Raw genomic sequence first — 56,602 nt, forward strand, 5'->3', positions numbered from 1 at the left:
ACAGCTCGTCGAGGAGGAACAGGCTGCCCGAGTCGGAGGCCGGGGTGAGTGAAGGGCCCAGGATCAGGCCGGGGTTGACGGAGACCATGCGCCAGCGATTCTGTGCCTGTTGCGCGTCCCAGGCGGCGCGTTCGGCGACCGTCTTGGCGTAGTGGTACGGGTTGTTCTCGACCGTGCTGGTGGTGTTGAAGTAGTCCTCGGAGAGGATTCCGTCCTTCATGTTCAGTACGTCGACGTAGTCGCCGAAAATCGCGCCGACCGTCGAGGTGAACACCAACTTCCCGACCGTGGGCGTGCGTTCGATGCCTGCGAGGACGTTCCGGGTGCCGGAGAGCGCCGGTTCGACGACGTCCTTCTGGCCGTCCTTGATCTTCTCCGGCATCAGGAACGGCGAGGCTACATGGAACACCACCCGGCAGCCGTCCATCGCCGCGTCGAAGGAACCCGCCGCCAGCAGATCGGCCTCGAACAGCTCCAGCGCGCCCGGGAATTGCTCCCCCATGGCCCGCAGCGGCGCGACCTTCGCCTCGTTGCCGAGGGACCGCACGGTGGTGTGCACCCGGTAGCCGCGCTCCAGCAACTGCCGGACCAGATGGCTGCCGACGAATCCGCTCCCGCCGGTCACCAACACCGTCTCGCCGCCGACACTCATCCCTGGCTCCGATCACCGTGGCATCCAGCGCGCACGCTACAACGGTGATCGGTCCCGGGTCAGCGCTTCGGTCGCTGCGACTCTCACCTCCCGGCCCCGGTATAGGCGGCCGTGGTCCGGTCTGCCGCCTCGCGGGCCGCCGACTCGTCCTCGCCGCTCGCCACGTTCGCCGCGAACCACGCCTCGCTGCTCGCCGTGACGAAGCGGCGGCCCTCCTCGGACGCCAGCCAGGCCATCGCGTCCTCGGGCTTCACGGGTGCCGTGCCCGACAGGCTGCCGTCGAGCCCCAGCAGGATCGAGTCCCAGCCGACGCCCACCGCGCCGGGCCCGAACTCGGCCCACTTCGTGTCGTCGACGTGGGCGATGTGCTCCAACTCGAAGCGCGTTCCGTCACCCTCGGGCGTCAACCGCAGCTCGATCCAGCTCACTTCGCCGCCGAACTCCCAGGTCGCGAAGAAGCTGTTGGGCGGGTCGCAGCGCTCGACGGTACCGCCCGCGTTGCCCTGCAACTGGTACTTTCCGCCCGGCCGCAGTTCGCCGGTGACCGGCAGGAACCAGCGCGGGATGCGCTCGGGGTTGGTGCAGGCGTCCCAGACGTCGTCGACCGGGGAGTCGTAGGACTGGCCGATGGTGATCACGCGGGCCTCGCCGGCCTTGAAGTCGCGTCGGCCGACCGTGCGGCTCACGGAGTTGATCTGGTGGGTGACGTCGATCATGGGGTGCTCCTCGACTCGTCGGGGCTGTCGTCGTCGGCCTCACGGAGCCGGCGCTCGCGTTTGCCCCGGGCCAACTCGGTGGCCAGGGCGTCCAGATGAGGGGTCCAGTAGCGGCGGAACCGGTCGAGCCAGGCGTCGATGTCCCGCAGCGGCTCGGAGTTGACCGCGTAGAGGCGCCGGGTGCCGTCCGGCCGTACCGTCGCGAAACCGTTCTCCCGCAGCACCTTCAGATGCTGGGAGACCGCGGGCTGCGTTATCCCGAACTCCCGCCGGACGACATCGCTGACCGCGCCGGCGGGCTGCTCGCCCTCGGCGAGCAGTTCCAGGATGCGGCGGCGCACGGGGTCTCCGAGCACATCAAAGGCGTGCATGCGGCAAAAATATCACCGGTCGCTTATATAAGCGACCAGTGATAGATGAGCGGGCCGGTCAGACGAGCGGCTTCTCCAGCAGGGCCTTGCGGTGGCTGAACGTCTCGATGGAGTAGCGGCCGTGGTAGTTGCCCATGCCGCTCTCGCCCACGCCGCCGAAGGGCAGGTCGGAGACAGTGAGGTGGGCGAGCGGGAGACCGTAGCCGACGGCGCCCGAGGAGGTCTCGGCGGCGATCCGGGCGCGGGTGTCGTCGGAGTCCGTGAAGACGTACAGGGCGAGGGGCTTGTCGCGGTCGGTGATGAAGGCGATCGCCGCGTCGAGGTCGGGGACGGTGACGATCGGCAGGATCGGGCCGAAGATCTCCTCCGCCATGACGGGCGCCTTCGGGTCGACGTCGGCGAGGACCGTCGGCGCGATGTACTTGTCACCGCGGTCGCTGCGTCCGCCGACCACCACACGGCCGGAGTCGAGCAGTCCGGCGAGCCGGTCGAAGTGGCGTTCGTTGACGATCCGGCCGTACTCGCCGGAGGTCTGCGGGTCGGCGCCGTAGACCTTCTCGACCGCGCTCGCCAGCAGGGGTTCGAGCGCGGCGGCGGTCTCCGGGTCGGTCAGGACGTAGTCGGGGGCGACGCAGGTCTGGCCGGCGTTGAGGAACTTGCCGCGCGCCAACCGGTCGGCGACGACGGTGAGATCGGCGTCGCGGTCGACGAACGCCGGTGATTTGCCGCCGAGTTCGAGGGCGACCGGGGTCAAGTGCTCGGCGGCGGCGCGCAGGACGATGCGGCCGACGGCGCCGTTGCCGGTGTAGAAGATGTGGTCGAAGTGCTCGGCGAGCAGGGCCGTGGTCTCCGGGATGCCGCCCTCCACGACGGCGACCGCGTCGGTGTCGAGGTAGGCGGGAATCAGCCGGGCGACGGCGGCGGAGGTGGCCGGGGCCATCTCGCTGGGCTTGAGGACCACCGCGTCACCGGAGGCGAGCGCGCCGACGACCGGGGTCAGCAGGAGCTGCACCGGATAGTTCCAAGGGGCGATCACGAGGACGACGCCGAGCGGGTCGTACTGCGTCCAGGCGGTCGCGTCCGTGCCGAGGTGGGCCGGTACGGGGGCGGACTCGGGGCGCAGCCACTCCTCAAGGTGGTCGAGGGTGTGGTCGATCTCGCGGACCGTGAAGCCGATCTCGGTGCGCTGGGCCTCGGCGGCGCTCTTGCCGAGGTCGGCGTGGAGGGCGGCGGCGAGGTCGTCGCCGTGCTCGGTGAGCAGGTCGCGCAGGCGGCGCAGCTGGGCGGTGCGCCACTCGACGGGCTTGGTGCGGCCGGTGCGGAAGGTGGCGCGCAGCCGGGCGACGATATCGGCGGGCTGCTCGGGGCTGGACTGGTTCACGGTGCCTCGCTGCTGGTGCGTGGGGGTTCTGGACGGTCAGGTGTATATAGCAACCATTCATACACCGGGAAAAATTCCGGTGCGGCCATGGTCGCCCCCCGCCTCGCCGCTGTCACATGCGGACGAGTTCCCGGCGGCGGCGTTCCAGGTACCCACGCTCGGCCGCGCTCTCGGTCCGGGCGATGGCCGCCTCGTACGCCTCGACGGCCTCGGTGTCGCGGCCCAGCCTGCGCAGGAGATCGGCGCGCACGGCGTGCAGGACGTGGTACTCGCCGAGGTCCAGCGCGTCCACGAGGTCGAGGGCCTTGCGCGGACCGTCGACCTCGGCGACGGCGACGGCCCGGTTCAGGGCGACGACCGGGCTCGGGGCGACGGCCATCAACTGGTCGTAGAGCTGGAGGATCTGTCCCCAGTCGGTCGCGTCCGCGGTCGGTGCGTCGCTGTGCACGGCGTTGATCGCGGCCTGGATCTGGTACGGCCCGGGGTTGTTGAGCCGCAGGCACCGCCGTACGAGTGACTGGCCGTCGGCGATCAGCTCGCCGTCCCATCGCTCGCGGTCCTGCCCGGGCAGCGGCACCAGCTCACCGTCCGCGCCCTCCCGCGCCGCCCGGCGCGACTCGATGAGCAGCATCAGCGCGAGCAGGCCGGTGACCTCGGGCTCGTCCGGCATCAGTTCGGACAGGAGACAGCCGAGGCGCAGGGCTTCCGCGCACAGCTCGGGCGAGTCCGTGTAGCCCTCGTTGAAGATCAGGTAGACGACGGCGAGGACGCCCTTGAGCCGGTCGGGGAGGTCGGCGTCGCGGGGCACGCGGTACGGGATCCTCGCGTCGCGGATCTTGGCCTTGGCGCGGACGAGGCGCTGGGCCATCGTCGCCTCCGGCACCAGGAAGGCGCGGGCGATCCGGGCGGTGGTGAGCCCGCCGAGCAGCCGCAGGGTGAGCGCGACCTGGGCCTGGGTGGCGAGCGCGGGGTGGCAGCAGGTGAAGATCAGGCGGAGCCGGTCGTCGCGCACGGGTCCCTCCTCGGCGGGCGCGTCGGACGCGTACAGCAGGGCGGCCTCGCTGTGGCGGGCCTCCCTCGACGACTCGCGGCGCAGCCGGTCGATCGCGCGGTTGCGGGCGGTCGTGATGATCCACCCGGCCGGACTCGGCGGCACACCGGCCTCCGGCCACTTCCGCACGGCCGTGGTGAAGGCGTCCTGGACCGCTTCCTCGGCGAGGTCGATGTCACCGAGGAAGCGCACCAGGACCGAGACCGCCCGCCCGTACTCGGCACGGAAGACGGCCTCGATGTCGGTGTCGAACGGCATCAGTCCTCGGCCGTGTTCATGAAGGGCCGCACCTCGACGGGCAGCGTGGTGGCCCAGGTCGCCCGCTTCCCCCACTCAAGCGCCGCGTCCAGGTCGGCCGCCTTGATCAGGCAGAGGCCGCCCAGATACTCCTTGCCCTCGGCGTACGGCCCGTCGGTGATCAGCACGTCACCGTCCTTGGGGCGCAGCACGGTCGCCGTCTCCGGCTCGTGCAGTCCCCCGGCGAAGACCCAGGCACCGGCGGCCTGGAGTTCGTCGTGGAAGATCTCCAGCTTGCGGACGATCTCCGCCATCGCCTCGGGCGAGGGCATCTGTCCGTCGGTCGGCGTGATCACGCTGAGCAGGTAGTGCGGCATGACGTCCTCCAGGGCGCAGGGATTCTCGAACCCTCTTGGGGTTCTCTCACCTCCTACACGAACGCCATGGTGCCGGATCGACACCTCGCCTCAGGACACCGGCAGGTTTTTCTCCGCGGGCTCTCCGTCGAGCGCCGCCGTGAGCCGGGCGAGCAGTCGTACGAGGTCGCCCTGGTCGTCGATCACGTCGAGCAGCCGGGTCTGGTCGGTGAGCAGGCGGTCCGCGGCGCGTTGGTGGAGGGAACGGCCGCGGGCGGTGAGGTGGAGCAGGACGCGGCGGCGGTCGGCCCGGTCGGGGCGGCGGTGGACGAGGTTGTCGGCGACCATCCGGTCGACCAGTTTGGTGAGGCTCGGGGCCGGCATCAATACCTGGTCGGCGATCTCGGTCATCGGGTGGCCCTTGCCGTCGGCGATGACCGACAGGACGCGCCACTGCTCGACCGAGCAGTTCTCCTCGGCCAGGACGGCGGTCATGCGCAGGCCCAGCCGCCGCTCGGCGTGACTCAGCAGGTGGGCGAGGCCCGGCGACGGTACGGACGACATTGCCGCTGTCCTTCCGGTAGGTCTACTGTGCGGTTCAGATTACGAGCCTCTGCGAGGGCGCCGGGGCCGGGACCGGTTTCCGTGCCCTCACGCCCTCACGGAGGTGGCCTGGTGCATCCCCTGCCACCCGGGCGGATCAGCGGCCCGGTCAGGACTCTGGTCGTGGCACTGGTCGTACCCCTGCAGGGCCCGGCGGGCGTCTTCGGTCCGTCCTGCGAACTCGCCGCACAGCTCGCCGTGGAGGAACTCAACGCCACCGATGGGGTGTTGGGCCGCGAGGTCCGGCTGATCGTGGTGGACGGCGGCGCGCCGGCGGAGCAAGTCGCCGCCGAGGTCGAGATGTTGGTGTCGATACGCGCGGTCGACGCGGTGGTCGGCTGGCACACCTCGGCGGTCCGCAAGGCGCTGGTGCCGCGCATCGCGGGCCGGGTGCCGTACGTCTACACCGCGCAGTACGAGGGCGGCGAGCGCACGCCGGGCGTCTTCCTGACCGGCGAGACCGACGCGGCCCAACTCCGGCCCGCCATGCGGCTCTTGGCGGAGGAGACCGGCGTACGGCACTGGTGCACGGTGGGCAACGACTATGTGTGGCCGAGGGTGACCGCCCGGGCCGCGCGCCGCTATGCCCGGGAGTGCGGCGGCCGGGTGCGCGACGAGGTGTTCGTGCCGCTGGGGACGTACGAGTTCGGGCCGGTGCTGCGGCGGATCGAGCGGTGCGAGGCGGACGCCGTCCTGATGCTGCTGGTCGGGGACGACGCGGCGCGCTTCAACCGGGCGTTCGCCGCGCACGGTCTGCATCAGCGGTGTCTGCGGCTGAGCACGCACATGGACGAGAACATCCTGCTGTCCACCGGCGCGGAGGCGACCGAGGGACTGTGGGCGGCGGCCGGCTACTTCGAGACCCTGGCGACCGCCGAAAGCCTTGATTTCAGCGGGCGTTACGCGGCCCGCTTCGGTGTGGAGGCACCCGTCGTGGGCAGCCTCGGCGAGTCGTGTTTCGAAGGCGTACGCCTGCTCGCCGCACTGGCCGAGCAGGCGCGGTCGCTCGATGTGGGCACCATGTGCGCGATGGGCGGCACCGTCTCGTACGAGGGCCCGCGAGGCGTACTGCGTCTGCACGGCAATCACCTCCGCCAACGGCTGTACCTGGCCCGGGCGGACGCCTTCGACTTCGACATCGTCGCCCAGCTCTGACCTTCCCACCTGCTCCGACCGAGAGTACCTTCCCCCAGGAATAGTTTCCACAGGAAGCATCGATTAAATCTACGCGCGTCGCCAAAAGAATTTTGAAAGCCCTTCCATTTAAAGCAGGTGAAACGGTCGGGAAACAATTCGGCGTGACTCTTCCGTCCAACTCCCCCGGGCCGTCCGGGAGATGACCCACACCCGTGGAAGAGGGAAGTGTCGTGACGGAGATCGTCGACAAAGAGGCGCCGGCAACGGCTGCCGGACGGACCTACAACGACTGGGCGAAGAACGACACCCTGGAGGACTACTCGCTGCGCTACGCGCCGAAGTCCTTCCGCCGCTGGACGCCGTACGTGGTGGCCACCACCGCTCTCGGCGGTATCGCGTACCTCGCCGACTTCGCCATCGGCGGTTCCATCGCGATCTCGAACGGCTTCTCCAGCGCCATGGTGGCGATCCTGGCGGCGGCGGTGACGATCTTCCTCACCGGCATCCCGATCTCGTACTACTCCGCCAAGTACTCCATCGACATGGACCTGTTGACCCGGGGCGCCGGCTTCGGCTACCTCGGCTCGACCCTCACGTCGGTCATCTACGCCAGCTTCACCTTCATCTTCTTCGCCCTAGAGGGCTCGATCATGGCGCAGGCGCTGGACCTGGGCCTGCACATCCCGCTGGCCGTCGGCTACTTGATCTGCTCGCTGATCATCCTGCCGCTGGTGATCTACGGCATGACCGCACTCTCCAAGATGCAGGTGTGGACGCAGCCGGTGTGGCTGGTGCTGATGGTCGCGCCGTTCGTGTCCATCGCGATCCAGGAGCCCGGCAAGTTCTCGCAGTTCACCCACTTCGCGGGCAACTCCCCCACCGGTTCCAGCATCAGCATGCTCGGCGTCGGCGCGGGCGCCGGTGTAGCGCTGTCCCTCATCGCACAGATCGGTGAGCAGGTCGACTACCTGCGCTTCATGCCCGACAAGACCCCCGAGAACGCCAAGAAGTGGTGGAGCGCGGTCCTTTCAGCCGGTCCGGGCTGGGTCGTCCTCGGCGCGGCGAAGCAGATGGGCGGCGCGTTCCTCGCCTTCTACATCGCCGGCAGCGTGGGCCTGGCCAAGGCCAACGAGCCCATCCAGCAGTACGTGCACGGCTTCAAGACCTTCGCCGCCCCGGTCGCCCTGGGCCTCGCCACGTTCTTCGTGATCCTCTCCCAGGTGAAGATCAACTCGACGAACGCGTACTCCGGTTCGCTGTCCTGGTCGAACTTCTTCTCCCGCCTGACACACCGTCACCCGGGCCGCGTGGTCTACATCTTCCTCAACGTGGGCATCGCGCTGGCCCTGATGGAGGGCGGCGTCTTCGGCTTCCTCAACACCGTGCTCGGCTTCTACTCCAACGTGGCGATCGCCTGGATCGGCGCGGTCGTCGCCGACCTCGTCATCAACAAGCCGCTCAAACTCAGCCCGTCCTACATCGAGTTCAAGCGCGCCCACCTGTACAACTTCAACCCGGTCGGCTTCGGCTCGATGCTCATCGCGTCGGCGGTCTCCATCTCCGCGTACTTCAACGCGTTCGGCGACTACGCCAAGGCCTACTCGCCCTTCATCGCCCTGTTCCTGGCGATGGTCCTCTCGCCCCTGTTCGCGTACCTCACCAAGGGCAAGTACTACATCGCCCGCCTCGACGACCTGGCGGAGCCGCTGCTCGACGCGGACGGACTCCCCTCGGCCGTCATCCTCAACTGCACTGTCTGCACAACGGACTTCGAGCGTCCCGACGTGGCGAACTGCCCCTTCCACTCCGGCCCGATCTGCTCCCTGTGCTGCAGCCTGGAGAAGGACTGCCACGACTCCTGCAAGAGCGCCCCCGGCGCCACGGGCCCGGTCGACCTGGCGATGCCCGCCGTACGCTCGGCGGACTGACCCCCGCGTTTCCGCCGCTCCGGCCCGTGTCCCACGACACGGGCCGGAGCGTCGCGCGTGGCCGGCCCGGAGCCGATCGGGAGAATCCTCCTCATGACCTCCCACCCCCTCGTCACCCGCGCCCGCCGACTCGCGGACGACCTCCTCGCCCCGCATGCCGAACAGGTCGACCAGGAGGGCGTCCCGGGAAGCCACATCGAGGCGGTCAAACGCTCCGGTCTGCTGGGCGTGAGCGCCCCCGTGGCCTACGGCGGCTCGGCGGCGCCGGCCGCGGTGGCGCGGGAGACGGCGGAGATCCTGGCCGGGGCATGCTGCTCGACGTGGTTCGTGCAGACACAGCACCACACGCCGGTCATGACGCTGACGAAGAGTGAACTCCCGCTGCGGGAGCGCCTGTTGGGCCCGCTCGCGCGAGGTGAGCTGATGTCCGGGGTGGCGTACGCGCACCTGCGCGCCCACCCCCGGATCCCGGTGCGGGTCACGCGGGAGCGGGGCGGCTGGCGCTTCGACGGGACGGTGCCCTGGTACACGGGCTGGGGCCTCAACGACGTCATGCTGCTCGCGGGGGTGACGGACGCGGACGAGGCACTGTTCGCGTTCACGGAGGCCCGGGAACAGGAGGGGCTGCGTCCGTCCGACCCGATGCGGCTCGCGGCACTCACGGCATCCCGGACGGTGTCCCTGGAACTGAACGGCCTGTGGCTGCCGGAGGACGCCGTAGCCCTGCGCGTGCCGTACGCGGAGTGGGCGAGGACCGACCGCCCGAAACCGACCAATGCGTCACCGGCGGTCTTCGGCGTCGCGGAGGCGGCCCTCGCTCTGCTGGACGACGACACGTCCGGCCCGCTGCGCACGCGTCTCGACAAGGTGCGCACGCAGGCCTACGACTTGGCCGACCACCCGGTACCGCACGAGCACTTGGCGGAACGGCTGGCGCTCAGGACGCAGGCGTACGAGGTGCTGATGACGGCGACCACGGCAGCGGTGGTGGCCGGCGGCGGCAGGTCGCTGTCGTTGACGAACAGGGCCCAACGCCTCGCGCGGGAAGCCCTGTTCCTACTGGTTCAAGGTCAGACGGCAGAGTCGAGAAGGGCCCACTTGAAGGCACTGGCCGACCGGCCGTAATTCGCTTGACCTGGTCCCGGGGGGACGCTGCATTGTGGCGGGACACCACGGGAGGTGGTGCCGGTATCGGGGAGGCAGCGGCAGCGATGGAGATCCGTCCCACGACCGACGAGGACCATGACGTCTTCGTCGACACGGTCCATGCGGCGTTCGGGCTCTTCCCGGAAACCCCGGTCGAGGGCGGCGGGCTCTGGTGGTCGGCGCTCGAAATGGACCGCTGTCTGCTCGCCCTGACGGCGGACGGGCGGCCCGTCGGCACCGCGGCCACGTACCCCTTCGAACTCACCCTGCCCGGCGAGACCCTCGTCCCGGCCCCCGGGGTGACCGCCGTCGGCGTCCTCCCCTCGCACCGGCGCCGGGGCGTGCTCAGCGCGATCATGCGGCATCAGCTCACCGAGTTGCGGGCCCGCGGGGAGGTCCTCTCCGTGCTGCTGGCCTCCGAGGCCACGATCTACGGCAGGTTCGGCTATGGACCGGCGACCTATACGGCGCGGCTGACGGTGCCGCGCCACAAGGGCGCCCGCGCCGTTCCCCGGGCGCGCGGAACGGCCGACGCACCGGCGACGGGTCCGGACACCGGCTCCGTCGAGGTGCTGCGTCGTGCCGAGTGCGGCGAGATCCTGGAAGAGGTCTACGACAGGTACCGCCGCGCCCAGCCCGGCGCGCTGTCCCGGCCGCACCGCTGGTGGGCCCTGCGCGCGGGTCAGCCCCCGATCTCGCCGGCGCCGCGTTACGTGGCCGTCCACCGGAATGCCGACGGCGTCCCGGACGGGTACGCCAGCTACTCGATCGCTGAGGGCAAGACCTTGACGGTCGACGAGACCATCGCCACCGACGACGCCGTCTTCACGGCCCTGGCCCGGTTCGTACTCGAACACGACCTGGTCTCTCAGGTGGTGTTCAAGCACGTCCCGCCCCAGCACCCGCTGCGCTGGCAGCTCGTGGACTTCCGCGCCGGCGAGGTGGGCGGCGACACGGACTGGCTCTGGGTGCGGCTGCTGGACGTGCCGCGTGCGCTGACCGCGCGCGGCTGGTTCACGGACGGCGAACTCGTCCTCGCCGTCGACGACCCGTTCCTGGACGAGCACGGCCGCTATCTGCTGACCGTCCGGGACGGCAAGGCCGAGTGTGTGCCGACGGGCCGGGAGCCCGACCTGTCCCTGGACGTACGCGACTTGGGCTCGGTCTACCTCGGCGGCACCGCCCCGAGCACCCTCGTGCGGGCCGGACACATCCGGGCCCACCGCCCGGACGCGGCCACCCGCGCCGACGCCCTCTTCCGCGCCGACCGCTCCCCGCACTGCCTGCACTGGTTCTGACCACGCGCCCGCAGACCCGGCGACCCACACGAATCAACTGGCAAACGGCACCTGTGCCGCGGAAGCCCGCTGCTCACCGACAGGGTGCTGCCACACACCCTCCGCCGCCAGCCTCGGCAGCACGCCCTCCCCGAACCAGTACGCCTCCTCCAGGTGCGGATACCCGGACAGCACGAACTCCTCGATCCCCAGCGCCGCGTACTCCTTGATCCGCTCGGCGACCTCCTCGTGGCTGCCGACCAGCGCCGTCCCGGCGCCACCCCGGACGAGCCCGATCCCGGCCCACAGGTTGGGATGGATCTCCAGGCCGTCCCGGCTCCCGCCGTGCAGCGCGAGCATCCGCCGCTGTCCCTCGGACTCGCTTCGCGCGAGCCCGGCCTGTACGGACTTCACGGTCTCGGAGTCGAAGCCTTCGAGCAGCCGGTTCGCCTCGGCCCAGGCCTCCGCGGACGTGTCACGCGTGATGACGTGCAGCCGGATGCCGAAGCGGAGCGTCCGCCCCTCCTTGGCCGCCAGGCCCCTGATCCAGGCGATCTTCTCCGCGACCTGGGCCGGCGGCTCGCCCCAAGTGAGGTACACGTCCACGTACTTGGCGGCGATCTCCCCCGCGATCGGCGACGATCCCCCGAAGTACACCTCGGGCACCGGATCGGGCAGCCGCGCCAGCTTCGCGTCCTCGACGCGCAGATGCTCACCGGCCGCATCGACGGTCTTGCCGTCCCACAACTGCCGTACGATCTGCAGGAATTCGCCGGTACGGCGGTAGCGGTCGTCCTTGTCGAGGAAGTCCCCGTAAGCCCGCTGCTCGTGGCTCTCGCCGCCGGTGACGACGTTGAGGAGCAGGCGTCCGCCGGTCTGCCGCTGGAACGTGGACGCCATCTGCGCGGCGAGCGTGGGTGAGACGAAGCCGGGGCGGAAGGCGACCAGGAACTTCAGGCGTTCGGTGTTCTGGCTGACCATCGCGGTGGTGAGCCACGCGTCCTCGCACCAGGCACCGGTGGGCGTGAGGGCGCCCACGAAGCCGAGGTCCTCCGCCGCGCGGGCGATCTGGCTCAGGTAGGCGACCGTCGGCGGCCGGTCCCGCCCGGAGGCGGTGGCGGGGGTGCCGTGACCGCCGCCCACGACATGGCGGCTGTCCCCGTTGGTGGGGAGGAACCAGTGGAAGGTGAGGGACACGTGGGGGCTCCTGTCTGGACTGTCCTGCGGGTGGGTCAGAGAAGGCCGTGGCGGGGTGGCCTGGTGCCGTTCAGCACGTAGCGGCCGATGTGCTGGATCTTCCAGCGGGCCGGGTCGTGCAGGGTGTGGGTGCGGGCGTCGCGCCAATGCCGGTGCAGATTGAGTGAGTTGAGGGCCGAGCGGGTTCCCGCCACCTCGAACAGGGCGCCCGCCACCTCGACGGCGGTCTGCGCCGCGTGCACCTTGGCCGCCGCGACCGCGATGGAGGCCTCCGCCGCCGAGTCGTCGTTGAGGTTGGCACGCGCCGCGTCCACGGCCTTGCCCGCCTGGATCAGCAGGGCCTCGGACGCCCTTACCTGGATGGCGAGTTCACCGAACCGCTGGATCAGCAGCGGGTCCTCGGCGGCGGTCTCGACCCCGCTCTCGAACCAGGGGCGGCTCTTCGTCCGGACGAACTCGGCGGCCTCGGCCAGCGCTCCCCCGGCGATCCCGGCGTCGATGGCCGCGTGCAGCAACTGGGCCACGGCGCCGTGGAGTTGGGGCCCCCCGAAGGTGAGGTGGTGCGGCAGGACGCGGTCGGCGGGGACGGCGACCGCCTCCAGGCGGACCGTGCCGCTGGCCGTCGTACGCTGGCCCATTCCGTCCCAGTCGTCGACGACCGTGACGCCCTCGGCGTCGCTCGGGACGTACGCGACATGGAGGTTGTCGTCCTCGGTGCGGGCGAGGACGGGGATCCAGTCGGCGAAGAGGGCGCCTGTGGAGTAGTGCTTGACGCCGGTCAGTTGGTACGAGCCGTCCGGCTGACGTGTCAGGCGGGTGCGGATGTCCTGGACGTGTTTGGTGCCGGCCTCGGACTGGGCGTTGCCGAAGCGACGGCCCGCCAGCAGCTCGGCGAAGAAGAACTTCCGCTGGTCCGGGGTGCCCTGACGGCGGATCACATTGACGTAGGCGAAGTGGCTCTGCGGGATCTGGGCGAGGCTGCCGTCGGCCGAGCCGAGGAGGCGGAAGATCTCGGCGAGGGTCTCCGCGCTGACGTCGGCGCCCCCGTGGTCGGCGGGCACAGTGACGGCGAGCAGTCCGGAGTCGGACAGGCGGTCCAACTCGGCGCGCGGGAGCCTGCGTTCGGTGTCGCGCGCCGAGGCCCCGGTCCGGAACTCGTCGGCGAGCGCGGCGGCGAGGGCGAGGGCCTCGGCGTCGTCCGCGATCACGTGGGCGGTCGCACGGTCGGTCATCGTGGTCAGCTCGCCGCGGCCAGCAGCGGGGTACGGCCGAGGGCCGCCGAGAACTGGTCCACCACCTGGGTGAGCGCCTCGGTGGTGCCCGGGGCGACGGTCAGCGAGCCGTCCTCGTGGGCGGTGATGTCCTTGTCGAGGATGAACCAGCCCTGGACTATGTGGGCCGCGCCCATGGAGTTCAGCACCGGGCGGAGCGCGTAGTCGATGGCGAGCACATGTGCGGTGGACCCACCCGTGGCGAGCGGCAGCACGGTCTTGCCGGTGAGGGCGTACTGCGGGAGCAGGTCGAGCAGCGCCTTGAGGACCCCGGAGTAGGAGGCCTTGTAGACGGGGGTGCCTACGACCACTCCGTCGGCGCGGGCGAACAGTTCGGTGGCCTCGACGATGGCCGGGTGGCGGAAGTCCGCGCCGAGCAGGGCCTCGGCGGGGATGGTGCGCACGTCGAGCGGGATCACCTCGTGGCCCTGGGCGATCAGCCGCTTGTCCAGGTGCCGTAGAAGGCGATTCGTGCGGGAGGAGACGGAGGGGCTGCCGGAGACGGACAGAACGGTGGCCATGGGTCCTCTTTCGGGGAGGCGGGGCGCCCGCTCAACCAGCAGGCGCCCCGGGGCAGTTCGGTCAGGAGTACCAGGTGGGTTCGGGCAGTTCGCCCTCAAGGACCCAGCGGCCGACCTCGCGTCGCTTGTAGGCGACCGGATCGTGCAGGGTGTGGGTGCGGACGTTGCGCCAGAACCGGTCGAGGCCCTCGGAGGTGGCGGTGGAGCGGGCGCCGGTGACCTCGAAGATGCGGTTGCCGATCTCCAGGGCGACATCGGTGGCGCGTGCCTTGACGGCGGCGACCCGTACTTCGAAGTCGCCGCGGGTCTTCTCGGTGACGGCGTCGGGGTCCTCGTGCAGTTTCTGTCCCTCGGCGGCGACCGTGTCGGCGAGGGCCTCGACCGCCCAGAGCTTCGCGGTGAGGTCGCCGTAGGTATCGATGACGTAGGGCTCGTCGACCGCGCGCTCGTAGCCGCCGTGCAGCCAGGAGCGGGCCTTGGTGCGGGTGTAGGTTGCGGCCGTCTCCAGGGCGCCGGCGGCGATGCCCAAGTAGAAGTTGACGAAGACGAGTTGGATGGTCGGGACGTTGAGCGTGTTGTACGTGCGCGGCCGGAATTCCTTGTCGACGTAGCCGGCCGCCGAGGACCACGGGGTGCGGACGCCGTCGAGGATGACGCCGCCGCTCTCGGTGAGGCGCTGGCCGATGTTGTCCCAGTCGTCGAGGAAGGTCAGGCCCTCGCTGTCGGAGGGCACGATCGCGAAGACGTGCTGGTCGGTGCCTTCCAGGACGCCTTCGAGGACGGTGACGTCGGAGATCCTACTGCCGGTGGAGAAGGACTTGCGGCCGGTGAAGACGAGGTCGTCGCCGTCCTCGGTGACGGTGACGTCCTTGTCGCGCGGGTTGACGGCGCCGCCGAAGAACCACTGGTTGCGGGCGGCCTCGGCCTCGACGCGCTCCCACTGTTCGCGGGTGCCGACCAGGCGGGCGGCCCAGTTCCAGAGGTAGTGGTAGCCGAGGAGTTGGCCGATGGAGCCGTCGGCCTTGGCGATCTCGCGGACGACGCGGTAGGCGGTGGGCCAGTCCTGGCCTCCGCCGCCGTGCTCCGTGGGGCCGAGCAGAGTGACGAGGCCTGATTCCTTGAGGAGTTGGACCTCGGCGTAGGGGGTGGCGCCGGCCCGGTCGCGGGCGGCGGCGTCGGTGTCGAGGAGCGCGGCGACCTCGGCGGCGCGGGCGATCCAGTCCTGGGCGGATCGCGGAGCCGGGCGGGTCTGCCAGTCGGTGGGCGTGACGGTGCTCATGCGGGTGTCCTCTTTCGCAGTGGGGTGCGATCAGGCGTGCACGGAGACGGACTCGGTCTCGCCGTCGGGGAGTTGGGCTTCCAGTTCGCGCACGAGGGGCAGCACCCGCTTGCCGAAGTACTCCACCTCCTCGTGGTAGTGCAGGAAGCCGAGCAGGAGAAGGTCGACGCCCAACTTCTTGTAGGCGACGATCCGTTCGGCGATCTGCTCCGGGGTGCCGATGAGTCCCGTACGGAAGCCGTCGTTGTACTGCACGAGGTCCTCGAACGTGGAGTCCTGCCACATGCCCGTGCCGTCGGCCGAGGACTGCCCGGCCTGCTTCACCGCGGCCCCGAATCCCTCGACGGCCTCACGGTCGGCCTTGGCGACGATCTCCCGGAGCGTGTCACGGGCCTCGGCCTCGGTGTCCCGGGCGATGAGGAAGCCGTTGAGGCCGAACTTCGGTGCGGTACGGCCGACTTGGGCGGCCGAGTGGCGTACGTCGGCGAGCTGCTCGGTGACGCCGTCGAAGTCCTTGCCGTTGGAGAAGTACCAGTCGGAGACGCGGCCGGCCATCGCGCGGGCGGCGGTGGAGTTGCCGCCCTGGAAGATCTCCGGGTGCGGGCGCTCGGGGGTGTTGAGGGGCTTGGGCTTGAGGGAGAAGTCGCGCAACCGGTAGAAGTCTCCGGCGAGTTCGGTGTGGTCCTCGGTCCAGATCTGGCGCAGGGCCTGGATGAACTCCTCGGAGCGGCGGTAGCGCTCGTCGTGCTCAAGCCAGGGCTCGCCGAGGGCGGTGAACTCACCCTTGAACCAGCCGGACACGACGTTGACGGCGAAGCGGCCGTTCGACAAGTGGTCGGCGGTGGCGCCGAGTTTGGCGAGGACGCCCGGGTGCCAGAGGCCGGGGTGAACGGCGGCGATGACCTTCAGGCGCTGGGTGGCGAGGAGGAGGGCGAGGCTGAAGCTGGTCGACTCGTGCTGGAACTCGGCGCCGTAGCTGGCCATGTAGCGGACCTGGCTGAGTGCGTACTCGAAGCCGTTGTTCTCGGCGAGGACGGCGAGTTCGCGGTTGTACTCGTAGCCCCAGTCGGTGCGTTGCTCGATCTTGCTGGTGACGAGTCCCCCGCTGACGTTGGGGACCCAGTAGGCGAATTTCACGGGCTCTGCGGGCATGCGGAACTCCTGTTGCGGAATGTGATTCCGGGCACGCCGAATTCCGGGCACGCGACACGACGTGCGAAAGGACGGAATTCAGGCGGGGATGGAGAGAGGGCGGCGGATCACAGGACGGAGGTGACGGGGATCAGGCCGCGGTGCAACAGGAGGCGCTGGAGACGCGCGCGAGGTCGACATGGCGTCGCCGCGTGAGGTCCAGTCGCATCATCATGCCGTCGATCGTGGCAGCCGTCCGCCGGGACCGTCAAGGAAAACCCGACCGGTCTCGTATCGCGGACCATTGAATTTCACGAACGTGTGACAGGGAAACCCTTGAACAGCCCGGGAAATCGGCCGCATTCTGCGGGCATGCGCACCGAACAGCTGGAATACATAGCGGCCGTCACCCGGCTCGGCTCCCTGCGCCGGGCCGCCGAGGAACTGCGCCTGTCACAGCCCGCGTTGAGCGAGACCGTACGCAATCTCGAACGCGAACTCGGCGTCGATCTCCTGGAGCGCAAACGCACGGGCGCGACGATGAGCGCGGAGGGCCGCGAACTGCTGCCGAAGATCGTCGACGTGCTGGACGCGGTGGACCGGCTGCGGGCGGCGGCGGGCGAGCAGCACCGGATCAGCCGCATGGTGCGGGTGGGCACGGTCAACGCGGCGACCGTGCCGCTGCTGCTTCCCGTCGTGCGGGACTTCCGCGCCTCGCATCCGCTCACCCAGGTCGAGGTGGTCGGCGCGCAGCAGACGGACATCCACCGGGCGCTGTCGGAGGGCGGGTTCGATCTCGGGCTGGTCAATCACCTGGACGGCGACGACATGCCGGCCGACTTCGAGTCCACCGAGCTGCTGTCCGGGCTGCCCGTGGTGTGCATGCGCCCCGACAGCCCGCTGGCGTCCCGGCCGACGGTCGGTGTGGACGACCTCCTCACCGAGCCGCTGATCGGTATGCGTTCCGGCTATGTGATGCACCGCTATGTCCACCGGCTGCTCGGCGGGCGGGGTCCCGCCTTCGCGTACTCGACCGACGGCGCCGAGATGGGCAAGCTCATGGTCGCGGAGGGGCTCGGGGCGACGGTCCTGCCCGACTTCAGCGTGGTCGGGGACCCGCTGGAGCGGCTCGGCGCGATCACCTACCGGCCGATCGCCGGCGACACGGCCCGCGTCCTGCTGATGCTGCGCCGCCGCCGGGCAGAGTCCGTACCGCAGGCGGCCGGGGATCTGCACGAGGCGTTCGTACGGCGAGCACGGGAGTTGAGCGGAACACCCGCCTGAGGCTGTGGTCGCCCCGGGCCGGGGTCGTACGGTCAGTCCTCGTCGCCCATCGGAACGACCACGAGGAACGCGTCGGACTTCAGGTCCATGACGACGCTGGCGGGCTCACCCTCGGCGCGGCGCCGGGCCGCGAACTCCTCGGCAGGCCATGATCCGCGCGGAGCCCCCGCCGAAAACCGCTTCAACACCTTCGCGCCCATGTCCGCAGACACCTCCAGCATCGTTCCTCGGTGCCCCATGGGAACCGTCGTACCTGTTCACCTGCCCCCGATCGACGCCGACATGCCAAGTTCCCCCGGCGGCGGGACGGCGCCGGGAGCGTGTACGCCCGTCGGGTGACAGCCGCATCCGCCGGGCGCGCCGGACCGGAAGCACCTCACGACCCCCTTTCCCGTCTCCCGGAGTGCGCACCATGAACGTCTCGGTCGCCCTGTTCACCGCCGACCTGCGCCTGCACGACCATCCCGCGCTGCGCGCCGCCGCCGAGGCCCGCCGGACGGTCCCGCTGTTCGTCCGCGACCGGGGCGTGACGGACGCGGGGTTCGCCGCGCCCAACCGCCTGGCGTTCCTCGCCGACTGTCTGCGCGACCTCGACGCCGGCCTGCGGGAACGGGGCGGCCACTTGGTGATCCGGTCCGGTGACGTCGTCGGCGAGGTGTGCAAGGTGGCCGCCGAGACGGACGCCGACGAGGTCCACATGGCGGCCGACGTCAGCGACTACGCGCGGCGGCGCGAGCAGCGGCTGCGGCGGGCGCTGGAGGCGGAGGGGCGGCGGCTGCACGTCCACGACACCGTGACCACGGCCGTCGCCCCGGGCGCGGTGACCCCGGCCTCCTCGGACCACTTCGCGGTCTTCACGCCGTACTTCCGCCACTGGTCCGGGCAGCACCTGCGCACCCCGCTCGCCGCACCGCGCACCGTGCGGGTCCCGGACAATGTCGGTTCCGAGGAACTCCCCTCCCGTACCGGCCTCGTTGGGCTGTCGCCGGGCCTGGCGACCGGTGGCGAGACCGAGGGCCGCAAGCTGCTGAGCCGGTGGCTGCGCAACGGCATCGCCGAGTACGAGAACCTGCACGACGCCCTGGCCGCGGACGCCACCTCCCGCTTCTCGCCCCATCTCCACTTCGGCACCCTCTCGCCCGTCGAACTGGCCCATCGAGCCCGGCAGTTGAGCGGTCCGGGCGCTGAGGCCTTCGTACGGCAGCTCGCGTGGCGTGACTTCCACCGCCAGGTGCTGGCGGCCAGGCCCTCGGCCGCGGGCGCCGACTACCGTACGAAACACGACCGTTGGCGGTCCGACCGCACGGCCCGCGAGGACATCGCGGCCTGGCAGGAGGGCCGCACCGGCTATCCGCTGATCGACGCGGCGATGCGCCAACTGCGGCACGAGGGCTGGATGCACAACCGCGGACGCCTGCTGACCGCGAGCTTCCTCACCAAGACGCTCTACGTCGACTGGCGCATCGGCGCCCGGCACTTCCTCGACCTGCTGGTCGACGGCGATGTGGCGAACAACCAGCTCAACTGGCAGTGGATGGCGGGCACCGGCACCGACTCGCGCCCCAACCGGGTCCTCAACCCCGTCACGCAGGCCAAGCGGTACGACCCGGACGGCGCGTACGTCCGCCGCTGGGTGCCCGAACTCGCCGGGCTGGACGGCCCGTTGGTGCACGAGCCGTGGAAACTCAGGGCACTTGACCAAGCGGCGCTCGGCGACTATCCGGATCCGATCGTCGAACTCGCGGACGGGCTCGCGCGGTTCAGGCGAGGTCGGGAAGGTGGCTGAGGCCCCCGGTCAGGGCCGTGCCGCGTACAACCCCGACAGCGCGTCCACGGCATCCGCGAGCGTCGCCGGCCGCAGCGCGCCCCGCACCGGAGTGCCGGACCAGCCGGGACCGGCCAGTACCACCGAGGGCTGTCGCCTGGCCCCCTTCACTCCCCACCGGATGTCGGCGAGGTGCCGGGCCAGCGACGGGCTCGCGGTGGAGCGCGCCTGCGCCCACAGGACGACGGCCGCCGGGCCCAGCCGCCGAACCGCCGTGGTGAGCGCCTCGGCGGGTACGGCGGCGCCGAACATCCTTGTGGGGAGGCCGAGTTCACCCAGTGCGGCGTTGAGCGCCTCGATGGGAAGGGTGTGCTGGTCGCCGGGTACGCAGGCCAGGACGACCGGCGAGACGTCGGCCTGTGGCCCGGGAGGCGGGGTGTGTCGGCGCAGGGCGGTGGAGACGTGCCAGGACAGCAGGTGCTCCACCTCGACGTAACGGTCCCCCGACGACGCCCACTTGCGCCCCACCGCGTGCAGCGTCGGCACCATCACCTCCTGCCAGGCGACGACGGTGCCGTACTGGCCGACCGCATCGGCCAGTTGACGCTCGACGGCGGGCGCGTCGAGCCGGACGGCGGCGCGCGCCAGGCCGCGGCATTCCTGGCGCACGTCCCCGAGGGGCAGCGCACCGGGGGCCTGTGACCTCCGGCTCCGTACGGGCACCGGCTCCACCTGCGGACCGGCGGCCCTCTTCACCGCCTGCGCCGCCTCGGCCGGCGGTACGCCCGACGAGGTCAGCCGGCACATCGCCTCCAGCAGTGCCACGTCCCGCGGGGTCCAGCGCCGGTGCCGTCCCTCGGCGCGGACCGCGGGACCGATGCCGTAGCGACGCTCCCAGGACCGCAGTGTGGTCGGGGCCACGCCCAGCCGACGGGCCAACGCACCGGTCGTCAGGGGCACTTCGGCCGTTGACGGATACGCGGCGTCTCCGCCTGCGGGCATTTCGCTCATCCGGCGACTATACGACGCAGAATCGACGCGAGTTGATGGCCTTGATCCCTTGCTCGCACGATGACCGGACAGTCGCCGTCCGACGCGCGAGGAGTCGCAGCCATGAGCCCGCAGCCCGGCGCCGTCCGCCCGAGCCCGGCGGCGGACTCGCTCACCGACGAGGAGCTGGCCAGGGGGCTGGTGGCGGGCGACGAGGACTGCCTGGCCGCCGCGTATCACCGCTGGTCGCCGCTGGTGCACAGCCTGGCGCGGCGCTCGCTGGGCGACGTCAAGGAAGCCGAGGACGTGACGCAGGAGGTGTTCCTCGGGGTGTGGCGCGGGCGGCGGGGTTTCCGTCCCGAGCGCGGGTCGATCGGCGGCTGGATCGTGGGCATCACCAGGCGTGGGATCGCCGACGCGCTGTCCGCCCGCACCCGTCGCCTGCACCTCCTGGCCGCCGCGGGCTCGTCGCTCGCCCTCGCCGATCCGGTCACGCGGAAGCCGGAGACGGTTCTCGACCGCGTCCTGGTCCTGCACGAGCTGGCCAGGCTGCCCGCGCCCCAACAGCGGGTGCTGCGGCTGACGTACTACGAGGACCTGACCCAGACCCAGATCGCGCGGCGCACCGGCTGGCCGCTCGGCACGGTCAAAAGCCATGCGCGTCGCGGGCTCCACCAGTTGCGCCGCCGCCTCCAGGAGGACGAACAGGCTGACCACTACACATAAAGGCGAAATAAGAGCACTATGGGGATAAGCGGCTTTTGCCGCATACCGCACCAGACGCGGTCAGGCCAGCGAAGTCAAAGGAGACGAGTCATGGCCAACGTCTCGCACACCAGAGGTGACATAGCGAGCCACCCTGATGTCTCCGAAATGCAGGCACGCTACGCCCGCATGCTCGGTGGACGCGATGTGGCGCTCGTGGACGGACCGGTGTTCCTGCTCGGTCTGTACTGCGCCGTGTCCCCGTGGATACTCCACTACACGACGAGCCAGCCCGCGCTCGTGCCGCACAACCTGATCGTCGGCATCGCGATCGGCCTGCTGGCCCTCGGGTTCACCAGGGCGCCGGAACGCATGTACGGCCTCAGCTGGGCGATGAGCGCCCTGGGTGTCTGGATGATCGTCTCGCCGTGGATCGTCGGCAGCAACCCCGACAAGGGCGTCATCCTCAACAACGTCATCATCGGCGGACTGGCCGTGCTGATGGGCCTGGTGTGTGCCGGTACGGCGGCGCGGAGCACTCCCAAGCCGTAGCGACCGACCCCGGAAACCGGCCGTAGGAACCCGGAAGGAAGGCACACCCCCTTTTCCGCCCCCTTCAGTGGCCGCCCGGTACCAGCCAGGGCGCCTGCGGGAGGGGGCTGCCGGTTTCGAGGACCGACTTCAGGTTGGACAGCACGGCCGGCCAGCCGCCGGACACGTCGGACAGCTCGCCCTGGTCGGCGAGGTCCTCGTGGGTGACGGTCAGACGCACGATGTCCTCGTGGCGCCGGATGCCGTAGGTGACGCGGGAGTACTTGTCCTCCTGCCCCTCGTTCTCCGGCGAGGTCCAGGTGGTCACGAGCCGCGTCGGACGCTCGCTCTCGACGACGGTGCCGACGACATCGGCGATGCCGGAACCGTCAGCGCGCACATGCTCCCAACGGGAGCCCGGCTGCCAGTCGGACACGTTGCGGTGGCCCCAGTAGGCGGCGGTCAGGTCGGCGTCGGTGAGCGCGTCCCAGACCTTCTCGGGGGTGCTCGCGATGTAGGTGACGTAGACGAATGTCGGCTTGTCGGTCATGGCTTCCTCGGCTCGTCGCTTCAGGGCCCCGAGTGCGCGCAGTCGCGGGCGCTCGAACTTGTCGATCCAGCGCTCCTGGATCTCGTGCAGCGGGACCGGATTGAGGTAGTGCAGCTTCTCCCGCCCGCGCCGCACCGTGCTGACCAGGTTCGCGGCCTCCAGAACGGCCAGATGCTGGGTCACCGACTGACGGGTCATGTCGATGCGCCCGCACAACTCACCGAGCGTCTGCCCGTTGTCCTCGTGCAGCCGGTCCAGCAGACGTCTGCGGGTCTCGTCGGCCAGCGCCTTGAAGACCGCGTCCATCCCTGAGTCATGTTCGGATCGCACACTCAACGTTATGCAGGCAGTTACCTGCATGTCAAGGTCGCGAGCTTCGTCCGATTCATTCCGATCTCCTACGGCGCCTCAGCGCAGGAACGCGCCCAGCTCCCGCCGGTGCGCGGCCACCCAGTCGTGCGCGCCCCGGATCTCGTCCACGACCCCGCTCGCCCGCAGCCCGGCCATGCCCCGCTCACCGCGCTCGGCACCGGCCTCGATGCCCCGCCAACACCGGTCCTGCCACCACAGGACCGTGTCGAGGAGTTGGTCGGTGTCACCGAGTTCGTCGAGTCCGTACGCCTCACAGATCAGCGCGATCCGGCGGGCGGCCTCGGGCACGTCGGTGACACCCGGGCCGAGGTCCAGGTACTGCCAGCAGACGTGGGCGACGTCGTGGACACGCTCGCCGGGGGCCGCCAGGTCCCAGTCGACGAAGGCCAGCGGGTGCCACGCGCTGTCGTGGACGGTGTTCTTGGGGGCGAGGTCGTTGTGGCAGACGACGTCCTGGTCACCGGCCTCAGGTGTGCCGTGCGTCAGATCGTGAAAGGAGCGGACGAGCTGCGCAACGCGCACCAGGCTGTGGTCGGTGCGGGCGGCGGAGCGCTCGTCGGGGCTGACGGCCGCCCGGCCCTCGATGTACTGGAACACCTCCCGCCCTCGCTCGTCCGTGCCGAGGAAGCGCGGTGCCCCCGCCCACCCCCGCCGCTCGAACAACGCGAGCAGTCCGGTGACGAAGGCCGACCGTTCCGGCGGGGTCGGAGTGCGTCGTACGGTCTCGCCGACCCGGACGACCGCGTTGATGGCGCCTCCGCCGAGCGCCGTTTCCTCCAACTGGCCCGCCTCCCCATATCGTTCGACCGCACGAGTATCGCCTGGCACGCTGCTCGTGTGGATCACGCGGAGGCACTGCTCATCGCCCGAACGCCACTCATCGCCTCCGACGGAACACCTCAACAGACAAACAACCGCAGCGAGTTGGCGCACGATCTGGCCAACAGCACCCGCAAAGCACGGCTGTTGGACCAGCGCGCGCCCGTCGACACCGTGCGGGTGGTGACCGACGGGCGCCCTGTCGTCAAGATCGCGGAGGACGTGCTGGCCGCGACCGGCTGGGTCAACTGCCGCTAGGCACCGGCCGGTTCCGTGTCCGGGGTCGCCTCCACGAGGTACTCCTCCGTGATCTCCTTCGGGCCGGACGGCCACACCTTCTCGAAGCGGGCCCAGATCAGGAAGGCCACGCAGCCCAGGGCCAGCCAGGCGAGGGACCACTCGATGGGGTGGCGGCCCGGGGAGTTCCGGTCCGCGTAGCCGTAGATCACGCACCAGCCGACGAAGGCGATGATGCTCGGTACGGGGTAGAGCCACATGCGGTACGGGCGGCGCAGGGCCGGCTGGCGTTTGCGCAGGACCGTGAGGGCGATGATCTGGGCCAGTGCCTGCACGATGACCATCACCGTGGTGAGCAACTGGATCAGGGTCGCCAGGTCGGTGTGGCGGCCGATGAGGAAACCGATCGCCGTGATCACGCCCATGGTGGCGAGGCCCAGCATCGGGAAGCGGTGCTTGGGGTGGAGTTTGGCGTAGGGGCGGAAGAAGACGCGTTCGCGGGCCGCGTCGTAGGGGACCCGGGAGCCGCCGAGGAGGCCGGTGAAGACGGAGGCGAAGGCCGTGATGAGGATCAGGACGGTGACCGTGTCGGCGGCGCCCTTGCCCCAGGTCTTCTCCAGGACCGCCGAGGCCACGGAGGTGGAGGCGATGTCGTTCACGTTCGTCATCCGGTGCCAGTCGATGACGCCCAGCGTGCCGATCTGCAGCATCAGGTAGATCGCCATGATGCCGACGATGGAGAAGAGGATGGAGCGCGGCAGCGTGCGGCCGGGGTCCTTGATCTCGGCGCCCATGTAGGCGGTGGTGTTGTAGCCGAGGTAGTCGTAGATGCCGATGGTGAGGCCGCCGGCGAAGCCGAGCCAGAAGTGGTCGCTGCCCAGGTCGAAGGCGTGCGCCGGGTAGGTGAAGGCGAGGTGCGCGCTGAAGTCGCTCGCGGCGGCCACGATGACCAGGAACACCGACGCGATCATCACCGTCCACATCACGGCGGTGATGCGGGCGATGTTCTCGATGCCGCGCCAGAGGAGCAGGATCACCAGGGCGATCACGCCGAGGCCGATCAGGTCGCCGGACGTCTTGCCCAAGTCCGGTGCCAGATAGCCGAGATACTGCACGAAGCCGACCACGCCGGTGGACATGATCAGCGGGATGAAGAGCATCGCCGTCCACACGAACAGGAACGGCATGAGGCGACCCGTGCGGTACTGGAACGCCTGGCGCAGATAGACGTAGCTGCCGCCGGAGCCGGGCATCGCGGCACCCATCTCGGCCCACACGAGCCCGTCGGCCAGCGCGAGGATCGCGCCCGCGACGAAGCCGATCACCGCCTGCGGACCGCCGAACGCGGCGACCATCAGCGGGATCGTCACGAACGGACCGATGCCGCACATCTGGCTCATGTTGATGGCGGTGGCCTGGAAGAGGCCGACACGGCGGACGAACCCGCCGTCGGGGGGCTGGCTACCGGGAGACGGACTACCGGACATGGGGACTCCTGGGGCTGGTCACGGGGAGAGGAATACGGCGAGAGGGATGCGGGGTGGTCCGGCGCGGGTGACTGGGCGATAAAGTTAAGGAGCCTTACTAGACTCGTCAAGAGGCTGTCCCGGATACCGGAGAATGATGCGATGCCCGTCAGTGACGCCGTGGAGCGACCGGACCAGCCTTGGAGCCGTCAGCGGCTGCGCAGTACCAACGCGCGACTGCTGCTCGACCGGCTGCGCACCGCCGGTGCCGCCTCCCGCGCCCAACTCGCCCGCGAGACAGGCCTGTCGAAGCCGACGGTCTCCAGCGCGCTGGCCGCCCTGGAGGAGGCGGGACTGGTCCACGAGGTCGGCACCCAGGCCCCGGAGCGCGGCCGGACCGCCGTGCTGTACGCCCCCGATCCGTCCGCCGGGTACGCGCTCGGGATCGACGTCGGGCGCAGCTGGCTGCGGGTCGCGGTCGCCAATCTGGACGGCGAGGTGGTGGCCCGGGCGGACGTCCGCAACCGGGCCCGCAGCTCGGGTGCGATGGCCGAGCTGGTGGTCGCCACCGCGCACCAGGTCGTCGCGAACTCCGAGGTCGAACCGGCCGCGGTGGTGCACGCCGTGGTGGGCACGCCGGGTGTCTACGACGAGCAGCGGCGCCGGGTGCGGTACGCGATGCATCTGCCGGGCTGGGGCCGGGCCGGGCTGTTCGACCGGATGCGGGAGGAGCTGGGCGTCCCGCTGGAGGTGCACAACGACGCGAATCTCGCGGCGCTGGGCGAGTACACGTACGGCGTCGGCGCGGGCAGCCGGCTGTTCGCGTACATCCTGATCGGCACCGGTCTCGGCATGGGGGTGGTCAGCGAGGGGCGGCTGTTCACGGGGGCGCACGGCGGTGCCGGGGAGATCGGGTTCCTGCCGTGGCCGGGGCAGCAGAAGCCGGAGACGCTGGAGGACGCGGTGTCCGGGGTGGCCGTCGTGGAGGCGGCCCGCCGGTTCGGCATGAGCGGGCAGCAGCTCACCGCGAAGGCCGTGTTCGACGCGGCCCGGCAGGGAAACGCCGCCGCGATCAAGGCGGTTGAGCTGGAGGGCGAGCGGATCGCGCACACGGTGGCGGCCGCTGCCGCTGTCCTCGATCCGGACCTGGTCGTCCTGGGCGGCGGGGTCGGGCACAGCGTGGATCTGCTGCTGCGTCCGGTGCGGGAGAACCTGCGCGCGCTCACTCCGCTCCGGCCGAAGATCGTGCCCAGCGCGCTGGGCGAGGACGCGGTGCTGCTGGGTGCCGTGGCCACCGCGCTCGGCACCGCGCGAGACCTCGTGTTCGAGCGCCATTCGGCGTCCTGAGCAACTCACCCACGGACACAGGTGTTTGACAGGCATCGTCGAGCGCCCTACCTTCTGGTGCGGTTAGTAAAGCTTCCTAACTTGACGAGGCTGGAGACCGCCGTGTTCCACCGCCCCGCCGTTCCCCCACTCCTCAGAGGCCGTCTCGCCACGGCCGCGGTCGCGCTCGGCCTGCTGGGCACCCTCACCACCAGCGCGTGGGCGGGGGCCCGGGAGTCGTCCCCGCCGCACCGCGCGCAGGTCCCGGTGACCGCCGTACGCTCGACCGCCGGGACCGCCACCCCGCTGTCCGGCTACACGATCCAGTCGTCCGCCAAGGTCACCGACTCCGCCGCGGCCGTCTCCTCCCCCGGCTATCCGGCGGCCGGCTGGTACCCGGCCGGCGCGCGCTCGACCGTCCTCGCGGCCCTGATCGCCGACGGTGTCTACCCGGACCCGTTCTACTCGACCAACCAGCAGAAGATCCCGAAGGCCGACTTCCAGGTACCGTGGTGGTACCGCAGCGACTTCACGGTCGCGGACCCCGGCAGGCGCACCTACCTCGACTTCAGCGGGGTGATCTCGGCGGCCGACGTCTACGTCAACGGCAAGCGGATCGCCAAGGCCGCGGACGTCAACGGTGCTTACACACAGCACGAGTTGGACGTCACCTCGCTGGTGCGCTCCGGCACGAACACGGTCGCCTTCCGCATCCGGCCGAACGACCCGAACAAGAACCTCACCATGGGCTGGATCGACTGGCTCCAGCCGCCGCCCGACGAGAACATGGGCATCGTCCGTGACGTCCTCGTCCGGCGCGGCGGCCCGGTCGCGCTGCGCGACGCACACGTGGTGACGAAGCTGGCCGTCCCGTCGCTCGCCACCGCGGACCTGACGGTGAAGGCGCGGGCTCGCAACGACTCGAACGCGCCCGTCACCACGAAGGTCAGGGGCAGCATCGGCAGTTCGACCTTCGAGAAGTCGGTCTCCCTCGCCGCACACGAGACGAGAAGCATCACCTTCGGCCTCCACCTGACCTCCCCGAAGGTCTGGTGGCCCGCGGGCATGGGCGGCCAGCCGCTCTACGGCCTCGACCTCACCGCCTCCGTGAACGGCGCCCCCTCCGACACCGTGCACCAGACCTTCGGCATCCGCGACGTGCAGGCCCCGCTGAACTCCGCCGGGGACCGCCAGTACCGCGTCAACGGCCGCAAGTTGCTGATCAAGGGCGGCGGTTGGTCACCGGACGAGTTCCTGCGCTGGGACCGGACGTACGTCGAGGACCGCCTCAAGTACGCCCTCGATCTGGGCCTGAACACCATCCGTCTGGAAGGGCACATCGAGCCGGACGAGTTCTTCGACCTGGCCGACCGCTACGGCATCCTGACCCTGCCCGGTTGGGAGTGCTGCGACAAGTGGGAGGGCCAGGTCAACGGGGACGAGACCGGCGACAAGTGGACCGCCGCCGACTACCCGGTCGCCAAGGCGTCGATGGCCGCCGAGGCCGCCCGGCTGCGTGACCACCCGAGCGTGATCTCCTTCCTCATCGGCAGCGACTTCGCCCCTGACGCGAAGATCGAGAAGACGTACCTGGACGCCCTGAAGGCCGCCGACTGGAACACCCCGGTGGTCGCCGCCGCCTCCGACAACTCCTCGCCGGTCAGCGGCAGTTCCGGCATGAAGATGACCGGCCCGTACGACTGGATCCCGCCGAACTACTGGTACGCCAAGCGCGAGGGCGGCGCCACCGGCTTCAACTCCGAGACCAGCGCGGGCCCCGACATCCCCACCCTCGACACCCTGCGCCGCATGATGACCCCGGCCGAACTGGCCACCCTCTGGAAGGACCCGAGCGCCAAGCAGTACCACCGCTCCCCGTCCTCCACCTTCAACACCCTCAAGCTCTACGACAACGCCCTCACCGGCCGCTACGGCCCACCGACGAGCCTGACCGACTACGTCCGCAAGGCGCAGCTGGCCCAATACGAGAACGTCCGGGCCCAGTTCGAGGCGTACGAGCGCAACGCCACCGACGCCTCGAAGCCCGCGACCGGGGTCGTCTACTGGATGTTCAACAGCGGATGGACCTCGCTGCACTGGCAGTTGATGGACCGTTACCTCGACCAGGGCGGCGCCTACTTCGGCGCGAAGAAGGCGAACGAGCCGCTGCACATCCAGTACTCGTACGACAACCGCTCGGTCGTCGTGGTGAACAACCGGACCGCGTCGGCACGCCAACTCACCGCCCGCGCAACCCTGTTCAACACCGACGGCACACGGAAGTACGACAAGAAGGTGACCGGGGTGAAGGTCTCCGGCGGCGGCGCGCACAGCACCGCGCTCACCCTGCCCGCGCCCTCGACGGTGAGCGGGCTGTCGACGACGTACCTGGTACGGCTGACCCTGACCGACGCGTCCGGCAAGGAGGTGAGCCGCAACGTGTACTGGCTCTCCAGCAAGCCCGACACGCTCGACTGGGCGCACACCGACTGGTACTACACGCCGACGACGAGCTACGCCGACCTCAAGGGGCTCAACTCGATGGCGCAGGCGCCGATTTCGGCGACGGCGTCGACCAGGGCGGGCGCGCACGGCACGTCGACCACGACGGTCACGGTGCGCAACTCCGGGACGGGCAAGGGCTCGGGGAAGGGTTCGGAGAAGACGCCTTCACTCCTCACCGACGTCCATCTCGTGGATTCGGCGGGCAAACCGGTGCTTCCGGTGCGGTGGTCCGACAACGACGTGAGCCTGTGGCCCGGGGAGTCGACGACACTGACGGCGACCTACCGGACGGCGGACCTGCACGGGTCGGCGCCACGGGTGCGGGTCTCCGGCTGGAACACACCGGAGCGGACGATCCCGGCACGATGAACCCGTAGACCCCGTGAACCGGTGGGGCCCGGCCGCCGCCGGGCCCCACCGGTCACCGGTCGTCGTCAGCTGACGTTGAGCGCGGTGTCGTCGATGACGAAGGACGTCTGGAGGGTGGACCCTTCGACGCCGCTGAAATTGATGGTGGCGGTGGTGCCGGCCAGGGAGGAGACGTCGAAGGACTTCAGGACGTATCCGGAGGCCGCGTTGAGGTTGGAGTAGGTGGCCAGGGTGGTGGATCCGGCGGTGACCGTCAGCTTGTCGTACGCGGTGCTGGTGGTGGTCTCCGCCGTGTCGATGTGCAGATAGAAGCTGAGCGTGGCGGAGCAGCCGGACGGGATGGTCACCGACTGGGACAAGGTGTCGGTGTGGGCCGATCCATAACCGTCGAGCCATGCCTTGTAGGAGCCGGTGCGGGCCGCCTCGCTGGAGGAGGTGGTGATGACGCCGCTGCTGGCGGTCCAGGTGGTGTTGCCGGACTCGAAGCCCGGGTTGCCGAGCAGCTGGGCGGCCGTGCAGGTGCCGCCGCCTCCGCCGCCCCCGCTGCTGCTGCCGTCGCCGGACAGCCACGCGGTGGCGTTCAGGGCGAGGGCGGCGTTGGTGGCGCCGGTGTCGTTCCAGCCGTCGTAGAGCGTGTTGCCGGACTGGCCGGTGCCGTCGTCGATGGGTGAGCTGTCGCCCCAGAACGCGACGCGTCCGCTGCCGAAGGTGCTGGTCGCGAAGAACGCGCCCGTGTTCCCGGAGTAACCGCTGCGGTACACAAGCCCCTTGACGTTCGCGTTGTCGGCGGGCTTGAGGGTGGCCGTCGTGCCGTCGGCGATCAGGCTCTTGGTGACCGTGCCGAAGGCGCCGTTCAGGACCTCGTTGGTGCTGTCGCTGATCGCGGCGGGGTAGCCGGAGCTGATGTCGAGGGTGTCGATGGAGAAGCCGAACGGGTCGGTCGAGTCGACGCTGTTGTTCGTCATCAGGTCGTTGAGGATCTCGACCGCGTCCTCGCCGTCGCTGTTGCGGTCGGCGCCGGTGTGGTCCGAGATCATGAACAGGCCGCCGCCGTTCTGGACGAACGTCATGATCGCGGTCTTCTCGGCCGTCGTGAACAGCGTGTTGGGCTCGGGCAGGACCAGCGTGTCGAAGTTCGACAGGTCGGTCGTGGACGAACCGCCGTACGTGAGCGCGCTGGTGGCGGTCTTCAGGCTGTAGTCGCCGGTCTTCTGCAGGGCGACGCCCCATGAGGAGAGCGCCCCGGTCCAGTCGGTCTCGGCGGACGGGGAGGAGTCCTGGGACAGCGGGTCGGGCTTGCTGGTGGAGATGATCCAGTCCGCGTTGCCCGCCTCCTCGGCGTGGCCGTCGTCGAACAGGACGCGGTTCGTGGTGGCCGCGTGCGCGGGCGCGGCCGTGGTGGTGACCTGGAGGGCGGCCCCCGTGACGAAAAGTCCCAGGCCGGCGAGGGCGGTGGTGAGTCTGCGGCGGGATCTTCTGGATCCAAGCATCCGTCGAACCTCCGTGAGGGGATGGGGAAGGGTGCGGTGCGGGCGCCTGATCTGCGCGCGTAGAACGGTAGTTGGGGAGTTCTACACGCGTTGAACGATTGAAAGGTACATGGCATGAAGGGGTGGTGAACAGAAAGTCCCGGCAATAACAGGCAACAGAACTCGGGCGGACTGCCTTGGCCTCCAGCGGGCACATGAAGAGAGCAGGGCTATCGACAAAAAGGGGCGGACATGGAGATCTCGGGCATCATCAGTGCCATCATCATCGGCATCATCATTGGCGTGCTGGGACGGCTCGTCGTCCCTGGGCGCCAGCACATAGGCGTTCTGCTGACGATCGTCGTCGGCATCGTGGCCGCGCTGATCGGCGCGGCGATCGCATCGGGCCTGGGGGTCGCCGACACGAAGGGCATCGACTGGATCGAGTGGCTCATCCAGATCGGCCTGGCAGCGGTCGGTATCGCCGCGCTGGACCGGTCGAGGGCGCGCCGCTGAGGAGTGGTCGGGAAGTGCCGCGGGTGAGACCGGGCGGAGGCTCGCAGTAGCGGGCCTGTCGCCCGGTCCCCCTCGTCCCGCACTCCTGACGGGCAGCTCTTGTCACCGCGCATCATCCCGCTCGTCGATCCGTAGTCCGGCCCGTCGAGCCGCGGGCCGGTTTCCGTGCGCCTGCTCCTCCGTTCACCAAGGAGGGGCAGGCGCATTGTGCTCAACGCACGCCGTGCAGTGCCGTCAGGCCCTCGCTGCTGGACGGGTACACCGGCGTCCAGCCCAGTTCCCGTTCGGCCTTCGCGCTGGACACCCGCAGGTTGCCGGACATCACCGTGTGCGCGTACGCCATCGGCCGAACCGTCCACAGCGGTACGGCCATTGGCTTCGGCAGGCCGAACTCCCGTGCCACGCACAGGAGATGGGCGCGGAAGCCGAGCGGCGTTCGGTCGGTGACGTTGTACGCCTGACCCGGCCGCCCGTGCTCGACGGCGGCGGCCACCGCGCGGGCCGCATCGGTGAGTTCGACCCAGGGCACGACCCGGCCGCGGTCGTCGGGGGCGGGCAGTTGGCGTCGGCGCAGCATGGGGAGGAGTGCGTCGGTGCCACCGGGGCCGTAGAAGAGGCCGAAGCGGAGTGCGATGCCCTCCAAGTCCGAAGCACCGAAGGTGAGTTGCTCCTTGGTGCGCATGGCCCCGATGTGCTTTTCCAGCTCTGGTGTGGTGCCGCGCGGGCCGAAGGGGTCGTCCTCGGTGAGGGGGCGGGTGCCGAAGTCCCCGTAGCCGTAGCCGAAGACCATCGACTCGGCGAGGAAACGGCGGGCGCCGGTGGCCTGTGCGGCCTCGATGAGGTGGGCGGTGCCGTGGGTGCGCAGGGCGTCGGTGGCGTGCATGTCGCGGTGGCGCAGGGGTGCCTTGCGCAGGGCGGTCGCGGCGTGGATCACCGTGTCGAAGCGGTGTCCGTCGACCGCGCGGAGCAGCGCGTCGCGGTCCATGAGGTCGGCGCGGATGCCGTTGCCGGGTCCTCGGCCGAGGCCGGTCACCTTGTGGCCCGCGTCGGTCAGGGCCCTGGTGATGTGGCCGCCGAGGACGCCGGTGGCACCGGCGAGGAGGATGCTCCGGCCGCCCTGGTCACTCTCGTTCGTCGTCATGACGGTGCGACGGATCGGGTCGGCGCGGATGTGACATCGACCCGTTGAGCTGCGGGTCTACGGCTCGTAGACGTACGGCGTGGTCGTGGTCAGCGCGGAGAAGCCGAGGCGTTCGAGGATGGGGCGGCTCTGGTCGGAGGCGTCGACCTGGAGGTAGCGGTAGCCGCGGTCGGCGGCGATGCGGGCGCGGTGGGCGATCAGGGCGCGGTAGATGCCGCGGCCCCGCCAGGCTTCCACCGTGCCGCCGCCCCACAGGCCGGCGAACCGGGTGCCGGGGACGAGTTCCATGCGGGCCGCGCTCACCGGTTCGTCGCCGGCGAGGGCGACGACGGCGACAACTGTGTCGGGTGCGGCGGCGAGTTGGGCGAGCAGACGGGCACGCAGCCGGGCGCTGTCCGTGCCGAAGGCCTTCTCGTGGACGTCCGCCACGAGGTCGATGCCGGCGCGGTCGGTGGCGGGCAACAGGCGGATGCCGTCCGGAAGTTGGGCGTCGAGGGTGAGTGCGGTGACCTCGCCGATCATCAGGGTCTCCTGCGGTTCGGGCGTGAACCCGGCCGCCGCGAGCCGCTGTCCGAGATCCGTCGGCAGGTCGTGGCCGTAGAGCTTCCACTCGAAGTCGCGGTCGAGTGCGGTGAAGTACGCGATCTGCTCGGCGATCGTCGCGTCGGCGTCCGTTTCGTCGAGGTCGGACCACAGGACGCCGTTCCAGCCGTGCGCGTCGGCGACCTGGCGCACCACTCCCCCGACGCGCTCGACGCGGGACCCGGGGCCGTCAGGTCGGGCGCCTTCGCGCAGGTCGCGGTCGTGGAGGGCGAGTACCGAGGTGTGATCCATACGCTCACTTCAACATCCGCGGGCGACCCCGGCAACGGGATTACGCGCCCCGCGCCGGTACGTCCGCCCGTACCGCCGCCAGATACGCGCTGAGCCGGTCGCGGTTGCGGGCCAGGCAGTCGATGCGGGCCTGGATCCGGTCGACGTGGTCGCTGAGCAGGGCGGCCGTCTCCGGGGTCAGGCAGTCGGCGGGGACGTGGATCTCGTCGGGGCCGGAGAGGTAGGGCAGGATCGCGCGGATCATCTCGGTGGTGAGCCCCGAGTCCAGCAGCCCGCGGATCTGCTGGACGTCCCGGACCGCGGGCTCGCCGTAGAAGCGGTAGCCGTTCTCGGTGCGGTCGGGGTGCAGCAGGTCCTGTTCCTCGTAGTAGCGCAGGAGGCGGGTGGGGACGCCGGTGCGGCGGGAGAGGTCGCCGATCTTCATGCCTGCTTCCAGGGAGGGCGTGCTCGCGCGGGGCTCACTCGCGAGGTGCGCTTGCCTTCACACTGATGTGAGGGTTCGACCATGGTCCCATGACCACCGCATCCCCGGCCAAGGGCACCGCCCTGCCCTGGTCCGGGCTCCTCGCCCTGTCCACGGCCGCCTTCACCGCCGTCCTGACCGAACTCCTCCCCGCCGGTCTGCTGCCCCGGATGGCACCGGCCCTCGGCGTCTCCGAGGCGCGGGTCGGCTTCCTGGTCACCGGTTACGCGGTCGCCTCCTTCCTGGCCGCGATCCCGGTCACCGCGGCCCTGCGCAGGCTGCCGCGCCGCCCGGTCCTGGTCGCTACGCTGCTGGGCTTCGCCTGCGCCAACGCGGTGGTCGCGCTGTCGTCGTCGTACACCGTCACCTTCGGCGCCCGCCTCCTCGCCGGGGTCATGGGCGGCACGATGTGGGCGATGCTCGCCGGGTACGCGGCCCGGATGGTGCCGGTCGAGCGGCGCGGCCGGGCGATCGCGATCGTGCTGGCCGGAATCACCCTCGCCCTCTCCCTGGGCGTACCGGCCGGCACCGCGCTCGCCGGGGCCGTCGGCTGGCGCACGGCGTTCGGGATGCTGGCCGGGCTCGCGGTCCTGGTCGTGGTCTGGATACGGCTGCGGGTGCCCGGCTTCCCCGGTGAACTCCCGGGCGCACGCGTCCCGTTGAGGGGCGTCGCCGTCCTCCCGGGGATTCCGGCCGTCCTGTCCGTCACGCTGTTCCTGCTGCTGGGGCATCAGGTGATGTACACGTACGTCGCCCCGTTCGCGGCACACTCCAGCTACGGCCGTACGGACGTCGTCCTGCTGGTGTTCGGGGTCGCCACGGTCGTCGGGATCTGGGCCACCGGGGTACTCGTGGACCGGTGGGCGCGGCCCACGCTGCTGGGCGCGACGGCGCTGTTCGTGGCGGTCATGTGTGTGCTCGGCCTGTACGCCGACTCCCCTGCCGTGCTGCTGGTTTCCGTCGCCGTATGGGGAGTTGCCTTCGGCGGCGCGCCAACTCTGATCCAGACCGCGCTCGTCAACGCCTCCGGTCCCGAACACGCCGACGTGGCAACGTCGTTGCAGACCACGGTGTACAACGCGGGGATCGCCGGGGGCTCGTTCACCGGTGGGCTCGCGCTGTCGGGGTGGGGCGCGGGGGCCTTGCCCTGGACAGCGTTGCCGTTGGTCGCGGGCGCGCTCGTCGTGGTCGTGCTGGGCCGTCGGTACGCGTTTCCGGCGGTGCCTGTGGAGGCCGAGAGTCCCGTCAACTCGCCCTACGCATAAGCACCCCAAAGGGGCGCGGGGCTGTGACATTTGCGGCTCCGCCGCGTGGGCGCGACCAGCCCCCACCGCCCCGCGGACAACCAACAACGGACCGCGCCGGACCTGGCTCCCTACGCCTCCCCGAAGTAATGCCCCGCCTCAAGATCCGCGATCAACCCCACCTCCACCGGCTCCCACCCCGTCTGCTTCCGCGTCAGCGTGCTCGACGCCGGGCAGTCCAGAGAAGCGACAAGGCCGAGGAAGCCAAAGTGCTCAACCGCCTGCTCGGGCGACACACTTCCGGTCGGAACGCCGAGACGGCGGCCGATGACCTCCGCGATCTCGCGGAGCGGCAGCGCCTCGTCGCCGACCGCGTGGTACTGCGCGCCCGCCGGGGCCGACTCCAGGGCCCACCGGTACAGCCGGGCCGCGTCGAGCCGGTGCACGGCGGGCCAGCGGGCGGCGCCCTCGCCGACGTACACCGAAACGCCCTTCTCCCGGGCGACGGCGATGAGTTGGGGGATGAATGCCTGGTCGTCGGTGCCGTGCACGGACCGGGGCAGCCGAATCACCGACGACCGTACCCCGCGCTCCGCCAGCGCGACCGCGGCGATCTCGGAGGGCTGCCGGATCGCCGCGAACGACTCGGGTCCGACGCGGTCCTCCTCCGTCGCCACCCTCCCGTCGGCGAGTCCTGGCGTACCCGAGGTGACCACGAACGGCTTGTCGGTGCCCGCGAGTTGCTCACCGATCGTCTCGATGGCCCGCAGGTCGGTGGCGCAGTTGGCGGCGAAGTCCGTGAAGTCGTGGATGAACGCGAGATGGCAGACCCCGTCCGCCGCCGCGGCGCCGGCGCGCAGGCTGTCGAGGTCGTCGAGCGAACCCCGGTGCACGGCGGCGCCCACGGCCGTCAATGCCCCGGCAGACGCGTCCGACCGGGCCAGTCCGGTGACCGTGTGCCCGGCGTCGAGCAGTTCACGGACCACGGCGGAACCGATGAACCCGGTGGCGCCGGTAACGAAAACACGCATGGGGCGTTCCTTCGATGAGTTCGATGAGATGGGGGGGCAGCCTGCGCTGCGATGTGTTGCGCTGTGCTGTGCTGCGTTGCGCTGTGCTGTGCTGTGTTTCCATCGTGGGCGGGGCACGGGTTCCGGGTCCAAAGCCTGTTTCGCATGTCGCAATACGGTTCGGGCATCACGGCAGCTCAGAAGCCATTTCGCCGAAGCCCTCGCCGTCTCACGCCGTACACTTCAGGCATGACGGACCTGCCCCCCGCGCCCGATCTCGAACTGCGTCTCGTCCGGTACTTCATCGCCGTCGCCGAGCAGAGTCACTTCGGCCGTGCCGCCAAGTCACTGCACATCACCCAGCCGTCGCTGAGCCGTCAAGTCCGGCGGCTGGAGGAGCAGTTGGGGGCCCGGCTGCTGGACCGTACACCGCAGGGCACGCGGCTCACGGAGGCCGGGCAGGTGTTTCTGCCGCGCGCCAAGGCGCTGTTGCGCTCCACGGCCCAGGCCGCCGCCGAGACCCGCTCCGCCGCCGAGCCCAGTCGCCTCACCGTCGGGTACATGGCCAACCTGTTCGTCACCCCGGCGGTGCGCGAGGTGCGGCGCCGGCATCCGGACGCCCACGTCGACGTCGTACATCTGGCCTACGACGAGGCGCGCGCCGCCCTGCTCGAACGGCGGGTGGACGCGGCGGTGGCCCGACTGCCGTTCGCCACCGACCAGTTGGAGGTCACGGTCCTCTACGACGAGCCGCGTGTCGTGCTCGTGCCGCTGGACCACCGGCTGGCCGGGAAGGAGTCCGTCACCCTGGACGACATCGCCGACGAGCCGCTTCCGCGGACGCCCAGTGCGGACCCGGCGTGGAGCGCCTTCTGGCGCATCGACCCCCGGCCGGACGGTCGCCCGGCACCCGGTGGTCCGGTCGTCCGGGCCCTGGAGGACAAGTTCGAGTTCGTCGCCGACGGACAGGCCGTCGCCATCACGGCCGGTCTCCAACCAGGTCAGACGATCCGCCCCGACATCATGGCGATCCCCCTCCACGGCGTGGAACCGAGCCACGTCGCCCTCGCGACCCGCGCCGGCGAGCACAACCGTCTGCTGACCGCGTTCCGCAGGGCGGCCCACGCACTCCTGAAGGCTCCGTCGGAGCAGGCCGAGTGACTTCCCCGCGGTTCGACGGAGGCCCCACCGGTCACTGACCCGGTGGGGCCTTCCGTTCCGGAGCGGGGGCTCGGGTCAGCGTCCCGCCCTGGGGCGGTGGCGCCGGTACAGGGCGGCGCCGCCCAGGAGGAGGGCCACGCTCGTGACGGCGGCCGGGACGGTCCCGTCGGCTCCCGTGTGGGCGAGCGACGCCTCGGCGGCGGGTGGGGCGGGGTGTCCCTTCACCTCCGTCATCGGCTTCGGGCCGGGGTGCGGCTTCGACGGCGTGGGCGGTGCGGGGGTCGGCGGCGCGGGGTGGTGGGGGTGGTCGCCCGAGGTGTTCTCGGAGTGGTTGCCCACGGTCGGGTTGCCGACGCCGACCACGCTCACGGAATTGCCGCTGAGGTTCACGGGGAGGTGGATCGGGAGCTGCACTCCGTTGCCGGAGAGCACGCCGGGCGAATCCTTTTCGCCGCCCTGTGCGACGGCACCGCCGTGCGGTCCGCCGGGGCCCTTCCCGCCGCTCCGCCTGCCACCGCCCGCTTTCGCGCCGCCTTCGTCGGCGCATGTGTTCCCCGCGGCGGGATTGAGGAGCCCGACCACGTTCACGGTGTTCCCGCACACGTTCACCGGTACGTGTACCGGGAGCTGAATGGTGTTGCCGGAGATCACCCCGGGCGAACCGGCCGCGGCGCCGTCCGCACCGGAATCGGCGAACGCCGGCATCGCCACGGCCAGCGCACCGGATGCGGCGGCGACGGCGATCGCACCGTTTCGGGTAACCCGTTTCATAGGGTCCCTGCCTTCCAGAGATGTAGCGGGCACTCACCCGCATCGAATAAAACGTTGGCGCACCATCCGAGTTATGGCTTATCGGCCTTTCACTCCATCGAGCGTCACGGTTATCGAACTACTCGTAACGAATCCTCATCGGTCGCAAATCATTAGTCGGAAAACCTCTTATGCCTATTGAAGGGGCGCAGAATACGGCACCGATCACCGGCCCGCCCGCCGGGAGGCGGGGCCCGTGAGGCCCGCTTATCGTGATCGCAGGCGCTGGTCACGGCGCGTTCTTGGAGGCATTGATGCTGGCCAAGCTGTCCTCGCGGCCCGCGTTCCGGCGGTGCGCGTTCACCGGGGTCCTCACGCTGGCGCTGCTCGGCGCGGGGCTGCCCGCGCTCGCCACGGCCGACGGCCGGCCGCAGGCCGACCTGTCCCGGTTCTACCGGCAGAAGGTGAAGTGGGCCGCGTGCAGGACCCCGGACGCACCCAAGGACCTGCAGTGCGGGAAGGTCACCGTCCCGCTCGACTACGCGAAGCCCGGCGGCGGGACGCTCGATCTCGCGCTGGCCCGCTACCGGGCGACCGGGAAGTCGAGGGGGTCGGTGCTGCTGAACTTCGGCGGTCCCGGTGGCGCGGGGGTCAGTGAACTCGCCTCGGACGGCAAGGAGTTCATGGATCTGACGAACGGCTACGACGTCGTCACGTTCGATCCGCGCGGCGTCGGCCAGTCCTCGCCCGTGAGTTGTGGCGAGGGCTCCGACCAGGGCTCGGCCGCGATCGACGAGGACACCACGGAGAGCAGTGATCCGAAGGTCGTCCTCAAGCAGTTGCGGAAGGCCGCCGCCACCTGCGCCAAGTACTCCGGCCCGGTCCTGCCGCACATCGGCACGGTCAACGCCTCCTGGGACCTGGACGTGATGCGCCAGGCGCTCGGCGACAAGAAGCTCAACTACCTTGGTTTCTCGTACGGAACGCGGCTCGGCGCGGTGTACGCGGCCCAATTCCCCAAGAAGGTCGGCCGGTTGGTGCTCGACGGCGTCGACACCCTCACCGAACCGCTCTCCGAGCAAGGGATCGCGGGCGCCGAGGGGCAGCAGACGGCGCTGGAGGACTTCCTCGACTGGTGTGTGCAGGACATCGCCTGCCCCTTCGGGACGGACGCGCGGTCGGCGCCGGACCGGGCCGTGCACCTCGTCCGCTCGCTCGACCAGGACCCGGTGCAGACGGACTTCGGCGACACTTTCTCCGGCCAGGACCTGGTGGGCGCCATCAGCCAGGCGCTGTACAGCAAGCAGATGTGGCCGACGCTGGAGCGGGCCATCGCCTCACTGGTGGAGGACGGTGACACGCGCGCCATCATGGCGTTCTCGTCGGGCGGCACCGGTCTGCCCCATCTCGGCGGGGGCGGCGGGATAGTCGACGCCCAGGACGTCCCGCTCGACAACCTCCCGGCCGCGCTGATGGCCGTCAACTGCGCCGACGACCCCGACCGCCCCACCGCCGAGCAGATCACCAAGAACCTGGACGGCCTGCGCGCCCGGTACGAGGAGGCCTCACCGGTCTTCGGCCGCTACCGGCTCACCGAGGTCCTGATGTGCTACGGCCGTCCCCGGGGCACCGACTACATCCGCGCCGACGTCAAGAACGTGGGCTCGCCGAAGATGCTGCTCGTCGGCACCCGGGGCGACCCGGCGACGCCGTACCGCTGGACCGTGGAGACGGCCCAGCGGCTCGGTTCCTCGGCTGTGGTGCTCGACAACAAGGGTGAGGGCCACACCGGTTACGCGTCGTCCAAGTGTGTGCACACCAAGGTCGACGACTTCCTGCTCTACGGTTCGCTGCCGGCCAGCGGGAGTTCGTGCCAGCCGGACAGCACCGTGGTCCCCTGAGGGCTCGCTCAGCCGAGGGCGATCTCGGGCTTGTAGAGGTCCATCCAGAGCGCCAGGTCGAGGGCGCGTTCCAGGCCGCGGCGGCCCGCCTGGGTGCTGATGGGGGTGTCCCGGTGGGCGGCCTGCCGGAGCCTCTCGCGGTCGACGAGGTCGAAGACCGGGTGGGAGGGCCGGGCGAGGAGGTCCTTGGCGTGGTCCTGGAGGGCGACCGCGTACTTGGGGTCCTGCGTGGAGGGATAGGGGCTCTTGACGCGGTCGTAGACGGACTTCGGGAGGACGTCCGCGGTGGCCTCCCTGAGCAGGGTCTTCTCCCGGCCGTCGTAGGACTTGAGGGACCAGGGGGTGTTGAAGACGTACTCGACGAGCCGGTGGTCGCAGAACGGGACGCGGACCTCCAGGCCGACGGCCATGCTCGCGCGGTCCTTGCGGTCGAGGAGGATGCGGACGAAGCGGGTGAGGTGGAGGTGGCAGACGCGCCGCATCCGGTACTCGAAGTCGCTTTCCCCGTCGAGGCGTTGGATGCCGGCGACGGCGGTGCGGTAGCCGTCCGCGATGTACGACTCGGTGTCCAGGGCCTTGGTCAGGTCGGGGCGCAGGACGTCGGCGTCGTCCCCGAAGTGCTGGCCGAACCGCACCAGCCAGGGGAAGGTGGCGGCACGCCGGGCCTCCTCGTCGAAGAACTGCAGGTAGCCGCCGAAGACCTCGTCGGCCGACTCGCCGGACAGGGCGACGGTGGACTGGTCGCGGATGGCGCGGAACAGCAGGTAGAGCGAGGCGTCCATGTCGCCGAATCCCAGGGGGAGATCGCGGGCGCGGACCATCTTCGCGCGGACGTCGAGGTCGGCCAGGGCCTGTGCGTCGAGCACGATGTCCTGGTGGTCGGTGCCGGAGGCGCGGGCCACGTCGTGGACGTACGGGGTGTCGGGGGTGCCGCGCAGTTCGTCGGCGACGAAGTTCTCGTTCTGGCCGACGAAGTCGACGGCGAAACTGCGCACCTTCTCGCCGTGCTCGGCGAGTTGGCGGGCGGCGATCGCGGTCATCGCGGAGGAGTCGAGGCCGCCGGAGAGCAGGGTGCAGCGCGGTACGTCGGCGACGAGCTGGCGGCGCACGATGTCGTCGAGGAGGGTGCGGACGGCGGTGACGGTGGTGTCGCGGTCGTCTGTGTGCGGGCGGGTCTCCAACTGCCAGTAGACGCGCCGCCGTAGACCCGAGCGGTCGACGGTGACGACGGTGCCGGGCTCGACCTCGCGCATGCCGTCCCAGATGGCGTGTCCTGGCGTCTTGATCATGGTGAAGAGTTCGCGCAGGCCGTCCAGGGTGACCCTGGCGCGGGCGAGCGGGTTGGCGAGGATCGCCTTCGGTTCGGAGCCGAACAGGACGCCGTCCGAAGTCGGGTGGTAGTAGAAGGGCTTGATGCCCATGCGGTCGCGGATCATGACGAGTTGATCGCGGCGGCCGTCCCAGATCGCGAAGGCGTACATGCCGTTGAGGCGTTCGGCGACCGCGTCGCCCCATTCGAGGTAGCCGCGCAGCACGACCTCGGTGTCGGAGTCGGTGGTGAACCGGTGCCCCCGGTCGGTGAGTTGGCGGCGCAGCTCGGTGAAGTTGTAGGTCTCCCCCGAGTAGACGAGCGCGACCGTGCCGTCCGCCGTGTCGACGGTCATCGGCTGACGGCCGCCGGGCAGGTCGATGATCGCGAGCCGGCGGTGTCCGAGGGCCGCGGGACCCCGGACCCAGGTACCACGGTCGTCCGGGCCGCGGCAGGCCATCGTCTCCGTCATCGCATCCAATGTCGCGGCCTCGGTGCGCAGTTCACGGTCGAAGGAGACCCAGCCGGTGATGCCGCACATGCGTTACCTCCTGCGTCCGGTCCACCGGTCGGAGGCCACCCACCTGCGTCTTTTCGTGTGTATGGCCCACACCCGCCGAACCAGTTGTATCAAGCATCTACATGACGAGCGTGGGTCACACCCACAGGGCCGGTCAACATGCCCGTAACCTGGCCGCCCGCGCCGACCCCGCGTTTTCGGCCGCGCTTTGCGCCCCCGAGATCCACGGATCGGGGCTCCACCGGGCGGCTCTCGTCAGGAATCGGCCATGGGCAAAGAGTTGCTCAACAACCGTGCAGTGCGCGGACGTTCAGAACTCCACGGGGTCCCGGACGATCGGGCAGGTCATGCAGTGCCCGCCGCCCCGGCCGCGCCCGAGTTCGGCGCCGACGATCGTGATGACCTCGACGCCGGCCTTGCGCAGCAGGGTGTTGGTCTGGGTGTTGCGGTCGTAGGCGAAGACCACGCCCGGTTCCAGCGCCACCGCGTTGTTGCCGCTGTCCCACTGCTGGCGTTCGGAGGCGTAGACGTCGCCGCCCGTCTCCACAATCCGCAGTTCGGGCAGGCCGAGCGCCTTGGCGACGACGTCGGTGAACGGGGTCGCGCCCTCGTCCACGATGTCGAGGCCGGGGCCCTTGTCGGCGGGGCGCAGGGAGAAGGTGTGGACGGCGTCCATGATGGCCGGGTACAGGGTCACCAGGTCGCGGTCGGCGAAGGTGAAGACGGTGTCGAGGTGCATCGCGGAACGCAGCTTCGGCATCCCGGCGACGACGACGTGCTCGGCGGCGCCCAACTCGAAGAGGGCTTTGGCGACTTGGGTGATGGCCTGGCGCGAGGTGCGCTCGCTCATGCCCATGAGGACCACCCCGTTGCCGACGGGCATGATGTCGCCGCCCTCGAACGTGGCCTGCCCCCAGTCGAGTTCGGGGTCGCCCCACCAGACGACGGAGCCCGCGAAGTCCGGGTGGAAGGTGTAGATCGCCTTCATCAGCAGGGTCTCGCCGTGCCGGGCCGGCCAGTAGAGCGGGTTGAGGGTGAGGCCGCCGTAGAGCCAGCAGGTCGTGTCGCGGGTGTAGAGGGTGTTGGGCAGCGGCGGCATCAGGTATTCGCCGACGCCGGTCGACTCGCGGACGAGGGCGACGAAGTCGGTGCGGTGGCCGTCGGGGAGGTCGGTGGTGGCGAGGCCGCCGATCAAGTACCTGGCCAGGTCGGCCGGTTCGAGGCTCTCCAGGTAGGCGCGGGTCGCGTCGACGATCCCGAGGCCGACCTCGTTCGCGACGATCTTCCGGTCCAGGAGCCAGTCCTTGGCGGCGGGGATCGTCATGGTCTGGGCGAGCAGTTCGTGCAACTCGACGACGTCGACGCCGCGTTGGCGGAGTTCGTTGACGAAGTCGGCGTGGTCGCGCTGGGCGTTCTCGACCCACATGACGTCGTCGAAGAGCAGGTCGGCGGAGTTGGTCGGGGTGAGCCTGCGGTGGGCCAGGCCCGGCGCGCAGACCAGCACCTTGCGCAGCCTGCCGACCTCGGAGTGGACGCCGTAATCATGCCGGTCCACGGTGTCCTGACTGGTCACGGTGCACGCACCCTTCCGGAGGTCGGAGACGGGGTCGGACGGACGGAGGAGAGCGGGCGCCCCCGCGCCCCAGGGCGCCGGCCACGCCCGCCTCGGGGCCGAGGCGCGGGCGTCCGGGGCCGAGGTGCGGGCATCCATGGTGGCTTCCTGCGTGGCCCGAGGGACGTTAGCAATGAATTGCCCTATTTACCTGGCAGGCTTCCCCCATATGCCCCATCCGCCGATCGGCCCTATCGTGCTGTTATGGAGCACGCACTGAGTCCCGCCACCCTCACCGAACTGCGGCGCCCGCGCCCTTACCCCGCGGTCTCCGTGCTCACCCCGACGCATCGTCGCGAGCCCGACAACGCCCAGGATCCGGTCCGGCTGCGCAATGTGTTGGCCGAGGCCAAGAAGCAGCTGGAGGCCGATCCCGCGGTCCCCCGGGAGCGGCGCATCGACGTGTCCCGGCAGCTCGACCAGGCCCTCGCCGAGGTCGATCTGGCGCACGCCGAGGACGGTCTGGTGATCTTCGCCGCGCCGGGCGAGCACCAGGTGTGGTCCCTCGCCAGGTCCGTGCCGGAACGTGTGGTGCTCTCCGACACGTTCCTCACCCGCAATCTCGTCTCCGCGCAGGCCTCCGAGCGCCCGTTCTGGGTGCTGTCGCTCGCCGCGGACCGCGTCACGCTGTGGAACGGCGGTGTCGACCGGGTCACCGAGACCCACACCGGCGGCTTCCCGCTGACCCGCGACCACCGCGACAACTTCGACGCCGAGCGCCAGGAGCGGATCGGGGACATCCCGAGCACCTTCCGCGACGAGGACACCCGCCACTTCCTGCGCGAGGCGGACACCGCGATGGGCCGGATCCTGCGCGAGCACCGGCGCCCGCTCTACGTCACCGGCGAACAGGCGGCCCTGTCCGCCTTCGACGAGGTCGGCAGCGCCACGAAGGACGCGGTGCACATCGCACACGGCGGCCTCGCGCACGGCACGCCCGACGCCGTGTGGCAGGCCGTACGGCCACTGGTCGACGCCGAGGCGCGCAAGAGCGCCGTCACCGTGACCCGGGAACTCGAATCGGCGCGCGGGCGCAAGGAGTTCGCGGCCGGCGTCGACGAGGTCTGGCAGAACGCCCGCGAGGGCCGGGTCCGGCTGCTGGCCGTCGAGGAGAACTACCGCGTCACGGTCCGCGACGACCACGGCGACCATCTGGTCCCGGCCGACGGCAGCGACCTCGACGCCCGCGAGGACATCGTGGACGAGATCGTCGAACAGTGCCTGGAGACCGGCGCCGACGTCCGCTTCGTCCCCGACGGCACCCTGAACGACGCGGACGGCATCGCGGGCGTGCTGCGCTACTGAACCCACCTCGCTGCCGGGTCCCGAGCATTCCGGAGGCCCCCTCCCCCTACGGCGTACGCTACGGCGTGATCGTCGACGGAGAGGGAGTGCGCACGTGGGTGACCTGCTGGGCGTGGCCGTGCTGGGTGCGGGACACATGGGAGCCGACCACATACGACGCCTCGACCAGGTGGTGAGCGGCGCCAGGGTCGCCGCGGTGGCCGACCCGGACACGGATCGCGCCAAGGAGGCGGTGGCCGGGCTGGACGCGGTCGCGGTGCACGAGGACGCCGTGGCCGCGCTGGACGCCCCCGGGGTCGAGGCGGTCCTCATCGCCTCGCCGGGTCCCGCGCACGAGGAGGCGCTGCTCGCGGCCTTCGCGCGCGGACTGCCGGTGCTGTGCGAGAAGCCCATGGTGCCCGACTCCACCGGGGCCCTCCGGGTGGTGGAGGCGGAGGCCCGCCTCGGGCGACGGCTGGCGCAGATCGGGTTCATGCGGCGCTACGACGCGGAGTACCAGGGCCTCAAGTCCCTGCTGGACAGCGGGCAGTTGGGGCGCCCGCTGATGCTGCACTGCGTCCATCGCAATGTGTCGTCGCCGCCGTACTTCACCTCGGCGATGCTCATCGACAGCTCGGTCTCGCACGAGATCGACGCGGCCCGCTGGCTGCTCGGCCAGGAACTCACCGCGGTGACCGTGCTCAGCCCACGCTCGTCGGCGCACGCCCCGGAGGGTCTGATCGACCCGCAGCTGGTGCTCTTCGAGACCGAGGGCGGCGCCCTGGTCGACGTCGAGATCTTCGTCAACTCCGGCTTCGGCTACCAGGTGCGCTGCGAGGCCGTGTGCGAGGCGGGCAGCGCCCGGATCGGCGAGGACCGCACGATGGTCGTCACCACGCGGGGCAGCGCCCACGAGGACGTGCCGCTGGACTATCTCGTCCGGTTCGCGGACGCCTACGACCGCGAGGTGCAGTCCTGGGTCGACGCCACCCGGCGGGGCCTGGTCACCGGCCCGAGCGCCTGGGACGGCTACGCGGCCTCCGCGATCGCCGAGGCCGGGGTCCGGGCGCTGGAGAGCGGCGGCCGGGTGACCGTCGAACTCGCCCCGCGCCCGGACCTGTACGCCGACGTCAGCCGCTGACGCTCGCCGCACCCGACTCCAGGTGCCCGGTGAACCGGCGCGACCAGGTCGCGTCGGAGTCGACGGTGACCGTGAAGTCGTACCAACCACCCTGGTACGCAACGGCGTTGAAGAAGTCCTCCGTGGACGCGCCCGCGGCGACCGTGTAGGCCCACGGCCCGTCGCTGCGGTAGTGGTTGGAGGTGATCGTGAACTTCACCGACGCGGCGGACGAGTTGGCCATCTTGAAGTAGACGGCCGACTTGCCGGTGCCCGGCTCGACGGCGTAACGGGTGCTCGCCTCAACGGACTTGCCCGCTTTCGTCGCGTCGCCCTGGAAGCGGCGCAGGAAGCGGTTGGGGCCGACCATGGTGATGTCGTACTTGCCGCTGCCGTAGCCCGTACCGATGTTGAAGTAGTCGGAGGCGGTGCCGCCCGGGTCGATCGTGTACTGCCAGGGCGTGGTGTCGCGGTAGGCGTTGGGGTGGATGGAGAGGTGGGCGGCGCTCTTGGCGGCGCCGCCCTGGTTGGTCATGGCGAACCAGGCGAGGATCTTGCCGCTCGACCCGAACTCCAGGTGATCCAGGTACCCGTTGGGCTGGTACGGCAGCGCGCGGGCGGGCCGGGTGCCGGTCTCCTGCGCGGGCAGGGCGTTGTTCGTGGGCACCGGGTTGGGCAGCGGGCCGCAGGTGGAGAGGCCGATGACGCTCGTCGCGGGCAGGGACACCGCGCCGTAGACCGGGTTGGCGAAGTCGAAGACGCCGGTCAGGTCGCCGCTGACCTTGCGGCGCCAGGTGCTGATGTTGGGGCAGGCGGCGGGCTTGCCCAGCGTCGAGGTCCAGGTCTCCAGGAAGCGCAGGACCGAGGTGTGCTCGAAGACCTCCGAGGAGACCCAACCGCCGCGTGTCCAGGGCGAGATGACGATCATCGGGACGCGGAAGCCGAAGCCGTAGGGCACGCCGTTGAGGAACTCGCCGTCGGTTCCGGCGGGCGGGGCGGGCGGCGGGACGTGGTCGAAGTAACCGTCGTTCTCGTCGTAGTTGAGGAACAGGACGGTCGAGTCGAAGACGTCCGGGTCGGCGGCGAGGGCCTGGTAGACGAGGCCGACGAAGTGGGCGCCGTCGCCGGGCGGGGCGTAGGGGTGCTCGGAGAATGCCTGGTTGGGGACCACCCAGGAGACCTGCGGGAGGGTGCCCGCGAGGACGTCGGCCTTGATGGCGGCGGCGATGTCGTCGGGGGTCGAGCCGGTGGCGGCCGGCACGGAGGACATGCCACGGTCGTAAAGGGGGCTGCCCGCCTTGGAGTTGGTGAAGTTGTTGAAGTAGGCGCAGGCGTTGTCGCCGTAGTTGTCCTGCGCGTTCTGGTAGACCTTCCAGCTCACTCCGGCGTTCTGCAGGGACTCGGCGTAGGTCTGCCAGGTGAGGCCGGACTCGTCACCGCCGTCGTAGCTGGAGGAGTCGACCTTGCCGCTCCACAGGTAGGTGCGGTTGGGGCCGGTCGCGCTGAGCGTGGAGCAGAAGTAGGCGTCGCAGATCGTGTAGTTGTCGGCGAGCGCGTAGTGGAAGGGGATGTCGGCGCGGTCGAGGTAGCCGAGCGAGCGGACGTTCCCGACGCCCGAGACCCAGTTGTCGAGGCGGCCCTTGTTCCACGCGGAGTGCTGCGATGACCAGGAGTGCGGCAGGTCGCCGTTGCACTGGGCGAGGGTCTCGCCGTCCTGGCCGCCCGCGGCCGGGGTGGCGCTCAGCTTCCACGGGTACTGACGGCCGCCGCCGTTGGGCTGGTTGAAGACCGGGTAGCCACCGCTCAGCGTGATGCCACTGCGGTCGTCGAAGCCACGCACGCCCTTCAGGCGCCCGAAGTAGTGGTCGAAGCTGCGGTTCTCCTGCATGAGGATCACCACGTGTTTCACGTCCGAGATCGTGCCGGTCGTCGCCGCCGCCCGCTGCGCCGCGACCGCCGGCCGTGCGCCGGTGCCCGTCGCCATGCCCGCCGCCACGGTGGCACCGAGCCCCACGAAGCCTCTTCGGCTGATCGGTGTCATTCGCTCCACCCTCGTCACCGGCGTGCCCGAGCGGCACACCGCGCGCAAGGGTGCACGGGGTGATCGCCAAGGTCCATACCGGGACGGTGAGATGGAGGTGAACAAAAGTCAAAGTCGCCCTCCGGAGGCCGGGTTGCCCTCCCCCGCTCACACGTTCCCGAACAAAGCACTCAGCCCCCGGTCGACGAGCGCGTCCATGTCCTCCTGCCCGGTGGCCACCAGGTCGTAGGTACGCAGGAGGAAGCGGCGCAGCTCCGGGGTGTGGAAGTGGAGCAGGGCGAGCCCGAACGGCGAGTGGAACTCCAGCACCGTACGGGCCCCGCCGCACGGCCACAGGTGCACGTCACCGCCGCCGGCCGGCCTGCGCAGCCCCTCCTCCAGCAGCGACCGGGCGAAGGTCCAGGTGACGCCCTCGCCGTCGAGGGAGACCTCGGGCGGGAAGTCGAGGTGCACGGCCAGCGGGTCCGAGGCGAGGTAGCGGAGCGTGGCGGACACGGGGATCTCCGTCTCCTCCGCCGTGATCAGCCGGGCTCGGGTGGGCTGTTCGAGGGTGATGTCCATGGTCGGTCTCCACTGCGGGCGTGAGGTCGGCCGGATTGCCGTGTGCCTGTACGACCTCGCAGGTGCCCTTTGCATTACGCGGAAGCTCGAACGAGTTGATGTGACCTGCGTCACACAGCCGTCGATGCATGGGGCTGCCGGTGAATTCGATTGCGGTGGTGCGGGTGGGTCCGGTGAGCTGACCCCATGGACGGGGCCGCGGAACAGGGACGACAGACGCGGTGGCACAGGTCGGCGGTCCTCGCGGCCCTGATGCTGGCCGCCTTCACCTTCAACACCGCGGAGAACCTGCCGATCGGCCTCCTGGAACTCATCGCCGACAGCCTGCGGGTCTCCGTACCGGCGGTCGGACTGCTGGTCACCGGCTACGGCGTGACGGTGGCGGTCACGTCCGTCCCACTCGCCCACGTCATGCGGGGTGTGGCCCGACGCCATGTGCTCACAGCACTCCTGACGGCACTGGTCGTGTCCAGTGTGATGGCGGCCCTGGCCACGTCGTACTGGCTGCTCCTGGCGGCCCGACTCCTGACCGCACTCGCCCAGGCGTTGTTCTGGGCCGTGATGGGACCGGTCGCGGTGGGCCTGTTCGCACCCGAGGTCCGGGGGCGGGTCATCGGCGCGCTGTCCGTCGCCGGTTCGCTGGCCCTCGTGCTCGGGGTACCCGCCGGCACCTGGCTGGGCCACCGCGAGGGCTGGCCCGTACCGATCGCCGTACCGGCGGCCCTGGGGCTCATGTCCCTGGTGACGATCGCGACCCTGCTCCCGACCTCACGTCCGGACGAGGAGCGAGCGGCCTACGGCACCCGCCCCGACGCCCGCCGGTTCGGTACCGTCCTCGCGGCCGGGACCCTGGCCGCCACCGGGTCGTTCGCGGGCTTCACGTACATCGTGAAGTTCCTCGGCGACGTGAGCGGCTTCTCCCCGGGCGCGGTCAGCGCCCTGCTGGTGGTGTTCGGCGTCGCGTGCCTGGCCGGGGTGACGGTCACCGGGGCGGTGCTGGACCGCTGTCCGCAGGCGGCGCTGAATACCGCCGTAGCCATCCAGGCGGTGGGCATGCTCGGCCTGTACGCCCTCGGCACCCATCCGGTGACGGCCGTGGTGTTCCTGACGCTGATGGGCGGTGCGCTCGGACCGGTGTTCATGACCGCCCAGAACGCGATGCTCCAGTGCGCACCGGGACGTACGGACATCGCTCTCGCGGCCAACTCCGGTTCCTACAACGCCGGTATCGCGGCCGGCGCGGCGCTCGGGGGGTTTGTGTTGCGGGTGGCGGATGTGCGGGGGGCGTTCCTGGTCGGCGGGTTGCTGACTGTGGGGGCTTGTGGGGTGTTGGCGGGTGCCTGGGTACTGGGGCGGGGGCCAACGTCGGCTGGGCAGCGCTGTGTTGGGGAGGAAGGTCGGGCGGGCGGCTGACCAACTCTTTCTCGGGAGGGCGCCATAGCTACAGCAAGGGCATGCCCGGGGTTGCTCGGCACGCGAGTGCCGCTCCGGCGGGCCAAAGCCGGACCCCGGGCAAGGCCGAGTTGGTGAAGCCGAGTTGGTGAGCCCGGCCAGGGCGCGTGACCAACTACCGCCCATGCGGGCACCGCACCCACCGCGACAAACCGCCGACCGGCAGGTCCTGCCGGTACCCCTCGGCGCACGGATGGCGCACGGGTCGCGCACCGCGCGGGTCAAAGACCGTCCAGCGAGGCCCAGTTGGGAGACCCGGCCAGGTCGGCCGAACAGCTCACTCCTGTGCCGGTGCCGCGCTCGGCGTATACGCGTCGAGCGCGGCCAGTCGGAGAGCGGCCCCCACTCGGGTAACCGCTTCGGTGGGTGTCTGCGGAAGCCGGGCCAGTAGCAGGCGGCGTTGTTCCTGGGGGCCGCCGCGTACGGGCAGGACGCGTACGCCCGGTGGGGCGGCGGGGGCGAGGGAGCCAGTCACCGTGGTCAAGCCGAAGCCTGCCGCGACGAGTTGGAGCTTGGCCAGCCAGTCGCGGGCGGTGTGGACGATCTCGGGGCGCTCGTCCAGGCCCGGCCATACGCCCATCAGGCGGTCCTCGCCGGAGGAGGGACCGGCGATCCAGCGCTGGCCGCGCAGGTCGGCCACGTCGATGTAGTCGGCGCGGGCCAGTGGATGCGTGGCCGGCACCGCGAGGTACAGCGGGCGTTCGGTGAGGGTGCGCAGCACCAGCGGTGGTGACTCGGTGTCCGGCGGGCGGAACGGGGGTGCCGACGCCAGCAGCGCCAGATCGAGGCTGCCGGCGCGCAGGGCGCGTACCAGGGCCGGAGTGCCGCCCTCCCGGCTGACGACGTGCAGGTCCGGGTCGGTGCGGCGCAGGGCGGCCAGGGCGCGGGGCAGCAGGACCGCTCCAGCGCTGGGGAACCAGCCCAGGCGGACGGTCGCGGCCTCCGTCGGCAGACCGGACAGTTCGCGCGCGGTCGCGTCGATCTCGTCGAGTACGACCGTCGCCCTGCGCATGACGATCCGGCCGGCCGGGGTCAGCCGTACGCCGTCACGGCGCCGTTCGAGCAGTTCGGCGCCCGCGGCCCGTTCGATCGCGGCGATCTGGCGGGACACCGCGGACTGGGTGTAGCCCAGTGACGCGGCGGCCGCGGTGAAGGTTCCCTGCTCGGCGACCGCGCGGAAGACGCGCAACGCGGTGAGTGACACATCCGTGAAGTCCATGACGATCACGCATGCTAGCGGTGCGTAAGTCTCGTTGGACGCACACCCGACGGGTTCCTACCGTGGCAGTCATGAACGTTTCACGCATCGCCCTCGTCACGGGCGCCAACCAAGGACTCGGCCGCGCCCTCGTCGAGGGCCTGGCGGCCCGCCTGGGCCCCGACGACCTGGTCCTGCTCACAGGCCGCGACGAGCGGCGCGTCACCGACGCGGCCCACGAGGTCGCGGGCCTGCCCGGCACCCGCAGCCGGGTCGAGGGCCGGGTCCTGGACGTCACCGACACCGACGCGATCACCCACCTGGCCGACGATCTCCGGCAGCGTTACGGCGGGGTCGACATCGTGATCTCGAACGCCGTGGCCCGGGTGCTGCCCGGGGAGTCCCAGGCGGCCCGCGCCGACGAGTTCATCGATGTCTCCAACACCGCCACCCACGCGATGCTGCGTTCCTTCGGCCCCGTACTGCGCCCGGGCGGCCGCTTCCTCGTCGTGGCCAGCGGCCTCGGCACCCTCGGGCACCTGGACCCCGCGCTGCACGAGCTGTTCGACGGCGCGAGCCTGGACCAGGTCGAGTACGCCGTCGAGTCCTGGCGCGGCGCCGTCCACCACCGCACCACGGCCGAGGCGGGCTGGCCGCTCTGGCTCAACGTGCCCTCGAAGGTGGCCCAGGTCGCCGCCGTCCGCGCGGTCGCCGCCGAACGCCGCGAACACGACCTCGCCACAGGCACGTTGATCGCCTCCGTCTGCCCGGGCATGGTCGACACGGCCACCTCTCGCCCCTGGTTCAGCGACTTCAGCCAGGCCCAGTCCCCCGCCGACGCGGCGAGCGCCGTCCTCGACCTCGTCTTCGCCGAGCACGTCGACCCCACCCACTACGGCGAGTTGGTCCGCTTCGGCAAGGCCCTGGACTGGTACGGCGGCACACCGCCGGTGGAACAGGACCGGCTGATCACACCGTGACGGCACCGGTATCCGTGTACAGGTGACGCCGGTGCCCGACCCTCATCCCAGTCCGGGCAGGCTCCGCAATTCCCCGATCCTCAGCAACCGGGCCAGGAGCAGGAACAGCAGCGCCATCGCGGTGCCGCCCGCGGCCAGCGAGAGCGCGGGCGTCCAGGAGGCCGAGGCCAGGGTCTCGTCGCAGACGCGGGAGAGGAGCCACCCGACCCCGCCCGCCGCGACGGCGGCCGTGGTCAGTTTCGCGTAGGTGCGACAGATCCGGCGTCCGTCGAGGAGTCCTTCCGTACGTCGCCGGAGGCGCAGCGCGGTCACCAGCAGACCGATCGCGTACGACAGCGCGTAGGCGCCGGCCATCCCCGTGACCGCCCAGCTCGCGGGCAACAGGATGTGGCAGGCCGTGGCGAGGCCGATGTTGATGCCGCCGATCCACACCGCCATCCGGAACGGCGTACGGGTGTCCTCGAAGGCGTAGAAGCCGCGGAGCAGGAGGTACTGCGCGGAGAACGGGATCAGTCCCAGGCCGAAGGCCTGCAGCATGTGGCCCAGCGGCGCGGTGGCCGAGGCGTCGGCGGAGCCGTGGGCGAACAGGAGTCGGGCCGTCTGCGGACCGAAGGCGAGGAAGAAGAAGGCGGCCGGGACGATGACGACTCCGCTGACGCGCAGCGCTCGGGACAGGTCGGCCCGCAGGTCGTCGACGCGGTGTTCGGCCACGGCCCGGCTCATGCGCGGGAGCAGGGCCGTGACGAGCGAGACGGTGACGATCGACTGGGGCAGCGTCCAGATCTGCTGGGCGTAGCTGTAGGCGGTGTACCCGACACCGTCGCGGGGACGGGCGGCGTCCGCGTCGGAGGCCAGCCGGGTCACCACCGTGCTCGCCGCCAGGTTGGCCAGCACGAACAGCAGCGTCCAGCGTGCGGCGTTGACGCTCTTGCGCAGCCCGGTGCCACGCCAGTCGAAACGCGGGCGGAACCGGAACCCGGCCGCGAGGGCGTAGGGGACCAGCGCGAGTGCCTGGACGGCCAGCGCGATCGTGGTCCCGATTCCGAGCAGCCGGACCTGGGCGCCCGTGATGTCCGAGACCTGTTCCGGCGCGGTCATCAGGCCGAGGTAGAGGCCGAACATGGTGATCAGGACGAGGTTGTTGAGCACCGGGGTCCACATCATCGCGCCGAACCGGCTCCGGGCGTTGAGGACTTGGCCGAAGATGCTGAAGACGCCGTAGAGGAAGATCTGCGGCAGCAGGAAGCGGGCGAACACCACGGTCAGTTGGAAGGCGTCGTGGGTGGCGGGTGTGTCGTGCTGATAGATGCTGATGATCTCGGGGGCGGCCCAGGTGGCCAGCGCGGTCCCGATGCCGAGCACGCACAACACCAGGGTGACCAGGCGCTGTTCGAAGGCGGCCCCGCCATCGGGGTCCTCGGTCCGGGCGCGGACCAGCTGGGGGACCAGGACGGAGTTCAGCGCGCCGCCGATCAGCAGGAAGTACAGGCTCGTCGGCACCGTGTTGGCCTGGTTGTACGTGGTGGCCAGCAGTCCGGTGCCCAGTGCGGCGCCCTGCAGCACCATCCGTATCAGTCCGGTGGCGCGCGAGACTATGGTGCCCGCCGCCATCAGCGCGGTCGAACGCAGCAGCCCACCACCGCCTTTGGGCTTCCTCTGCGCGGCATGCCTCCGCCGTGCCCGTAACCGATCGGACCGCTCGGGCGAACTCTCCTCGATCATGGGCTCAATCTACGATCCCCGGACGCGGGTTCTGGCCGCGCCTCCGTGCAAACCGGCGCGGCCAGAACCAACTCGGGCTGTCAGGGCCCGACTTCGAACCCCTCAGCCCTCAACTACTGTGCTGGACACCCCGGTTCACGGAGTGAGCTGCCACTGCTCGATGTAGCCGACGTCGATCGCCGCGTGGTCCTGCACCCGCAACTTCCAGGTGCCGTTGACCGGTTGGGCGGAGGTGTCGACGGTGAAGGTCTGGTCGACGTTGTCCGCCGAGCCGCCGGAGCGGTTCAGCAGGGAGTAGACCGTCCCGTTCGGGCCCACGAGGTCGACGGTCAGGTCGCCGCGGTAGGTGTGGACGATCTTGACGTAGACCTGGGTGGTGGCCGAGGCGTTGCCGTCGCGGCCGGTGACCGTGATCGGGGACTCCACGGCGCCGGCGTTGTCGGGGATGTCGACGCGGGTGGCACTGGCGTAGATGTTGGCGATCCGCCAGCTGAAGGCGACGGTGGCGGTCGCGCCCGTGTCGTCGGTGACGGTCACCGTGACGTCACTGGTCCCGAGGGTGGTCGGGATGCCGGAGATCAGACCGGTGCTGCTGATGGTCAGTCCGTCGGGCAGTCCCGTGGCCGAATAGGTCAGGCCCGCACCGGAGTTGGTGGTGTACGCGTCCGTCTGCAGGGACACGGCCTGGCCGACTCCGCTGATCTGGGCGGCGACCGGGGCCACGTTGACGCCGAGCGCGATCCGGCTTCCCACGTTGATCCCGGCCCACGCGTCGGCCACGGCGAGGTAGGTCGGGCTGTAGGCGCCGAAGAGGTCCGCGGCGGCCTGCAGGGTCGCGGTGCGGGCACCGGCGTAGTTCGTGGACGAGGTCATGTACGTGGTCAGCGCCCGGTACCAGACCTTCTGGGCGTTGTCGATGCCGATGCCGGCGACGGGCACACCGTCGTAGGTGGGGCTGTCGTAGGCCACGCCGTTGACGGTCTTCGCGCCGCTGCCCTCGGACAGCAGGTAGAAGAGGTGGTTCGCCGGGCCCGAGGAGTAGTGGACGTCGACGCTGCCGAGCGTCGAGCTCCAATAGTCGCGGGACGCACCGTCCTTGGACGGCTTGTCCATGTAACGCAGCGGTGTGCCGTTGCCGTTGATGTCGATCTTCTCGCCGACCATGTAGTCGGGGACGTCGGCGGGCAGGTTGGCGTGGAACTCCACCGCGGCGGCGAAGATGTCCGAGGTGGCCTCGTTGAGGCCGCCCGACTCGCCGGAGTAGGTGAGGCCGGCGGTGGCGGCGGTGACGCCGTGGCTCATCTCGTGCGCGGCCACGTCCAGCGCCGTCAGCGGGTGGGTGTTGCCCGAGCCGTCGCCGTAGGTCATGCAGAAGCAGGTGTCGTCCCAGAACGCGTTGACGTAGTTGTTGCCGTAGTGGGCCCGGCTGTAGGCGGCCACCCCGTCGTTGCGTATGCCGTTGCGGCCGAAGACGTCCTTGTAGTAGTCCCAGGTCGCCGACGCGCCGAACGCGACGTCCACGCCCGCGGTCTGCCGGTTGCTCTGGGTTCCGTCACCCCAGACATCGTTGTCATCCGTGAAGAGGGTGCCGGTGCCGGAGGTGCCCTGGTTCAGGTCGTAGGTGCGGTGTCCGGCGCGGTCGCCGTCGACGAGCTGGTACGTCGAGCCGGAGAGCGTGGTGCCGAGCGGGACCGTTCCGTTGAACTGGCCGGTACCGGTGCCCGTTTCGATGCCCTGGTACTGGAAGACGGCCTTGCCGGAGTCGGCGTCGGTGATCACATGGAGTTCGTTGGGCGTGCCGTCGTCCTGGAAGCCGCCGACCACCGCCTCCCAGGCGAGGACGGGCTTGGCTCCGGCGGCCCAGACGACGAGCCGCGGGGCGCCGTCGAGCTTGGCCTGTTCGCCGCCCGCCTTGGACGCTGCCGCGAGCGCCTTGGTCTTCACCGTCGCCGACGTCACGTTGGGGGTGATGTCCGCCAGGGTCAGGTCGGCCTTCGCGGCCTTGGTGACCGTGAGGCGGCCGCTCTTGGCGTGGACGACCAGGTCGCCGCCGAGGACGGGCAGCCCGGAGTACGTCCGCTCGTAGCGGGTGTGGGTGGTGCCGTCGGCGTCCTGGCTGACGTCCTTGACGACGAGCTTCTCCTTGGCGCCGAGGCCGAGGGTCTTCGCCGTGCTCTTGACGGCCGTGCCCGCGCTCTTGAGGAGGGCGGCGTGCTTCGACGGCGACAGGGCGGCCGGGGCCGCTCCGGCCCGAGGCGTGGCCAGGATCTTCGCGGAGGCGGTGTGCCCGCCGGGAGCGGCGGAGGCGGCGCCGGTCTGCATACCGGCGGCCAGCAGGGTGCCGACCGCGGTGAGGACCAGGGCGGCGGTGTATCTGGGGTGGTGCGGATAACGGTCATGCCGGGTCAAGGCGTTCTCCTTATGTGGGGTGGTCGGACTCGGTGGAGTCCTGGAGAGCGGGTCGGGCCGGGGTACGGCCGTCCGGCGAGCGCGCGGGTGCGGGTGCGGGGAGGAAGGGTGAGGGAGGAGTGAACGCTCGGTGAGCGTGGTGCACAGCAGCGTGGCATCACGCTCACAGAATTGTCATGGCTATAACAAAGCAAAGTCTCAAAATGGCTGTTGCGTACTGCGGATCACTCACTTGAACAACACTTTTCAGCCTCGCCCCAGGCGTCCGCGCCGCACGGGAACGGCAGGCCGTCGAACAGGTGGTTGAATGACGACCCGGAAGGGTAATCAGTCCTTCAACTCGCGTACGGCGCATACGACTTGCCCCACCAGGACAGCCGCGCCACGAGCACGGCACCAGTCGCCCGTGTAGACGCTGGCATATGCCAGAAGCACCACCGGATCGTGTGTTGCCAAATCCCTTACAGGGCGTCGCAGCCTGTGCGACAGTCGTAACCGGTCCCTCCATCCGCCTTGGTCGTACCGTCCCCGCATCGGAGTGCGTCATGCCGTCCCACCTCTCCGCGGACCGCCCCGCCGCCCAGCCGCCCGCGCGTGGTTCGGTCGACGCGCTGATATCGCAGGCGCGGCGGCTCATGGGCGACGTGGACGCCGTACGACGGGACGCGCAGCACGACGGTGCGGACCCGCGAGAGCGGTGGCAGCGGGCGCTGTGCGATCTGGCGCTGCATC

At 70.4% G+C, this 56,602-nt stretch carries 50 protein-coding genes and 1 pseudogene (2 of these 51 cut by a window edge); 20 read left to right on the forward strand and 31 right to left on the reverse strand.

The window, feature by feature from the left end; genetic code table 11:
• From OG407_RS04775 to OG407_RS04805, 7 genes and pseudogenes are all read right to left on the reverse strand, one after another.
• Positions 1–652, reverse strand: partial view of an NAD-dependent epimerase/dehydratase family protein gene (locus OG407_RS04775; protein WP_405855293.1) — the 5' portion only. The gene continues 404 nt to the left of window position 1, outside the view; 652 of the gene's 1,056 nt are visible here — the first part of the coding sequence; its start codon is at positions 650–652; the stop codon falls past the left edge of the window.
• Positions 653–735: 83 nt separating this feature from the next.
• Complete coding sequence (locus tag OG407_RS04780) at positions 736–1,368, reverse strand: SRPBCC family protein (RefSeq protein WP_405855295.1); 633 nt, start codon at positions 1,366–1,368, stop codon at positions 736–738.
• Positions 1,365–1,739: an ArsR/SmtB family transcription factor gene (locus OG407_RS04785; protein ID WP_405855297.1), complete on the reverse strand. Its 375-nt coding sequence runs from the start codon at positions 1,737–1,739 to the stop codon at positions 1,365–1,367. Before OG407_RS04785 ends, OG407_RS04780 begins: the two co-directional genes overlap by 4 nt.
• 58 nt (positions 1,740–1,797) lie before the next feature.
• Positions 1,798–3,129: pseudogene (locus OG407_RS04790) on the reverse strand (aldehyde dehydrogenase family protein); the annotation flags it as partial.
• A 103-nt stretch (positions 3,130–3,232) separates the two neighbouring features.
• Complete coding sequence (locus OG407_RS04795) at positions 3,233–4,429, reverse strand: RNA polymerase sigma factor (protein WP_405855299.1); 1,197 nt, start codon at positions 4,427–4,429, stop codon at positions 3,233–3,235.
• Positions 4,429–4,785 (reverse strand): YciI family protein, encoded by a 357-nt coding sequence (locus OG407_RS04800; protein WP_405855301.1) that lies wholly within the window; start codon positions 4,783–4,785, stop codon positions 4,429–4,431. Before OG407_RS04800 ends, OG407_RS04795 begins: the two co-directional genes overlap by 1 nt.
• Positions 4,786–4,875: 90 nt before the next feature.
• Positions 4,876–5,328 carry a MarR family winged helix-turn-helix transcriptional regulator gene (locus OG407_RS04805; protein WP_403594186.1) on the reverse strand — a complete coding sequence of 151 codons (453 nt, stop codon included), beginning with the start codon at positions 5,326–5,328 and terminating at the stop codon, positions 4,876–4,878.
• A gap of 111 nt (positions 5,329–5,439) precedes the next feature.
• Between OG407_RS04805 and OG407_RS04810 the strand changes: the two genes are divergently transcribed.
• The 4 genes from OG407_RS04810 to OG407_RS04825 all read left to right on the forward strand — a co-directional run bounded on the left by OG407_RS04810 (position 5,440) and on the right by OG407_RS04825 (position 10,876).
• Positions 5,440–6,522, forward strand: coding sequence for a substrate-binding domain-containing protein (locus OG407_RS04810; protein WP_405855303.1), 1,083 nt, complete (start codon positions 5,440–5,442; stop codon positions 6,520–6,522).
• Positions 6,523–6,734: 212 nt separating this feature from the next.
• Complete coding sequence (locus OG407_RS04815; RefSeq protein ID WP_405855305.1) at positions 6,735–8,432, forward strand: purine-cytosine permease family protein; 1,698 nt, start codon at positions 6,735–6,737, stop codon at positions 8,430–8,432.
• A 93-nt stretch (positions 8,433–8,525) separates the two neighbouring features.
• Complete coding sequence (locus OG407_RS04820; RefSeq protein WP_405855306.1) at positions 8,526–9,557, forward strand: acyl-CoA dehydrogenase family protein; 1,032 nt, start codon at positions 8,526–8,528, stop codon at positions 9,555–9,557.
• An 86-nt stretch (positions 9,558–9,643) separates the two neighbouring features.
• Positions 9,644–10,876, forward strand: coding sequence for a GNAT family N-acetyltransferase (locus tag OG407_RS04825; protein ID WP_405855308.1), 1,233 nt, complete (start codon positions 9,644–9,646; stop codon positions 10,874–10,876).
• 33 nt (positions 10,877–10,909) lie between these two features.
• Here the strand turns inward: OG407_RS04825 and OG407_RS04830 are convergent, their stop codons facing one another.
• From OG407_RS04830 to OG407_RS04855, 6 genes are all read right to left on the reverse strand, one after another.
• Positions 10,910–12,052, reverse strand: coding sequence for an LLM class flavin-dependent oxidoreductase (locus OG407_RS04830; protein WP_405855310.1), 1,143 nt, complete (start codon positions 12,050–12,052; stop codon positions 10,910–10,912).
• Between the two features lie 35 nt (positions 12,053–12,087).
• On the reverse strand, positions 12,088–13,284 hold the full coding sequence (locus OG407_RS04835; RefSeq protein ID WP_405855312.1) for an SfnB family sulfur acquisition oxidoreductase: 1,197 nt from the start codon (positions 13,282–13,284) through the stop codon (positions 12,088–12,090).
• A gap of 5 nt (positions 13,285–13,289) precedes the next feature.
• Complete coding sequence (ssuE, locus tag OG407_RS04840) at positions 13,290–13,844, reverse strand: NADPH-dependent FMN reductase (protein ID WP_405855314.1); 555 nt, start codon at positions 13,842–13,844, stop codon at positions 13,290–13,292.
• A gap of 61 nt (positions 13,845–13,905) precedes the next feature.
• On the reverse strand, positions 13,906–15,123 hold the full coding sequence (locus OG407_RS04845) for an acyl-CoA dehydrogenase family protein (protein WP_405855316.1): 1,218 nt from the start codon (positions 15,121–15,123) through the stop codon (positions 13,906–13,908).
• Between the two features lie 30 nt (positions 15,124–15,153).
• A complete protein-coding gene (gene sfnG, locus OG407_RS04850; protein ID WP_405855318.1) occupies positions 15,154–16,275 on the reverse strand; it encodes a dimethylsulfone monooxygenase SfnG in 1,122 nt (373 codons plus the stop codon).
• 130 nt (positions 16,276–16,405) lie between these two features.
• The gene (locus tag OG407_RS04855) at positions 16,406–16,489 is read right to left on the reverse strand and encodes a putative leader peptide (RefSeq protein WP_351305882.1); all 84 of its coding nucleotides are present in this window, start codon (positions 16,487–16,489) and stop codon (positions 16,406–16,408) included.
• Positions 16,490–16,626: 137 nt separating this feature from the next.
• Here OG407_RS04855 and OG407_RS04860 point away from each other — a divergent pair, with 137 nt between their 5' ends.
• The gene (locus OG407_RS04860; RefSeq protein ID WP_405855320.1) at positions 16,627–17,538 is read left to right on the forward strand and encodes a LysR family transcriptional regulator; all 912 of its coding nucleotides are present in this window, start codon (positions 16,627–16,629) and stop codon (positions 17,536–17,538) included.
• A 32-nt stretch (positions 17,539–17,570) separates the two neighbouring features.
• Here OG407_RS04860 and OG407_RS04865 read toward each other — a convergent pair whose 3' ends face one another.
• Positions 17,571–17,759, reverse strand: a complete 189-nt coding sequence (locus tag OG407_RS04865) for a hypothetical protein (protein WP_403594489.1) — start codon at positions 17,757–17,759, stop codon at positions 17,571–17,573.
• A gap of 191 nt (positions 17,760–17,950) precedes the next feature.
• Here OG407_RS04865 and OG407_RS04870 point away from each other — a divergent pair, with 191 nt between their 5' ends.
• Positions 17,951–19,324: a cryptochrome/photolyase family protein gene (locus tag OG407_RS04870; protein WP_405855322.1), complete on the forward strand. Its 1,374-nt coding sequence runs from the start codon at positions 17,951–17,953 to the stop codon at positions 19,322–19,324.
• A 9-nt stretch (positions 19,325–19,333) separates the two neighbouring features.
• Here the strand turns inward: OG407_RS04870 and OG407_RS04875 are convergent, their stop codons facing one another.
• Positions 19,334–20,314: a MerR family transcriptional regulator gene (locus OG407_RS04875; RefSeq protein ID WP_405855324.1), complete on the reverse strand. Its 981-nt coding sequence runs from the start codon at positions 20,312–20,314 to the stop codon at positions 19,334–19,336.
• Positions 20,315–20,416: 102 nt separating this feature from the next.
• On the opposite strand from OG407_RS04875, the gene OG407_RS04880 reads away from it, so the two are divergent.
• Both OG407_RS04880 and OG407_RS04885 read left to right on the forward strand, forming a co-directional pair.
• Positions 20,417–21,019, forward strand: a complete 603-nt coding sequence (locus OG407_RS04880; protein ID WP_405855326.1) for a sigma-70 family RNA polymerase sigma factor — start codon at positions 20,417–20,419, stop codon at positions 21,017–21,019.
• A gap of 90 nt (positions 21,020–21,109) precedes the next feature.
• The gene (locus OG407_RS04885; protein WP_403594228.1) at positions 21,110–21,550 is read left to right on the forward strand and encodes an SPW repeat protein; all 441 of its coding nucleotides are present in this window, start codon (positions 21,110–21,112) and stop codon (positions 21,548–21,550) included.
• 64 nt (positions 21,551–21,614) lie between these two features.
• Here the strand turns inward: OG407_RS04885 and OG407_RS04890 are convergent, their stop codons facing one another.
• Together OG407_RS04890 and OG407_RS04895 are read right to left on the reverse strand one after the other, a co-directional pair.
• Positions 21,615–22,385: an ArsR/SmtB family transcription factor gene (locus OG407_RS04890; RefSeq protein WP_405855328.1), complete on the reverse strand. Its 771-nt coding sequence runs from the start codon at positions 22,383–22,385 to the stop codon at positions 21,615–21,617.
• Between the two features lie 102 nt (positions 22,386–22,487).
• Entirely contained in the window at positions 22,488–23,231 is a 744-nt protein-coding gene (locus tag OG407_RS04895) for a phosphotransferase (RefSeq protein WP_405855330.1), read from the reverse strand.
• Positions 23,232–23,288: 57 nt separating this feature from the next.
• Between OG407_RS04895 and OG407_RS04900 the strand changes: the two genes are divergently transcribed.
• Positions 23,289–23,528, forward strand: coding sequence for a hypothetical protein (locus OG407_RS04900; protein ID WP_405855332.1), 240 nt, complete (start codon positions 23,289–23,291; stop codon positions 23,526–23,528).
• On the opposite strand, the gene OG407_RS04905 is transcribed toward OG407_RS04900, so the two are convergent.
• Positions 23,525–24,994, reverse strand: a complete 1,470-nt coding sequence (locus OG407_RS04905) for an APC family permease (protein ID WP_405855334.1) — start codon at positions 24,992–24,994, stop codon at positions 23,525–23,527. The genes OG407_RS04900 and OG407_RS04905 overlap by 4 nt on opposite strands.
• A 141-nt stretch (positions 24,995–25,135) precedes the next feature.
• On the opposite strand from OG407_RS04905, the gene OG407_RS04910 reads away from it, so the two are divergent.
• Both OG407_RS04910 and OG407_RS04915 read left to right on the forward strand, forming a co-directional pair.
• Positions 25,136–26,320, forward strand: a complete 1,185-nt coding sequence (locus OG407_RS04910; RefSeq protein WP_403594239.1) for an ROK family protein — start codon at positions 25,136–25,138, stop codon at positions 26,318–26,320.
• A 102-nt stretch (positions 26,321–26,422) separates the two neighbouring features.
• Positions 26,423–29,173 carry a glycosyl hydrolase 2 galactose-binding domain-containing protein gene (locus OG407_RS04915; protein ID WP_405868285.1) on the forward strand — a complete coding sequence of 917 codons (2,751 nt, stop codon included), beginning with the start codon at positions 26,423–26,425 and terminating at the stop codon, positions 29,171–29,173.
• Positions 29,174–29,238: 65 nt separating this feature from the next.
• Here OG407_RS04915 and OG407_RS04920 read toward each other — a convergent pair whose 3' ends face one another.
• The gene (locus tag OG407_RS04920; protein ID WP_405855336.1) at positions 29,239–30,663 is read right to left on the reverse strand and encodes a hydrolase; all 1,425 of its coding nucleotides are present in this window, start codon (positions 30,661–30,663) and stop codon (positions 29,239–29,241) included.
• 231 nt (positions 30,664–30,894) lie between these two features.
• Between OG407_RS04920 and OG407_RS04925 the strand changes: the two genes are divergently transcribed.
• Positions 30,895–31,158, forward strand: coding sequence for a GlsB/YeaQ/YmgE family stress response membrane protein (locus OG407_RS04925; RefSeq protein ID WP_019057177.1), 264 nt, complete (start codon positions 30,895–30,897; stop codon positions 31,156–31,158).
• A 211-nt stretch (positions 31,159–31,369) separates the two neighbouring features.
• Here OG407_RS04925 and OG407_RS04930 read toward each other — a convergent pair whose 3' ends face one another.
• Genes OG407_RS04930 through OG407_RS04940 form a run of 3 tightly spaced genes read right to left on the reverse strand, consistent with a single transcriptional unit; the run spans position 31,370 to position 33,557 of the window.
• Positions 31,370–32,299, reverse strand: a complete 930-nt coding sequence (locus tag OG407_RS04930; protein WP_405855338.1) for an NAD-dependent epimerase/dehydratase family protein — start codon at positions 32,297–32,299, stop codon at positions 31,370–31,372.
• A 57-nt stretch (positions 32,300–32,356) separates the two neighbouring features.
• A complete protein-coding gene (locus OG407_RS04935; RefSeq protein WP_405855340.1) occupies positions 32,357–33,133 on the reverse strand; it encodes a GNAT family N-acetyltransferase in 777 nt (258 codons plus the stop codon).
• Between the two features lie 40 nt (positions 33,134–33,173).
• Entirely contained in the window at positions 33,174–33,557 is a 384-nt protein-coding gene (locus OG407_RS04940; RefSeq protein WP_405855342.1) for a MerR family transcriptional regulator, read from the reverse strand.
• 89 nt (positions 33,558–33,646) lie between these two features.
• On the opposite strand from OG407_RS04940, the gene OG407_RS04945 reads away from it, so the two are divergent.
• Complete coding sequence (locus OG407_RS04945; RefSeq protein ID WP_405855344.1) at positions 33,647–34,861, forward strand: MFS transporter; 1,215 nt, start codon at positions 33,647–33,649, stop codon at positions 34,859–34,861.
• A gap of 110 nt (positions 34,862–34,971) precedes the next feature.
• Here the strand turns inward: OG407_RS04945 and OG407_RS04950 are convergent, their stop codons facing one another.
• Positions 34,972–35,871 (reverse strand): SDR family oxidoreductase, encoded by a 900-nt coding sequence (locus OG407_RS04950; RefSeq protein WP_405855346.1) that lies wholly within the window; start codon positions 35,869–35,871, stop codon positions 34,972–34,974.
• A gap of 228 nt (positions 35,872–36,099) precedes the next feature.
• Between OG407_RS04950 and OG407_RS04955 the strand changes: the two genes are divergently transcribed.
• A complete protein-coding gene (locus tag OG407_RS04955) occupies positions 36,100–37,011 on the forward strand; it encodes a LysR substrate-binding domain-containing protein (RefSeq protein ID WP_405855348.1) in 912 nt (303 codons plus the stop codon).
• Between the two features lie 75 nt (positions 37,012–37,086).
• Here the strand turns inward: OG407_RS04955 and OG407_RS04960 are convergent, their stop codons facing one another.
• On the reverse strand, positions 37,087–37,782 hold the full coding sequence (locus OG407_RS04960) for a chaplin (RefSeq protein WP_405855350.1): 696 nt from the start codon (positions 37,780–37,782) through the stop codon (positions 37,087–37,089).
• 293 nt (positions 37,783–38,075) lie between these two features.
• Between OG407_RS04960 and OG407_RS04965 the strand changes: the two genes are divergently transcribed.
• Positions 38,076–39,662, forward strand: a complete 1,587-nt coding sequence (locus OG407_RS04965) for an alpha/beta hydrolase (protein ID WP_405855352.1) — start codon at positions 38,076–38,078, stop codon at positions 39,660–39,662.
• 8 nt (positions 39,663–39,670) lie between these two features.
• Here OG407_RS04965 and asnB read toward each other — a convergent pair whose 3' ends face one another.
• Positions 39,671–41,512 carry an asparagine synthase (glutamine-hydrolyzing) gene (asnB, locus tag OG407_RS04970; RefSeq protein ID WP_405855354.1) on the reverse strand — a complete coding sequence of 614 codons (1,842 nt, stop codon included), beginning with the start codon at positions 41,510–41,512 and terminating at the stop codon, positions 39,671–39,673.
• 289 nt (positions 41,513–41,801) lie between these two features.
• Positions 41,802–43,064 (reverse strand): arginine deiminase, encoded by a 1,263-nt coding sequence (locus OG407_RS04975; protein ID WP_405855356.1) that lies wholly within the window; start codon positions 43,062–43,064, stop codon positions 41,802–41,804.
• Between the two features lie 243 nt (positions 43,065–43,307).
• Here OG407_RS04975 and OG407_RS04980 point away from each other — a divergent pair, with 243 nt between their 5' ends.
• Positions 43,308–44,408, forward strand: coding sequence for a chemotaxis protein (locus OG407_RS04980; protein ID WP_403594274.1), 1,101 nt, complete (start codon positions 43,308–43,310; stop codon positions 44,406–44,408).
• Between the two features lie 94 nt (positions 44,409–44,502).
• Entirely contained in the window at positions 44,503–45,528 is a 1,026-nt protein-coding gene (locus OG407_RS04985) for a Gfo/Idh/MocA family protein (RefSeq protein ID WP_405855358.1), read from the forward strand.
• On the opposite strand, the gene OG407_RS04990 is transcribed toward OG407_RS04985, so the two are convergent.
• Both OG407_RS04990 and OG407_RS04995 read right to left on the reverse strand, forming a co-directional pair.
• On the reverse strand, positions 45,518–47,548 hold the full coding sequence (locus tag OG407_RS04990; RefSeq protein WP_405855360.1) for a phosphocholine-specific phospholipase C: 2,031 nt from the start codon (positions 47,546–47,548) through the stop codon (positions 45,518–45,520). The two genes, OG407_RS04985 and OG407_RS04990, sit on opposite strands and share 11 nt — an antisense overlap.
• Before the next feature lie 147 nt (positions 47,549–47,695).
• On the reverse strand, positions 47,696–48,109 hold the full coding sequence (locus OG407_RS04995) for an SsgA family sporulation/cell division regulator (protein ID WP_405855362.1): 414 nt from the start codon (positions 48,107–48,109) through the stop codon (positions 47,696–47,698).
• Positions 48,110–48,361: 252 nt separating this feature from the next.
• Here OG407_RS04995 and OG407_RS05000 point away from each other — a divergent pair, with 252 nt between their 5' ends.
• On the forward strand, positions 48,362–49,522 hold the full coding sequence (locus OG407_RS05000; RefSeq protein WP_405868287.1) for an MFS transporter: 1,161 nt from the start codon (positions 48,362–48,364) through the stop codon (positions 49,520–49,522).
• A 316-nt stretch (positions 49,523–49,838) separates the two neighbouring features.
• Here the strand turns inward: OG407_RS05000 and OG407_RS05005 are convergent, their stop codons facing one another.
• Positions 49,839–50,780 carry a LysR family transcriptional regulator gene (locus OG407_RS05005; RefSeq protein ID WP_405855364.1) on the reverse strand — a complete coding sequence of 314 codons (942 nt, stop codon included), beginning with the start codon at positions 50,778–50,780 and terminating at the stop codon, positions 49,839–49,841.
• Positions 50,781–50,851: 71 nt separating this feature from the next.
• Between OG407_RS05005 and OG407_RS05010 the strand changes: the two genes are divergently transcribed.
• Positions 50,852–51,739: an SDR family NAD(P)-dependent oxidoreductase gene (locus tag OG407_RS05010; RefSeq protein ID WP_405855366.1), complete on the forward strand. Its 888-nt coding sequence runs from the start codon at positions 50,852–50,854 to the stop codon at positions 51,737–51,739.
• A gap of 42 nt (positions 51,740–51,781) precedes the next feature.
• On the opposite strand, the gene murJ is transcribed toward OG407_RS05010, so the two are convergent.
• Both murJ and OG407_RS05020 read right to left on the reverse strand, forming a co-directional pair.
• The gene (gene murJ, locus OG407_RS05015) at positions 51,782–53,461 is read right to left on the reverse strand and encodes a murein biosynthesis integral membrane protein MurJ (protein ID WP_405855368.1); all 1,680 of its coding nucleotides are present in this window, start codon (positions 53,459–53,461) and stop codon (positions 51,782–51,784) included.
• A gap of 135 nt (positions 53,462–53,596) precedes the next feature.
• A complete protein-coding gene (locus OG407_RS05020) occupies positions 53,597–55,870 on the reverse strand; it encodes a M4 family metallopeptidase (RefSeq protein ID WP_405855370.1) in 2,274 nt (757 codons plus the stop codon).
• 545 nt (positions 55,871–56,415) lie between these two features.
• Here OG407_RS05020 and OG407_RS05025 point away from each other — a divergent pair.
• Positions 56,416–56,602, forward strand: partial view of a PP2C family protein-serine/threonine phosphatase gene (locus tag OG407_RS05025; protein ID WP_405855372.1) — the beginning only. It continues 1,241 nt past the right edge of the window; only the first 187 of its 1,428 coding nucleotides appear in the window; its start codon is at positions 56,416–56,418; its stop codon lies beyond the right edge, outside the window.

Origin of the sequence: Streptomyces sp. NBC_01515, assembly GCF_045040345.1 — a bacterium.
Classification (GTDB): domain Bacteria; phylum Actinomycetota; class Actinomycetes; order Streptomycetales; family Streptomycetaceae; genus Streptomyces.

Bases quoted from the DNA above. Each gene is read 5' to 3' on its own strand.
- OG407_RS04875 (WP_405855324.1), bottom strand. From the start codon at position 20,314: ATGAGCGAAATGCCCGCAGGCGGAGACGCCGCGTATCCGTCAACGGCC.
- OG407_RS04845 (WP_405855316.1), bottom strand. From the start codon at position 15,123: ATGAGCACCGTCACGCCCACCGACTGGCAGACCCGCCCGGCTCCGCGA.
- sfnG (WP_405855318.1), bottom strand. From the start codon at position 16,275: ATGCCCGCAGAGCCCGTGAAATTCGCCTACTGGGTCCCCAACGTCAGC.
- OG407_RS04780 (WP_405855295.1), bottom strand. From the start codon at position 1,368: ATGATCGACGTCACCCACCAGATCAACTCCGTGAGCCGCACGGTCGGC.
- OG407_RS04945 (WP_405855344.1), top strand. From the start codon at position 33,647: ATGACCACCGCATCCCCGGCCAAGGGCACCGCCCTGCCCTGGTCCGGG.
- OG407_RS04820 (WP_405855306.1), top strand. From the start codon at position 8,526: ATGACCTCCCACCCCCTCGTCACCCGCGCCCGCCGACTCGCGGACGAC.
- OG407_RS04835 (WP_405855312.1), bottom strand. From the start codon at position 13,284: ATGACCGACCGTGCGACCGCCCACGTGATCGCGGACGACGCCGAGGCC.
- OG407_RS04960 (WP_405855350.1), bottom strand. From the start codon at position 37,782: ATGAAACGGGTTACCCGAAACGGTGCGATCGCCGTCGCCGCCGCATCC.
- OG407_RS04995 (WP_405855362.1), bottom strand. From the start codon at position 48,109: ATGGACATCACCCTCGAACAGCCCACCCGAGCCCGGCTGATCACGGCG.
- OG407_RS04990 (WP_405855360.1), bottom strand. From the start codon at position 47,548: ATGACACCGATCAGCCGAAGAGGCTTCGTGGGGCTCGGTGCCACCGTG.
- OG407_RS04925 (WP_019057177.1), top strand. From the start codon at position 30,895: ATGGAGATCTCGGGCATCATCAGTGCCATCATCATCGGCATCATCATT.
- OG407_RS04825 (WP_405855308.1), top strand. From the start codon at position 9,644: ATGGAGATCCGTCCCACGACCGACGAGGACCATGACGTCTTCGTCGAC.
- murJ (WP_405855368.1), bottom strand. From the start codon at position 53,461: ATGATCGAGGAGAGTTCGCCCGAGCGGTCCGATCGGTTACGGGCACGG.
- OG407_RS04785 (WP_405855297.1), bottom strand. From the start codon at position 1,739: ATGCACGCCTTTGATGTGCTCGGAGACCCCGTGCGCCGCCGCATCCTG.
- OG407_RS04950 (WP_405855346.1), bottom strand. From the start codon at position 35,871: ATGCGTGTTTTCGTTACCGGCGCCACCGGGTTCATCGGTTCCGCCGTG.
- OG407_RS04885 (WP_403594228.1), top strand. From the start codon at position 21,110: ATGGCCAACGTCTCGCACACCAGAGGTGACATAGCGAGCCACCCTGAT.
- OG407_RS04865 (WP_403594489.1), bottom strand. From the start codon at position 17,759: ATGCTGGAGGTGTCTGCGGACATGGGCGCGAAGGTGTTGAAGCGGTTT.
- OG407_RS04890 (WP_405855328.1), bottom strand. From the start codon at position 22,385: ATGGACGCGGTCTTCAAGGCGCTGGCCGACGAGACCCGCAGACGTCTG.
- OG407_RS04795 (WP_405855299.1), bottom strand. From the start codon at position 4,429: ATGCCGTTCGACACCGACATCGAGGCCGTCTTCCGTGCCGAGTACGGG.
- asnB (WP_405855354.1), bottom strand. From the start codon at position 41,512: ATGTGCGGCATCACCGGCTGGGTCTCCTTCGACCGTGAACTGCGCACC.
- OG407_RS04935 (WP_405855340.1), bottom strand. From the start codon at position 33,133: ATGGATCACACCTCGGTACTCGCCCTCCACGACCGCGACCTGCGCGAA.
- OG407_RS04920 (WP_405855336.1), bottom strand. From the start codon at position 30,663: ATGCTTGGATCCAGAAGATCCCGCCGCAGACTCACCACCGCCCTCGCC.
- OG407_RS04965 (WP_405855352.1), top strand. From the start codon at position 38,076: ATGCTGGCCAAGCTGTCCTCGCGGCCCGCGTTCCGGCGGTGCGCGTTC.
- OG407_RS04880 (WP_405855326.1), top strand. From the start codon at position 20,417: ATGAGCCCGCAGCCCGGCGCCGTCCGCCCGAGCCCGGCGGCGGACTCG.
- OG407_RS04930 (WP_405855338.1), bottom strand. From the start codon at position 32,299: ATGACGACGAACGAGAGTGACCAGGGCGGCCGGAGCATCCTCCTCGCC.
- OG407_RS04910 (WP_403594239.1), top strand. From the start codon at position 25,136: ATGCCCGTCAGTGACGCCGTGGAGCGACCGGACCAGCCTTGGAGCCGT.
- OG407_RS04955 (WP_405855348.1), top strand. From the start codon at position 36,100: ATGACGGACCTGCCCCCCGCGCCCGATCTCGAACTGCGTCTCGTCCGG.
- OG407_RS04805 (WP_403594186.1), bottom strand. From the start codon at position 5,328: ATGTCGTCCGTACCGTCGCCGGGCCTCGCCCACCTGCTGAGTCACGCC.
- OG407_RS04870 (WP_405855322.1), top strand. From the start codon at position 17,951: ATGAACGTCTCGGTCGCCCTGTTCACCGCCGACCTGCGCCTGCACGAC.
- OG407_RS04980 (WP_403594274.1), top strand. From the start codon at position 43,308: ATGGAGCACGCACTGAGTCCCGCCACCCTCACCGAACTGCGGCGCCCG.
- OG407_RS05010 (WP_405855366.1), top strand. From the start codon at position 50,852: ATGAACGTTTCACGCATCGCCCTCGTCACGGGCGCCAACCAAGGACTC.
- OG407_RS05000 (WP_405868287.1), top strand. From the start codon at position 48,362: ATGCTGGCCGCCTTCACCTTCAACACCGCGGAGAACCTGCCGATCGGC.
- OG407_RS04940 (WP_405855342.1), bottom strand. From the start codon at position 33,557: ATGAAGATCGGCGACCTCTCCCGCCGCACCGGCGTCCCCACCCGCCTC.
- OG407_RS04855 (WP_351305882.1), bottom strand. From the start codon at position 16,489: ATGATGATGCGACTGGACCTCACGCGGCGACGCCATGTCGACCTCGCG.
- OG407_RS04860 (WP_405855320.1), top strand. From the start codon at position 16,627: ATGCGCACCGAACAGCTGGAATACATAGCGGCCGTCACCCGGCTCGGC.
- ssuE (WP_405855314.1), bottom strand. From the start codon at position 13,844: ATGGCCACCGTTCTGTCCGTCTCCGGCAGCCCCTCCGTCTCCTCCCGC.
- OG407_RS04800 (WP_405855301.1), bottom strand. From the start codon at position 4,785: ATGCCGCACTACCTGCTCAGCGTGATCACGCCGACCGACGGACAGATG.
- OG407_RS05005 (WP_405855364.1), bottom strand. From the start codon at position 50,780: ATGGACTTCACGGATGTGTCACTCACCGCGTTGCGCGTCTTCCGCGCG.
- OG407_RS04905 (WP_405855334.1), bottom strand. From the start codon at position 24,994: ATGTCCGGTAGTCCGTCTCCCGGTAGCCAGCCCCCCGACGGCGGGTTC.